This window comes from Nonlabens dokdonensis, assembly GCF_002162835.1.
Classification (GTDB): domain Bacteria; phylum Bacteroidota; class Bacteroidia; order Flavobacteriales; family Flavobacteriaceae; genus Nonlabens; species Nonlabens dokdonensis_B.
This window is the reverse complement of record NZ_MAAX01000076.1, coordinates 1-47,730: the sequence shown is the minus strand read 5'-3', so window position 1 is coordinate 47,730 and position 47,730 is coordinate 1. Positions and strand designations below refer to the sequence as shown.

38 protein-coding genes and 1 pseudogene are annotated in these 47,730 nt (G+C 35.8%); 25 read left to right on the top strand and 14 right to left on the bottom strand.

The annotated features are described in order from the left end of the window. From A9Q93_RS04910 to A9Q93_RS04880, 7 genes and pseudogenes are all read left to right on the top strand, one after another. Nucleotides 1–1,057: pseudogene (locus A9Q93_RS04910) on the top strand (DNA polymerase III subunit alpha); the annotation flags it as partial. Between the two features lie 115 nt (nt 1,058–1,172). Further along, nucleotides 1,173–2,522, top strand: coding sequence for a magnesium transporter (gene mgtE / locus A9Q93_RS04905; RefSeq protein ID WP_303686266.1), 1,350 nt, complete (start codon nt 1,173–1,175; stop codon nt 2,520–2,522). A 153-nt stretch (nt 2,523–2,675) separates the two neighbouring features. Next, a complete protein-coding gene (locus A9Q93_RS04900) occupies nt 2,676–3,152 on the top strand; it encodes a hypothetical protein (protein ID WP_303686265.1) in 477 nt (158 codons plus the stop codon). A 26-nt stretch (nt 3,153–3,178) separates the two neighbouring features. Further along, the gene (locus A9Q93_RS04895) at nt 3,179–4,123 is read left to right on the top strand and encodes a 2-hydroxyacid dehydrogenase (RefSeq protein WP_303686264.1); all 945 of its coding nucleotides are present in this window, start codon (nt 3,179–3,181) and stop codon (nt 4,121–4,123) included. Next, entirely contained in the window at nt 4,120–4,515 is a 396-nt protein-coding gene (locus A9Q93_RS04890) for a VOC family protein (RefSeq protein WP_303686263.1), read from the top strand. Before A9Q93_RS04895 ends, A9Q93_RS04890 begins: the two co-directional genes overlap by 4 nt. Before the next feature lie 36 nt (nt 4,516–4,551). Continuing rightward, nucleotides 4,552–4,962 (top strand): TM2 domain-containing protein, encoded by a 411-nt coding sequence (locus tag A9Q93_RS04885; protein ID WP_303686262.1) that lies wholly within the window; start codon nt 4,552–4,554, stop codon nt 4,960–4,962. Between the two features lie 124 nt (nt 4,963–5,086). Continuing rightward, on the top strand, nt 5,087–5,512 hold the full coding sequence (locus A9Q93_RS04880; protein ID WP_303686261.1) for a low molecular weight phosphatase family protein: 426 nt from the start codon (nt 5,087–5,089) through the stop codon (nt 5,510–5,512). Nucleotides 5,513–5,634: 122 nt separating this feature from the next. Here A9Q93_RS04880 and A9Q93_RS04875 read toward each other — a convergent pair whose 3' ends face one another. The 3 genes from A9Q93_RS04875 to A9Q93_RS04865 are packed head-to-tail and all read right to left on the bottom strand — an operon-like array spanning nt 5,635 to nt 9,267. Further along, nucleotides 5,635–7,458, bottom strand: a complete 1,824-nt coding sequence (locus A9Q93_RS04875; protein WP_303686260.1) for a lysophospholipid acyltransferase family protein — start codon at nt 7,456–7,458, stop codon at nt 5,635–5,637. Between the two features lie 49 nt (nt 7,459–7,507). Next, nucleotides 7,508–8,794, bottom strand: coding sequence for an aspartate kinase (locus tag A9Q93_RS04870; RefSeq protein ID WP_303686259.1), 1,287 nt, complete (start codon nt 8,792–8,794; stop codon nt 7,508–7,510). Beyond that, the gene (locus tag A9Q93_RS04865) at nt 8,791–9,267 is read right to left on the bottom strand and encodes a GNAT family N-acetyltransferase (protein ID WP_303686258.1); all 477 of its coding nucleotides are present in this window, start codon (nt 9,265–9,267) and stop codon (nt 8,791–8,793) included. Before A9Q93_RS04865 ends, A9Q93_RS04870 begins: the two co-directional genes overlap by 4 nt. 114 nt (nt 9,268–9,381) lie before the next feature. Here A9Q93_RS04865 and fbp point away from each other — a divergent pair, with 114 nt between their 5' ends. From fbp to A9Q93_RS04840, 5 genes are read left to right on the top strand one after another with little or no spacing between them, the layout of a single operon-like run. Beyond that, nucleotides 9,382–10,392, top strand: coding sequence for a class 1 fructose-bisphosphatase (gene fbp, locus A9Q93_RS04860; RefSeq protein ID WP_303686257.1), 1,011 nt, complete (start codon nt 9,382–9,384; stop codon nt 10,390–10,392). 33 nt (nt 10,393–10,425) lie between these two features. Further along, the gene (locus A9Q93_RS04855) at nt 10,426–10,779 is read left to right on the top strand and encodes a fructose 1,6-bisphosphatase (protein WP_303686256.1); all 354 of its coding nucleotides are present in this window, start codon (nt 10,426–10,428) and stop codon (nt 10,777–10,779) included. Between the two features lie 8 nt (nt 10,780–10,787). Further along, nucleotides 10,788–11,618, top strand: coding sequence for a cell envelope biogenesis protein OmpA (locus A9Q93_RS04850; protein WP_303686255.1), 831 nt, complete (start codon nt 10,788–10,790; stop codon nt 11,616–11,618). Between the two features lie 2 nt (nt 11,619–11,620). Further along, complete coding sequence (locus tag A9Q93_RS04845; RefSeq protein ID WP_303686254.1) at nt 11,621–12,103, top strand: Rab family GTPase; 483 nt, start codon at nt 11,621–11,623, stop codon at nt 12,101–12,103. Next, nucleotides 12,103–13,602, top strand: a complete 1,500-nt coding sequence (locus A9Q93_RS04840) for a hybrid sensor histidine kinase/response regulator (protein WP_303686253.1) — start codon at nt 12,103–12,105, stop codon at nt 13,600–13,602. Before A9Q93_RS04845 ends, A9Q93_RS04840 begins: the two co-directional genes overlap by 1 nt. A 2-nt stretch (nt 13,603–13,604) precedes the next feature. Here the strand turns inward: A9Q93_RS04840 and A9Q93_RS04835 are convergent, their stop codons facing one another. Continuing rightward, nucleotides 13,605–14,030 (bottom strand): TerB family tellurite resistance protein, encoded by a 426-nt coding sequence (locus A9Q93_RS04835; RefSeq protein ID WP_303686252.1) that lies wholly within the window; start codon nt 14,028–14,030, stop codon nt 13,605–13,607. Nucleotides 14,031–14,083: 53 nt separating this feature from the next. Then, nucleotides 14,084–15,022 carry an NAD-dependent epimerase/dehydratase family protein gene (locus tag A9Q93_RS04830; protein ID WP_303686251.1) on the bottom strand — a complete coding sequence of 313 codons (939 nt, stop codon included), beginning with the start codon at nt 15,020–15,022 and terminating at the stop codon, nt 14,084–14,086. A gap of 216 nt (nt 15,023–15,238) precedes the next feature. Between A9Q93_RS04830 and A9Q93_RS04825 the strand changes: the two genes are divergently transcribed. From A9Q93_RS04825 to A9Q93_RS04815, 3 genes are all read left to right on the top strand, one after another. Then, complete coding sequence (locus A9Q93_RS04825; RefSeq protein ID WP_303686250.1) at nt 15,239–15,763, top strand: hypothetical protein; 525 nt, start codon at nt 15,239–15,241, stop codon at nt 15,761–15,763. 80 nt (nt 15,764–15,843) lie between these two features. Further along, nucleotides 15,844–16,914 carry a ligase-associated DNA damage response exonuclease gene (locus A9Q93_RS04820; RefSeq protein WP_303686249.1) on the top strand — a complete coding sequence of 357 codons (1,071 nt, stop codon included), beginning with the start codon at nt 15,844–15,846 and terminating at the stop codon, nt 16,912–16,914. Then, nucleotides 16,911–18,521 (top strand): ATP-dependent DNA ligase, encoded by a 1,611-nt coding sequence (locus A9Q93_RS04815; protein ID WP_303686248.1) that lies wholly within the window; start codon nt 16,911–16,913, stop codon nt 18,519–18,521. Before A9Q93_RS04820 ends, A9Q93_RS04815 begins: the two co-directional genes overlap by 4 nt. A 26-nt stretch (nt 18,522–18,547) precedes the next feature. Here the strand turns inward: A9Q93_RS04815 and A9Q93_RS04810 are convergent, their stop codons facing one another. Beyond that, nucleotides 18,548–19,531 (bottom strand): polyprenyl synthetase family protein, encoded by a 984-nt coding sequence (locus A9Q93_RS04810; protein ID WP_303686247.1) that lies wholly within the window; start codon nt 19,529–19,531, stop codon nt 18,548–18,550. A 133-nt stretch (nt 19,532–19,664) separates the two neighbouring features. On the opposite strand from A9Q93_RS04810, the gene A9Q93_RS04805 reads away from it, so the two are divergent. Genes A9Q93_RS04805 through A9Q93_RS04790 form a run of 4 tightly spaced genes read left to right on the top strand, consistent with a single transcriptional unit; the run spans nt 19,665 to nt 26,412 of the window. After that, on the top strand, nt 19,665–20,282 hold the full coding sequence (locus tag A9Q93_RS04805) for a TetR/AcrR family transcriptional regulator (RefSeq protein WP_303686246.1): 618 nt from the start codon (nt 19,665–19,667) through the stop codon (nt 20,280–20,282). Next, entirely contained in the window at nt 20,283–21,662 is a 1,380-nt protein-coding gene (locus A9Q93_RS04800) for a TolC family protein (protein WP_303686245.1), read from the top strand. 22 nt (nt 21,663–21,684) lie between these two features. Continuing rightward, on the top strand, nt 21,685–22,860 hold the full coding sequence (locus A9Q93_RS04795) for an efflux RND transporter periplasmic adaptor subunit (RefSeq protein WP_303686244.1): 1,176 nt from the start codon (nt 21,685–21,687) through the stop codon (nt 22,858–22,860). Between the two features lie 3 nt (nt 22,861–22,863). Continuing rightward, the gene (locus A9Q93_RS04790; protein ID WP_303686243.1) at nt 22,864–26,412 is read left to right on the top strand and encodes an efflux RND transporter permease subunit; all 3,549 of its coding nucleotides are present in this window, start codon (nt 22,864–22,866) and stop codon (nt 26,410–26,412) included. 202 nt (nt 26,413–26,614) lie between these two features. On the opposite strand, the gene A9Q93_RS04785 is transcribed toward A9Q93_RS04790, so the two are convergent. After that, nucleotides 26,615–28,099: a helix-turn-helix domain-containing protein gene (locus A9Q93_RS04785; protein ID WP_303686242.1), complete on the bottom strand. Its 1,485-nt coding sequence runs from the start codon at nt 28,097–28,099 to the stop codon at nt 26,615–26,617. A 123-nt stretch (nt 28,100–28,222) separates the two neighbouring features. Here A9Q93_RS04785 and aceB point away from each other — a divergent pair, with 123 nt between their 5' ends. Both aceB and A9Q93_RS04775 read left to right on the top strand, forming a co-directional pair. Then, the gene (aceB, locus tag A9Q93_RS04780; RefSeq protein WP_303686241.1) at nt 28,223–29,821 is read left to right on the top strand and encodes a malate synthase A; all 1,599 of its coding nucleotides are present in this window, start codon (nt 28,223–28,225) and stop codon (nt 29,819–29,821) included. A 76-nt stretch (nt 29,822–29,897) separates the two neighbouring features. Beyond that, nucleotides 29,898–31,526, top strand: coding sequence for an isocitrate lyase (locus tag A9Q93_RS04775; protein WP_303686240.1), 1,629 nt, complete (start codon nt 29,898–29,900; stop codon nt 31,524–31,526). Between the two features lie 241 nt (nt 31,527–31,767). Here the strand turns inward: A9Q93_RS04775 and A9Q93_RS04770 are convergent, their stop codons facing one another. From A9Q93_RS04770 to A9Q93_RS04760, 3 genes are all read right to left on the bottom strand, one after another. Beyond that, nucleotides 31,768–34,026: an inorganic phosphate transporter gene (locus A9Q93_RS04770; protein WP_303686239.1), complete on the bottom strand. Its 2,259-nt coding sequence runs from the start codon at nt 34,024–34,026 to the stop codon at nt 31,768–31,770. 172 nt (nt 34,027–34,198) lie between these two features. After that, nucleotides 34,199–35,344: a hypothetical protein gene (locus tag A9Q93_RS04765; RefSeq protein WP_303686238.1), complete on the bottom strand. Its 1,146-nt coding sequence runs from the start codon at nt 35,342–35,344 to the stop codon at nt 34,199–34,201. An 87-nt stretch (nt 35,345–35,431) separates the two neighbouring features. After that, nucleotides 35,432–38,164 carry a TonB-dependent receptor gene (locus A9Q93_RS04760; RefSeq protein WP_303686237.1) on the bottom strand — a complete coding sequence of 911 codons (2,733 nt, stop codon included), beginning with the start codon at nt 38,162–38,164 and terminating at the stop codon, nt 35,432–35,434. Between the two features lie 159 nt (nt 38,165–38,323). On the opposite strand from A9Q93_RS04760, the gene dgt reads away from it, so the two are divergent. Both dgt and A9Q93_RS04750 read left to right on the top strand, forming a co-directional pair. Beyond that, nucleotides 38,324–39,655: a dGTP triphosphohydrolase gene (dgt, locus tag A9Q93_RS04755; protein ID WP_303686236.1), complete on the top strand. Its 1,332-nt coding sequence runs from the start codon at nt 38,324–38,326 to the stop codon at nt 39,653–39,655. Nucleotides 39,656–39,708: 53 nt separating this feature from the next. Further along, nucleotides 39,709–42,519 carry a T9SS type A sorting domain-containing protein gene (locus A9Q93_RS04750; RefSeq protein ID WP_303686235.1) on the top strand — a complete coding sequence of 937 codons (2,811 nt, stop codon included), beginning with the start codon at nt 39,709–39,711 and terminating at the stop codon, nt 42,517–42,519. Here A9Q93_RS04750 and A9Q93_RS04745 read toward each other — a convergent pair whose 3' ends face one another. Further along, nucleotides 42,520–44,283, bottom strand: a complete 1,764-nt coding sequence (locus tag A9Q93_RS04745; protein ID WP_303686234.1) for a 1-deoxy-D-xylulose-5-phosphate synthase — start codon at nt 44,281–44,283, stop codon at nt 42,520–42,522. A 73-nt stretch (nt 44,284–44,356) separates the two neighbouring features. Further along, nucleotides 44,357–45,316 (bottom strand): energy transducer TonB, encoded by a 960-nt coding sequence (locus tag A9Q93_RS04740; protein WP_303686233.1) that lies wholly within the window; start codon nt 45,314–45,316, stop codon nt 44,357–44,359. 330 nt (nt 45,317–45,646) lie between these two features. Here A9Q93_RS04740 and A9Q93_RS04735 point away from each other — a divergent pair, with 330 nt between their 5' ends. Then, nucleotides 45,647–46,102 carry a nucleoside deaminase gene (locus A9Q93_RS04735; protein WP_303686232.1) on the top strand — a complete coding sequence of 152 codons (456 nt, stop codon included), beginning with the start codon at nt 45,647–45,649 and terminating at the stop codon, nt 46,100–46,102. Nucleotides 46,103–46,155: 53 nt separating this feature from the next. On the opposite strand, the gene A9Q93_RS04730 is transcribed toward A9Q93_RS04735, so the two are convergent. Both A9Q93_RS04730 and greA read right to left on the bottom strand, forming a co-directional pair. Then, nucleotides 46,156–46,548 carry an HIT family protein gene (locus A9Q93_RS04730; protein WP_303686231.1) on the bottom strand — a complete coding sequence of 131 codons (393 nt, stop codon included), beginning with the start codon at nt 46,546–46,548 and terminating at the stop codon, nt 46,156–46,158. Between the two features lie 3 nt (nt 46,549–46,551). Next, nucleotides 46,552–47,028, bottom strand: a complete 477-nt coding sequence (gene greA, locus A9Q93_RS04725; RefSeq protein WP_303686230.1) for a transcription elongation factor GreA — start codon at nt 47,026–47,028, stop codon at nt 46,552–46,554. A 196-nt stretch (nt 47,029–47,224) separates the two neighbouring features. Between greA and A9Q93_RS04720 the strand changes: the two genes are divergently transcribed. After that, entirely contained in the window at nt 47,225–47,659 is a 435-nt protein-coding gene (locus A9Q93_RS04720; RefSeq protein WP_303686229.1) for a hypothetical protein, read from the top strand. Nucleotides 47,660–47,730: the final 71 nt, after the last annotated feature.

The following is a 47,730-nucleotide window of genomic DNA, read 5'->3' as shown; positions in this document are numbered from 1 at the left end:
ATCTAATTATAAATTTACCGTAAACCCTAAGGGAGCTATTCGTTTTGGGATGGGAGCTGTGAAAGGTCTAGGCCATGGCGCAGTAATGACTATTATAGAGAACCGAAAAGATGGTCCATATAAATCCATTTTTGATATGGCAAAGCGCATAGACTTGCGTGCAGCAAATAAAAAGTCCTTTGAAGCACTAGCCTTAAGTGGTGGTTTTGACGGTTTAGGAGGAGAAAATAGAGCTCAGTTTTTCTATGAATTTGAAAACGGTCAGATCTTTCTAGAACAAGTTGTGAAATACGCGCAAAAATTTCAAGAGAATGAAAACAGTGCTCAAGTAAGTCTTTTTGGAGAAGCTAGTGACGTACAAATACCAGAACCTCAATTGCCGATTTGCGAAGATTGGGGAACGATGGAGAAATTAAAAAGAGAAAAAGAAGTCGTAGGAATCTATATTTCTGGACATCCACTGGACGACTATAAAAAAGAGATGAAATTTTTCTGTAATGCAAATCTAGCGGCTATGAAAGATCTCACTCCTTTAGTAAATAGAGAATTGACTTTTTGTGGTGTTATTACAGAAGCACGTCATATGATGAGTAAGGCAAACAAGCCTTGGGGAATGTTTACTATGGAGGACTATGAGGAAACTTATGAGTTTAGAATGTTCGGTGAGGATTATTTAAAATTTAGACACTTTTTAATACCAAATACTTTTTTACACGCCAAAGTGAAAATTCAGCAAGGCTGGATTGATAAAAATACAGGCAAACCTCGAGATCCTAGAATTCTATTTACCGCCATGTCACAATTACAAGATGTGATGTCGCAAGCTGCCAAAAAACTGACGATTGAATTACATGTAAGCGAGGTTTTAGAAGAGCGCATAGAATTATTAAAGGAGACTCTGGACAAGCATCAAGGAGATCACCGTTTGTATTTTAATCTGAAGGATCACGAAGAAAAAATTTCTTTAGACATGTCGGCTAGATTACAAAAAGTAAATGTTACTGCAGAGTTGTTAGAGGTATTGGATCAAAATGAAATTACGTATGGAGTTGGGTAAATACTCCAGCTATATATTTCCTAAAGGTAGAATTACCGCTACCTTTAGGAAACATAAATAAAACTCTGAGTTCTTAAACTCAAAAAATTATATTTGCGAGAATAATCCAGCGTTTATGCAGTTCAATATAACAAAAGACTTCCTAGAAGAAATACAGTCATTAATTGAAGTTAATGATAGCGAACAGCTGGAACGTATTCTAGATGAACTTCACTTTGCAGACATTGCAGAGATCATCGATGAGCTTAATCTAGAGCAAGCCGTATTTATCGTTAAGCTCTTAGATTCAGAAAAAACGTCTGAAGCTTTAATGGAGCTGGACGAGGCGCAAAGAGATCGCGTATTAAATGCGCTATCACCTCGAGAGATTGCAGAGGAACTCGAAGAAATGGATACCGATGATGCTGCTGATATTCTGAACGATTTACCAGAAAATATTGCTCAAGAAGTTATCAATGAGATAGAAGACGAGCAACATGCTGAAGATATCGTAGACCTGCTACGTTATGAAGAAAATAGCGCTGGTGGATTAATGGCAAAAGAGCTGGTGCGAGTAAACGAAAACTGGACAGTAACTGGCTGTGTAAGTGAAATGCGTGCTCAGGCAGAAAATGTTACTCGTGTTCACTCCATTTATGTAGTCGATAACAACAATAAACTCAAAGGAAGACTCTCGCTCAAAGACCTGCTCACCAGTAAAGAAACCACGCCTATTAAGGATGTGTATATTCCCAAAGTTGATTTTGTAACAGTAAACACCTCTGGAGAAGAAGTAGCACGCATCATGCGTAAATACGATCTAGAAGCCATTCCTGTAATTGATGAACTAGAACGACTTGTAGGACGCATTACCATTGATGATATTGTAGATTTTATTACAGAAGAAGCTGAGAAAGATTACCAACTTGCCAGTGGTATTTCCCAAGATGTTGAAGCAAACGATAGTATTTGGGACCTCACTAAAGCACGTCTTCCTTGGCTAGTTTTAGGACTTTTAGGAGGAATAGGAGCCGCAGCTATAATGGGTGGTTTTGAAGAAATTTTTGAAAAGCATGCTGTGTTATTTTTCTTCACGCCACTTATTGCCGCAATGGCTGGTAATGTAGGTGTTCAATCTAGCGCAATTATCGTGCAAGGTATTGCAAATGATGATCTTAAAGGAAGTATAGGAAACAGACTCGTAAAAGAGATTTTGCTTGCTATGCTCAACGGTGTAATTCTCGCCATTCTTTTATTTGCTTACACATTTGCTACTAAAGGTGAGTTGCTCACTTCCCTTGCTATCTCCACGTCCCTTTTTGCAGTTATTATTGTAGCAGGTCTTGTAGGTACTTTTGTGCCGCTTGCCTTGCATAAAAGAGGTATCGACCCAGCACTGGCAACCGGTCCTTTTATAACTACGAGTAACGATATCTTCGGAATTCTAATCTACTTTATGATTGCCAAAGCGATTATAGGGATTTAAAAAAGCACCATTTATACTATGGTACCATCATAGCTCCAGTCTTGAAGTTTTTTGATAATCACGCTTTCGCGAAAGCGGACCTCATAACAAGTCCTAACTTTATTCTAACTTTTCTATTAGAATTAAATCTGGTCCATTGCTTATCTTTCCCCTATGAAAACGGCTTCGGTAAAAGAATTAAAAGAAGAGCTTAAATTCAGGTCTGACGAAGATTTGATTAAGATCGTATTGCGACTGTCGCGATTTAAAAAAGAAAATAAGGAACTACTCACCTATTTACTTTTTGAATCTACCGATGAAGATGATTATATCGAGAAGGTTAAAGCGCTTATGGACAACCTATTTCTAGCGCTGAATACGGCAAATAATTACCGCTTACAAAAAGGTGTGCGCAAAGTGCTTAGGGAAACCAAAAAATATGCTCGTTACTCTGGCAACAAGGAAACCGAGGTGGCGCTTCTTATACACTTTTGTAGACTAATGAGAGAAACGCATCCACAAGTATTGCGCAGTAAAACTATGCGCGACTTAATGGCAAGACAAATTGTGCTAATAAAAACGCGTATCTCGACTTTACATGAAGACCTACAATATGATTTTGAGCAAGAGCTTAATATGATTGAGATTTAGGTTTTTAATTATCTTATTTTTACCAGATGAAAGTACTTCACCTAGATAGTAACCACGATATTCTTGCAGAAAAACTGGAACAAGCTGGTTTTGAAAATCATTATGACTACACTTCTTCTAAAGAGGATATCATGAAAGTTATTGATAACTATGAAGGCCTGATAGTAAGAAGTAGATTCCCCATTGATCAAGAGTTTTTGCGAGCTGCCAGCAATTTAAAGTTTATAGGTCGTGTAGGCGCTGGACTTGAAAACATTGATCTAGAAACAGCAAAAGATCAAAGGATCGTTTGTTACAACGCTCCTGAAGGAAACAGAAATGCTGTAGGTGAGCACGCATTAGGAATGTTGCTATCGCTATTTAATCATTTGAATCGAGCAGATCAAGAAGTACGGTCTGGATTGTGGCAAAGAGAAGAAAATCGTGGCGTAGAACTGGAAGGTAAAACGGTAGGATTAATAGGTTATGGAAACATGGGTAAGGCTTTTGCTAAAAAGCTTTCAGGATTTGACTGCAAGGTCATTTGTTATGATATTAAAAAAGCAGTAGGTGATATGTATTGCGGTCAAGTAAGTCTTGAAGAACTACAAAAGCAAGCTGATGTTGTATCACTTCACATACCGCAAACTCCTGATACTATAAAGATGATAGATCAAGCTTTTATCGGTGCTTTTAGAAAACCATTTTACCTTGTTAATACTGCAAGAGGCAAGTCTGTAGTAACTATTGATCTTGTCGAAGCACTTAAGAATGGCAAAGTATTAGGTGCTGGTCTCGATGTGTTAGAATATGAAAAAGGTTCTTTTGAATCTCTTTTTCGCGCAAGCGAGATTCCAACGGCATTTAAAGAGCTACTTTCTATGGACAATGTTATACTAAGCCCACATGTAGCAGGCTGGACGGTAGAATCTAAATATAAACTTGCTGAAGTTATTGCAAATAAAATTATCTCAAACCATCAACCATCATGAAAAAAGTAACAGGAATAGGCGGCATATTTTTTAAATGTAAAGACGTTGCTGCCACTAAGAAATGGTATGAAAAACATCTGGGCTTACCGGTAGATGAATACGGCTGCACCTTCTGGCAAGCAGATAGTGTGAAGCTGGATGAAAAAGCAAGCCAGCAATGGAGTCCGTTTAAAGCAGAGTCTACTTATTTTGAGCCAGGAGAACAAGAGTTTATGATTAATTACCGCGTTGCAGATTTGAAAAGTTTAATGGAAGAACTGAAACAAAATGGAGTTAAAACAGTCGGTAAGATAGAGGAGTATGATTATGGGAAATTTGGCTGGATTATAGATTGTGATGACCGTAAAGTAGAATTATGGGAACCAGCAAATGAGCACCTTTTTGAAAAATAATATACATTTACAACAACTAATCATAAATTACACAAAATGAGTACAGAAGGATACGACAGTGCCAAAGATAGTTTTGACAGTGCTAAAGAGGCTGCTAAAGAAACTTTTAACGACGCAGCAAATAGCGCTCAGAACAGCGCCAATGAATTCAAACAAAATTTTAATCAAACTGTAAATAACCAAGATAACAAAAAGGTGCTAGCAGGAATCCTAGGAATATTCTTTGGAGGAATAGGAGTTCATAAATTTATATTGGGTTACAATACAGAAGGTTTTATATTGCTAGGAATCTTCCTAATTTCTTTTCCATTAATGTGTATTATCATAGGTGTGTTTACTATGTACATACCTATTCTTATAGGACTTATAGAGGGAATTATATACCTCACAAAGTCTGATGAAGAGTTTTATCATACTTATCAATTAAATAAAAAAGCTTGGTTTTAAACATCTGAAAAACAAAATATTAAGACCTTAAATGTTAAGTTTAAGGTCTTTTTTTGTGAACCAGTTTTAATGGTCTTAACTTTGCGTTAACATTGCACTTAGCAATTGTTGTTTTTAGTTACACATGGCATTGAAAATTTTAGTTTTAAGTACTACTAACTCTACTTTGGGCCCTATGGCTCAAGGCTTTCTAGATTACTACAGTTCTAAGAAAACCCAGGTCATAAGCGCTGGGCTAGCACCTGAACCTACGCATCAAATGGCGGTAAAGGTTATGGATTCACTAGGTATTCCTGTTGAGAGGTCTCGCATGAATTTTAATGAAATTGAGGATATCTCTTTTGACTACATCATCACCTTTTCTAAAAAGGCAAATGAGATAGCCGTGTCAAAAGCTAAAAAAGCACAGATTTTTCATCTAGATATGAATAGTCTGGATGAAACGTCTGGAACCGATAAAGAAATAAAAAAGGCATTTAAATCTAGTCGCCAAGAGCTACAGGATTATTGTATGGATTTTGCAGAGAAATACTTACAAAAAAAGAAATAGGTCTAATCTATTACTCTTCAAATTTATAGTTTAAAGGTAGCAATTCCAGAAACCGTGAGATTTTAGATCGATTTTTGAGTTAAGTGTCTCACAATTGATAGTGCAGATTTCAGCACCACCATTTACTGTTCACTACCGTCTTGTTGCGAGAAGTATTTAGACTCCATTTCTGCCTGAAATTCTTCCATCACAGGTTTTACGGTACTTTCAGGAAGGTCTGCAATACGTATATACATTAAACCATCTACAGCGTTATTAAATAATGGATCTACATTAAAGGCAACGACTTTTGCATTTTGCTTAACGTACTTCTTTATGAGTACTGGAAGACGTAATTCATTAGGCTCTAGTTCATCAATAATTTTATCAAACTTATTGAGGTCTGCAGCACTTTCATCAAAAATAAAGTCCTTATCTGCATCTTCTAGTTTAACCTTAAAATCTTTCTTTGGTGTAATGTATTGAGCTATATATGGATCGTAATAATTACTTTTCATAAATTCAATCATCAAGGACTTAGAAAAGTTAGAAAACTTATTACTAATGCTTACGCCGCCTATTAAGTATTTATGCTCTGGAAACCTAAGTGTACAATGCACGATACCTTTCCATAATAAGAATAGCGGCATAGGTTTTTGCTGGTATTCTTTTATGATAAAAGCCCGGCCCATTTCAATGGACTGACTCATCATTTTATGAAGTTCTGGTTCAAATTTGAACAACTCATTCAAATAAAAACCTTCAAGACCATAGGCTTTACTGATCTGACTTCCCATTCCCATACGGTAGGCACCTGCGATGCAATTTGCGTCGCGATCCCAAAGAAACATTTGATGGTAATAGTTATCGTACTTATCTAAATCTGTAGATTGATTTGTACCTTCACCTATAGCGCGGAAGGTAATTTCCCTTAATCTTCCTAACTCAGTTAAGACATTAGGAATGTGTTCTTTTTGAGAAAGAAAAACTTCATAATTCTTAGATTCTAGTAAACGCTTGTCACCCATTTCTCTTAATGCATCTACCTCTTTTATAAGCGAGTTCTTATCTGTGGTAGCTGCTATTTTTTTAGGTGCTTTAGGTATTTTAATTGTTTTAGGAAGATCACTAAGTTTTTTAACTTCTTTGTCATACGGCTTAGAAAGCATATATGTTTTTTTACGTAAAAAGTCAGTGAAGTCGTTAAGCGACTCATATTCTTTTTGAGCTTTAACTGATATAGGATTACCTATTCTCACCTTAATAACACGGTTTTTCTGAGAAAGCAGCTCAGATGGTAATTTGGCAGTTCTAAAAACATCATTAATCTTTGCCAGTCTATAAAACATGCGACTGTTCTTTGCATGGAAATAAATAGGGATGACAGGAACCTCAGCTCTTTGGATGAGTTTCATAGCACTTTCTTCCCATTTTTTATCTACGACTAGCTTTCCATCTCTATAAGTAGAGACTTCTCCGGCAGGAAATACTCCTAAAGGAAAATCGTTTTTTAAATGCCTTATCGCCTGCATAAAGCCAGCAGTACTAGACTTTACATCCTTGCGATCCTCAAATGGGTTTACCGGCATGATAAACGGCTTCAATGGCTCGATGCGGTGCAATAAAAAGTTTGCTATTATTTTATAGTCTGGACGACGTTCAAGAAGCAGTTTTAATAATAAGATACCATCAATTCCTCCTAAAGGATGATTTGAAATAGTTATAAATGCATTATTCTTAGGAATGCGCCTCAGGTCTTCTTCAGGAATCTCAAACTCGATTTGTAAATCTTCTAACAGACCATTTAAAAAATCTCCAGTTTGTTTGTGCTTATGTCTATTATATAATTTATTGAGTGTAGAAATACGCAAAAGTTTCATTAGGGACCATCCACCTAGAGTACCTAGGAAACCGTATTTATCTATATTAATAGCCTTTGCTACCTCTTTTGCATTTACTAAACCCATAAAAATTGGTTGGTTATCAAGTTACAAATATAAGATAATTGTAACCTGACTATTCCATAACGATCAATTGCAATGTTTCTTGCGCTCTTTGCTTTAACAACACTTCTTTTCCTTCTTCAATAAATTCTAAAGCTGTTTCATCATAATGTCTTACTGTGTAAAGAGATACTCCTGTGACATGACTTATTTGGTAACGTGTTTTAAGGTCATTAAGTAATTCATTAAGTTTAGCATATTTATCTTCTATGCAAATAGAAAAACTAATGGCACTATTTTGCAGTAATCCTACCTGCATTTTATGCTCGCTCAACTCCTGAAAAATATCTGAAATATTATTTTCTCCTATAAAACTAAAATCTCTAGAAGATATTTTTAAAAATACCATATCCTTTCTTACGATATAGCAAGGTATATAAGGTTCTATAGTTGCCGTGTCAGTGATAACAGTTCCTGGGTCCTCTGGCGATATAAATGACTTGACATACAGCGGGATTTTCTTGCCTTGAAGTGGTTGTAAAGTTTTAGGATGAATTACAGACGCTCCATAAAAAGCTAGCTCGATAGCTTCATTATAAGGAATCTGGTTCAATAGCACTGTATTTTCAAAAACACGCGGATCTGCATTTAATACTCCTGGAACATCTTTCCAGATAGTTACACTTTGTGCTTTAAGACAGTAAGCCAGAATAGCAGCAGTATAATCACTTCCTTCTCTACCTAAAGTAGTCGTAAAACCATTCACGTCTGAAGCTATAAATCCTTGTGTTATAAATAATCCATCACTGCAATGTTGCTGTACTAACCTTTCACTTTTCTCCCAGTCCACAGCGGCATCACGATATTTCTGATCTGTTTTAATCAGTTCTCTAGCATCTTTCCATTGCAAGCCTATACCACAAGAATTTAAATAGGCAGCTACTATTTTAGTAGACATTAATTCGCCGTGACTTACCACTTGATCGTATAAAAAACTATAACTTTTGCTTTTGTTGCGTAGTAATTCTTCGGTAAGTGATTTAAAAATAGTACTAATTTCTTTTTTTATTCCGCTTTCGCGAAAGCGTGCTACCCTATCCACATCTTCACCATCACAAGCATTTTCTAGTTCTTCAATTATTGATACATGCTCACTTTCTAATTTATCAATCAGATCTATATAGCGATGATCTTGAGCCAAGTATTTTTTAATAATCTCTTCAAGAGCGTTAGTCGTTTTACCCATGGCAGAAACTACAATTCCCGTATCATCATATCCTACGGTTTGCAATACGCGGCACACATTGCGCACACCACTAGCGTCTTTTACTGAGGCGCCACCAAATTTGAATATCCTCATTGTGTTGTAATGTAATTCTTTAACGATTCTTGATCCATCTGGACAAGATACCAGTCTTTTATCATAGTGGCTCCGGTGTTCTCATAAAATTTTATAGCGTTAGAATTCCAGTCCAGCACCACCCATTCTACTCTTCTAACTTTTTGATCATAAGCATATTGTAACACACTATCATATAACGCCTTACCTAAGCCTTTTCCTCTCATTTTTTCAGTAACTATAAGATCTTCGAGATGGATGGTCTTACCTTTCCATGTAGAAAATCGAGGGTAGCATAAGCTTATACCTTCTATACGATTATTATAAAGTCCCACAAAACATTTAAATAAAGGATCATTTCCTAAACCATTTTGCTCTAGCTCCTCAACAGTAACTTCTACTGCATCTGGTTCTTTTTCAAAAATCGCCAGTTCATTTATAAGTTCTAAAACTCTAGGAAAATCCTCTTTTACCGCTTCTCTTACCTGAATCATGGAATAAATTTTAGGTAAATATAAATGACGACATGTAAAAAAATGTGAAAAGTATCTAATACAACGTTGTAGTGAGCAGTATTTTATTAAGATATTTGCGTAACTAATCATATTATGGCTACAAAAAATCAATCATTAGGGGAATTTATTATTGAAAATCAGTCTGACTTTCAATATAGCAGCGGTGAATTATCGAGACTTATTAACTCTATACGTCTGGCTGCAAAGATGGTAAATCACGAAGTGAATAAAGCTGGTCTTGTAGATATTACTGGAAGCGCAGGCGAGATCAACACTCAAGGAGAAGATCAACAGAAACTGGACGTTTTTGCAAACGACACCTTTATTAGAACACTAACAAACAGACAGATCGTTTGTGGAATTGCAAGTGAAGAAAATGATGATTTTATAACTATAGAAGGAGAACGTAAGGATCATGGCAATAAATATGTAGTAGCTATGGACCCACTTGACGGTAGCTCAAACATAGATGTAAACGTATCTGTAGGGACTATATTTTCTATTTATCGTCGTGTCACTCCAGTAGGAACACCAGTACAACTAGAAGATTTTCTACAACCAGGAAATATGCAAGTAGCTGCAGGCTACATCATTTACGGAACCTCTACGATGCTAGTTTACACAACTGGTAATGGAGTTAATGGATTTACACTTAACCCTTCATTAGGAACATACTACCTATCTCATCCTAATATGACATTTCCAGAAAATGGTACCATCTATAGCGTGAATGAAGGTAATTACGTTCACTTCCCACAAGGAGTAAAAGATTACATTAAGTACTGCCAGCAAGAGGAAAGCGATAGGCCTTATACAAGTCGCTATATAGGTAGTCTAGTAAGCGACATACATCGTAATATGATAAAAGGCGGTATCTACATGTATCCTAAAAGTTCTAAGGCAGTTGATGGTAAATTAAGATTGTTATATGAATGTAACCCAATGGCGTTTATTGCAGAGCAAGCTGGAGGAAAAGCAAGTGATGGTTATCAACGTATTATGGATCTAAAACCTAATGAACTGCATCAACGTGTCCCATTCTTCTGCGGTAGTAAAAATATGGTTGATAAAGCAGAAGAGTTCATGAGTAAATATCCTCGATAATTTTACTTAAATTTGACGTTTAATCTAACCAAAATGGCAAAAGACAACAAGCAACTAGAGGATGCTTCCTTATCTATCGATAGTAACTCAAAATTAGAGGCTATAAAGAATCTTATTTTTGGTGAAAATATTCAGCAATACGATTCTGAATTTGATCTTTTAAAGAAAGATATCATTGCAAAGAGACAAGAGCTGCATGATATGATAGAAGAGACAAGAGACGAGCTTCACAAAAGTATCGACAGCCTTTCTACAGATTTAAATATACGTATAACAGATCTGGAGTCTAAAATGGATGACAGAATAGAGCAAATGGAAGATGACAAAACAAGTCGCTCTATGCTTGGTAATGCGTTAATAGAATTAGGTGAAAAAATAAAGGCCTAAAGCAAAGTATGATTAACCAGGATGATAAGCTGGATTTACTGCGTACTCTTTTACTTACTGATGATAGACAATTAACTGAAAGTATCTCTAAAAAGATTTCTCTTCTAGAAGAAACTATTAGAGAGCGAGAAAAACTTTCTGCAAAGGTTTCTCCTATCATTAAGGAGGAGCTGGAAACCTTTGCCCTTAATATTCCTGATCAATTAGGTCCTGTAATTACTCAAACACTTAAAAAACAAATCGAAGAGTCCAAAGACCAAGTGGTAGAAGCTTTATACCCTATTCTAGGTAAAATGATTAAAAAATACATCTCAAACGAGATAAAGCTGCTATCAGAAAATGTAGATAATGCTACAAAAGATGTGTTTTCTGGAAGAGCCATAAAACGCAAACTTAAAGCGCTTTTTAGTGGTGTAAAAGAAAATGAAATTATTTTAAGCAATCTTGCAAAAGCTGAGGTAGAACAAATATTTGTGATTGAAAAAGGTTCTGGAATACTATTAGGTAGTTACCAGACTAAAGAAACCGTTGATGAAGATATGATAAGCGGTATGCTTACAGCAATTAAAGCATTTGTTGAAGACGCTTTTAAAGAAACACAACACGACCTTCAGTCTATAGAATACGACCTTTATGAAATACACTTGCATAGCTTCCATAAATATTATATTGCTAGTGCGGTAAGTGGTACTTTTACAGAAAGACTAGAAAATGAGTTAGAAGATTTTAATTTAGAAATCAGTCAAGAAATCAGTAAACGTAATATTATTTACGACCGTACTAAATTAGAGAATTTATTATTAGATAAATTCAAATCATACAAATTTACAGAAGAATAACAATGTCCTCTAAAAAAATAGTCATAGTTGGAAGCTTTGGAGTCGGTAAAACCTCTCTTATACGTCGTTTTGTAGACGACACCTTTTCTGAAGATTACAAAGTTACAATAGGCGTTCACATATTAAAAAAAACAGTTCAACTTCAAGACCACGATATTAACCTTATCATTTGGGATACAGAAGGTACCGATGAGATTGAAGAAATCAGGACTTCCTATCTTTTAGGCACACATGGCTTTATTTATGTAAGTGATGTTACTAGACCTAAAACTTATGAGAAGATCGATGAACATAAGCAATACTTGAGTAAAAACTTTGGCAACGTACCTATTTTCACAGTAGGTAATAAAAGTGATTTATTGCCTAAAGGGTCTATTTCTCAGAAAAAAGAAGAATTAGATTTTCTTGATATTTTAGTGAGCGCAAAAGAAGGCAACAATGTTCAACGCTTATTTGAAAAAATAGCAAAAATTCTTATTTCATAATGAGCACCAGTTCAAGCAATGAGTTTATAGTACCTATTCAATTTATATCTATCGATACAGATGGAAAAATTAAAAGTTCAGATCAAAAAATCTTGAATTTAGAGAAAGGCGCACCTATTAAAGATGCACATCCATTTTTTGAATCGGTGATCTCAATGTTTGAATCAAGAGCTACACATCTTAAGTTAGATTGTGTAAATATGCTGGATTGTACATTTGATGTTGAGGTAATCACACATAAAGATAACTCGGGAGTCATTATATTAAGAGATAGGTCTGATTTTTATAAACGCATTCAAAAAGTAGCCCAACAACGCAATCAGTCACTTATCTTAAATGAACTTCTAGAATTAAAAAATGACGTCCTTAAGGAAAAAGAAGCCTTTAAGACAAAGTTTATTAAAAACTTTTCTGAAGAATTGCGTAGTCCTTTAACCTTAATAAGTGCTTTTTCATCTCTTTTACTCAAAGGAGATCTAGATCTAGAGCAAACAAAACTTGTAGAAGCCTTAAAAGAACAAAGTGATTCCATAAGAAAATTACTAGATGATATCATAGAACTTTCAAAACTTAAAAAAGGAGACTCAAAATTAGCCGAAGAAGTATTTTCATTTAAAGACTTATTATCAAGTATTTATATGAATTACAATGCAAAGGTATCGTTAACTAATAACACCTTTGAAATGAATGTCTCTAAGGACGTTCCTGAATTCTTACAAGGTGATGAAAGACGCATAGCACAAGTAATAAAAAATTTAATAGAAAACGCCCTTATCTTTAACGATGGTAAGCATATTAAATTTGAGGTAACTGAAAATCATAGAAGAGCTGGAAAAACCAGTTTGAGATTTCAGGTGCACCATAAAGGTACTGTACCTAAAGGATTAGGAGACAAGTATGACTTAGAGGACTTAGAAAAAGTAAATCCAGAAGGGTTAAACTTTTCAATAGTCAGAGAATTAGTAGAACTTCTTGATGGAACTTTAAAATTCAATGAAGTTGATACAAATCACACACAACAAATTGTAAACCTTAAAGTAGCTTACCCATTACATGAAGTAAAACTTCCTCCAAAGAAAAAATCAACTGTAGAACAATATAAATTTTCTGAAAAAGTTAAAGTCCTCATTGCAGACCAAAATACGACCACACAACTTACCGCTCTAAAAGTATTAGTGAGTACAGGAAATTTTGATACAGAAGTTTATACCGACCCAAGAGAGCTCCTAGAGGCAGTAGAGAAACGAGAATTTGATTTAATACTCATGTCCTCAAGCATTTCACAAATAGATTCTATCGAGTTGATAAGCATCATTAAACAATTTGCAAATAATTCAAATAAGAAGATTCCTATAATCGCGCTGACGGTTCATACGAGTAAAGAAAGTATGGCAGCCTACAAAGCCGCAGGGTTTAAAGATGTAATAAAAAAGCCTTATACAGATGATGAATTACTAAACACCATCTATAAAAGGCTCAAAATCAAAAAATTCTTATAATTTTATCTGTTTTTGTTAAGCAAGTACCTGTAATCTTCCAGATTTAAATGCCCGCTAAAAATCTCGATAGAACGCTTTACTAAATATTCTGCATCCTCCTCATTGTAACCTATTGCAGTGGCATATTTTTTCAAAAGCTTATACTCGTTCTCATCCATATGATGATCTGCAAATACTATTTTAAATAAGTCATGTAACCACTGGATACGCTCATCACTAGTATTGGGTGGTGTCACCGGATAAACCTTAGGGTTTTTAAGAATAGCAGTATAATCAGAGTCTGATATATCTAGTACAGACTTAAACCTTTTAAGTACTACCTCTTCTTCTTCCTGCATCCCAGAAACCTGTGCAAGAGCTACTAATGTTGCAAAATGACTTTTATTTCTGGCACTAGCTCCAGACTCAAATAAACTTGAAAATGACATAATCTTATTTTAATTAGTGCAAATATAAGAATAGCTATTATAGCAATAGCTCATTATTTAAGGTGACTTAACATCTCAGTAACCATATTACCTATTTCATATTCATTCTTCCAGCTCCAGTCCTCTCGCGCTCGACTATCGTCTATAGAACTAGGCCAGCTATCGGCAATTTTCTGTCTGAAGTCCGGCTCATAATTAATGGTAAAATCTGGTAGATGTTTTTGTATTTCTGCAGCTATTTCTTGTGGAGTAAAGCTCATACCAGAAAGATTATAAGAAGAACGTTGTTTAATTTCTCTTTCTGGCGCTCTCATAATCTCAGTTGTTGCCCTCACAGCATCTTCCATATACATCATAGGCAACGAGGTATCTTCATTTAGAAAGCATGTATAGTGACCATCTTCTATAGCTTTATGAAAGATATCTACTGCATAATCTGTCGTTCCTCCACCAGGTAAAGTTTTCCATGAAATAAGTCCTGGATAGCGTATAGATCGTACGTCTACACCATATTTTTGATGATAATACTCACACCATCTTTCTCCAGTTTGTTTACTAATACCATAAACGGTAGTAGGTTCCATAATAGTATGTTGAGGAGTCTGATCCCTAGGAGTAGTAGGTCCAAAAACTGCAATACTAGACGGCCAAAACACCTTGCTAATTTTACCTTCTTTTGCAATATCTAATACGTGCATTAGAGAATCCATATTAAGACTCCAGGCCTTCTTAGGAAACTTTTCTCCAGTAGCACTAAGCATCGCCGCCATAAGATATACTTCATCAATTTCATAGTGCAAACAAATGTCCTCGATCTGGCTTTTGTTCATTGCGTCTAGTTTTTCAAATGGTCCCGAGGCCATAATCTCCTCATTACCATCACGTATATCACTGGCCACTACATGATTTCCACCATAAATTTGTCTTAATCTCATAGTAAGCTCTGTCCCTATCTGGCCGCAAGCACCTATCACTAATATCTTTGTTGGCATTTTTAATAATTTACAGCAAATATAATAACACCATGTAACCACAGCTATCAGTTTATTACAGTTTTAATAATTATCTCGCTTTCGCGAAAGCGGAATCTCAAAAAACACCTTATATAACTACAAGATCTATAAAACCTTACTAGTTTTAAATCATTATAAAGCAGCTTTTTTATTGCATTAATTATAATCATATTTGCATTTCATCGTTAGGATATTATGCGCGTTACACTTCTATTTTTTTTACTTCTTATAGCCTGTAAACCAGCTCCGGTTGAAGAATCTAGTCAAGACCAGTTAGATTTCACAACTTTGGGTTTAAAATCGACTAACATGACACTCATAGGTGAAGCACAAAAAAAAGCGCTAGAGTGGAATTCTTTTCAAAATTTGCTTACCGGCATAGAAAACTACGACCATTCTACAGCATCAACCTTAAAGCTTATTGAACATTTAAACGACATGCTGGAAAACCCAGTTGACGACTTTAATGATCAACCCATAATATCAAGAATAGTAGTCCTAAAGACTAGATTGCACATTTACAAGTCGTACTTAAGTTACCGCATTAAAGAACCGACCGAAATAGAGAGAAAGTACAACGATATTATACAAGCACTAGATGAGTTAGTATTGCAAATGAACTGGAAAATCAATGAATTTAATCGCCCTAATAAAGCTCTTTTAGACATTTTAAAGGCAGATCGCGAAGCAAAAAAAGAAGACAGTTTATCTAGCGACTGATAACCATTTCCTGATGTGAATTATGGTAAACTTCTCTTAATCTAAGAGAGTTTTAATTACCTGTCCATTAATTTTAGGACATGAGTGACGCACTACTACAATTTACTAAAAAAGGTATTTACTGTAAACCAGCAGGAATTTATCTAGATCCATGGCAACCTGTTAATAAGGCATTGATCACCCATGGTCATGCAGACCACTCTAGATGGGGTCATAAAAAATATATCACCCATGAAGACAACGTGCCTATAATAAGTCACCGGTTAGGAGATATAAATGTAAGCGGTGTTAAATATGATGAAACTTTTTCCATTAATAATGTAAAATTCTCATTTCATCCTGCAGGGCATATTCCTGGCTCTTCTCAAATACGTGTAGAACATAAAGGTGAAGTCTGGGTTTTTACTGGTGATTATAAAACAGAAGACGATGGTATTTCTACGGTATATGAACCTATTACCTGTGACACTTTTATTACTGAGTGCACCTTTGGTTTACCAGCATTTAAATGGAGAGCACAAAGCAAAGTAATGGAAGATATCAATTTGTGGTGTGCCCAAAACCATCAAGAAAAAAAGACTTCTATACTTTTTGCCTACTCACTAGGTAAAGCACAGCGCATCATAAAGCATTTAGACACTTCTCAAATGAAAATCTATTGTCATGGAGCAGTTTTTAAAATGACAGAAGTGTTAAAAGATCAAATAGACTTTCCTCCTTTTCATCTCATCACGAGAGAAACTACTAAAGAAGAAATTACAGGTAATATAGTCATTGCGCCACCTAGTGCTCATGGAAGTGCGTGGATGCGTAAAATGGTACCTTATGTAACGGCAAGTGCGAGTGGCTGGATGACCTTTAGAGGTGCGCGACGTAGAAGAGCTATTGATAAAGGTTTTGTTCTTTCAGATCATTGTGACTGGGATGGACTCTTACAAAGTATAGACGCAACTGGCTGTGAAAACGTGATAACTACTCACGGTTATCAAGAAATTTTTGCTCGATTTTTAAGAGAAGAAAAAGGTCTTAATGCTATCAGTGAAAAAACACAATATGAAGGAGAAAACCTTGAAGAGAAAGAGTCTGAGGAGTCTTTAAAAAATGACAAAGCAGTAACAGAAACTATTTCAAATTCAAGTGTAGCGCCATGAAACAGTTTGCAGAGCTCATAAGAACGATAGACGGAACTAACAAGACTAATCTTAAAGTCGCAGCTTTAACTTCTTACTTTAAAGTGGCTAGCGATGACGATAAGTTGTGGACTATAGCTATTCTTTCTCACAGAAGACCTAAAAGACCTGTTAATACAACACTCATGCGAGAATGGGCTACACAAATAAGTGGCGTGCCTATGTGGCTATTTGAGGAAAGCTACCATATCGTAGGTGATCTGGCAGAAACTATAGCTTTAATTTTACCTACTTCAAATGAATCCAGTGACAAAAGTCTTTCTCAAATTATTAAAGAAATAATTGAATTAAGATCAAAAGATGAATCTGATAAACGAGATTACTTACAAACTAACTGGTTGCAATTAAATTATTACGAGCGGTTTGTATTTAATAAGATTCTTACAGGTGGTTTTAGAATAGGAGTTTCTCAAAAATTAATGACCAGAGCATTAGCAAATGCAACAGGAATAGATAAAGATATTCTTGCCCACAAATTGATGGGTAGCTGGACTGGTGAAAATACAACTTTTCAAGAATTAGTTTATGAAGATAATGAGGTGGCAATGCGTGGTAAACCTTACCCTTTTTATCTGGCTTATGCTATTGAAGGAGAGGTAAACGAATTAGGAGATGTATCTCAATGGAGTGCAGAACATAAATGGGATGGAATAAGATCACAAACCATAATACGTAGTGGTGAATTGTTTGTATGGTCTAGAGGTGAAGAACTGGTTACAGACAAATATCCAGAGTTTCAAAAGTTTATAGATGTAATCCCAGATGGGACTGTTATCGATGGTGAGATCTTGCCGTTCAAAGACGGATTAATTATGAACTTTAACGACCTTCAAACCAGAATAGGTCGCAAAACTGTCGGTAAAAAACTGCTTAAGGATGTTCCTGTCGTAATAGTCGCGTATGATTTGCTAGAATGGAAAGGAGAAGATTTAAGAGATCAGCCATTTGAGAAACGCAGAGCCATCCTAGATCAACTTGTACTGGACTTAAATAAAAAGGAAGAAAGGTTATCTCAAGAAGAAAAAACACCTTTACTTCTATCAGAAACCATGAGTTTTAATTCATGGCAGGACATGTCTAAGGAACGAGACCTGGCAAGAGAAAAACGATCTGAAGGATTAATGATTAAACGTAAGGACAGTCCTTACCTTGTAGGTCGCAAAAAAGGCGACTGGTGGAAATGGAAAACCGATCCTTTTTCAGTAGACGCAGTTCTTACTTATGCGATGCGTGGTCATGGAAGAAGAGCAAATCTTTTTACAGATTATACTTTTGGTTTATGGCAGGATGGAGAGCTAGTAACTTTTGCAAAAGCTTATTCTGGACTCACAGATGCCGAATTTCGTAAAGTCGATGCGTGGATTAAAAAAAATACATTAGAGCGTTTTGGACCAGTTCGATCTGTAACACCTCACCATGTTTTTGAAATTGCTTTTGAAGGAATTGCGCCTAGCAAACGTCATAAATCTGGTGTTGCTACACGTTTTCCACGTATTGTACGCTGGAGAAAAGATAAACCTATGGAAGAGGCAAATACACTTGATGATTTAAAAGCGCTTATTCCTTAGTTATAACTGGCTGTTAAGGTTTGCACCTAACTGTTACGTCCCATTAATTGTAATGAAAAATCAGTTAGTTGCATTTTACTTTCAGGAGCAATAGATAACTCTTCAATATTTTTCAAGGCTTTTTGCGTGTAAGACTCAATAGCATCTAGTGTCGCTTGCGCTCCGCCACTTTGCTCAAAAAAGACTTTTACCGTTTCTTTCTTTTCATCAATTTGCTCATCAGTCATATCATTATAATCAAGCGCAAACCATTCCTTTAACTCGACAGCACAGTCTTCATTTTCTATGCTTTTTAAATACAAGTACGTTTTTTTATTTTCTCTTATATCTCCACCTACTTCTTTCCCAAAAGTTTCTGGATTACCAAAGGCATCTAGGTAATCATCCATTAATTGAAATGCAAGTCCTAGGTTAATACCATAATCATAGATAAGTTCCTGCTCTTTCTGGTCTGCACCGGCGATAATAGCACCCATTTGTAATGCACATCCCACTAGAACAGATGTTTTAAGCTTAATCATATTTAGATATTCTGCAATACTTACATCATCTCTTGTTTCAAAATCTACATCATGTTGCTGGCCTTCACACACCTCAAGTGCCGTTCTTGAAAAGACCTTGTTGAGATAAAAGAATTTATCTTTATCATAATCTTCAAAAAGACGGTAAGCCATTATAAGCATGGCATCGCCAGATAGAATTCCTGTGTTTATGTCCCACTTTACATGAACAGTTTCCTGACCGCGGCGCAAATTTGCAGCATCCATGATATCATCATGTAATAAGGTAAAATTATGAAAAACTTCAACCGCTATAGCTGCATTCATAGCATCCTTAATGGTTGCTCCATACATTTCGGCACTCATTAGAGTTAGTAAAGGTCGTAGACGTTTACCGCCTAAATCAAGTATGTAATGGACTGGATCATACAATCCAGCTGGCTCTGTAGCTGTAATTTTTGATTTAAGCTCTTCTAGAAATATAGTTCTTAGGGAATTCAATGTATTCATGTGGTAAAAATAACAGTTGCAAGCTTGTCTTTTGTAGGAATTCTAAATTGTCTTGTTAAATAATTGTAAAACTTAGGAAACTTTACAAGTTTCTAAAGTTTCCTAGTCTTATCTTTGCGCCCTTAATAAAACTATGACCTGTATAAAAGAACATATAATAAAAACGTCGTTAGATCTTTTTTTAACCCTTGGATTTAAGAGTGTGACGATGGATGAGATTGCTACTAAGCTAGGAATGAGCAAGAAAACCTTGTACAATCATTTTAAAAATAAAAATCAGCTAGTAGATGTTTCTTCAGTAGAATTGTGCAACCATGTTTGTAATGGTGTTGATGAAATAGTAGATGCTAAAAATGAAAACGCTATTGAAGAACTTTACACGGTAAAGAAGTTTGTGATGCAACAACTTAAAAGTGACGACGCATCACCTATCTATCAATTGCAAAAATATTATCCTGAGACGCATAAGAAAATAACAGACATGCAATATACACACATGGAGAATTGCATCAAGAAAAATGTAAATAGAGGTATAGAAGAAGGTTATTACCGCGATAATATTGATGCAGATTTTATCGCTCGTATGTATTTCATAGGTATGCAAGGCATTAAAAACTTGAATATATTTCCTGCTAGTAAATACCCAGTAAATGAACTGTACGACAAATACTTAGACTACCATATAAGAGGAATTGTAACTCCTCAAGGACGTAAAATTTTAAACAAAATCACCAATTCAAACCACGATTAAATGAACTATAAATTTTTATATGTATGGGTTTTTAGTGTTCTCGCTTTCGCGAAAGCGCACTCACAACAAACCTCTACTCAAGATTCCTACAGCTTTACGCTAGAAGAAGCCATTAACTATGGACTCGAGAATAATTACCAAGCCATCAATGCCAAAAGAGACATCGCAAAAGCATTGAAACAGAAATGGGAAACCACATCTACTGGATTACCGCAGATTAATGCTGGTATTGATTACAACTACAACGTGAAAACGCCTGTGATTGTATTGCCAGGTGTGTTTTTTGATGAAAATGCCGCTCCAGGAAGTTTTACAGCCATCCCTGGTGCTCCACGACAGACGGCAAATCTTAACGCGACATTAAGCCAGCTAATTTTTGACGGCTCCTACATTGTCGCACTAGAAGCTTCAGAAACTTTTCTTGATTTTTCTGAAAACGCAAATAACAAGGCTAAACTTGAGGTAAGAAAAGGAATCATCAATGCTTACGGTGGCGTACTTCTTACACAAGAGAACATTTCTATCGTAGAACGCAACCTAACTACATTAAATAAAAATCTAGAAGAAACCACTAAGATTTATGAAAACGGTCTTGCCGAAGAAGAGGATGTAGAACAGCTTAGAATCACTAAAGCGCAACTAGAAAATCAATTAAACAGTGCAAAGAGACAAGAAGATATTGCTCTTGATATGTTAAAACTTGCTTTAGGAATCAATTTAGATCAAGAGATCTTTCTAGAAGAAGATCTAGCTGCTCTAGCTATTCAAAATATGGATCCTAGTTTAAATCAAAGTACTTTAAATATTGAGAACAATACAGATTTTCAGATTGCTAGTAACTTCACAGAGCAACGTAGACTAGAATACAAATTAGAACGTGCAAAAGCATTACCTACTCTATCAGGATTTTTGAATTATGGAATACAATCGTTTGGTGAAGATTTTGTCTTTTTTGATTCAGATAATCAATGGTTCGGCCAGAGTGTGGCAGGAGTAAGTTTATCCATTCCTATTTTTAGTTCCTTAGGAAGACAGGCTCGTACTGATCGCGCAAAGATAGCTTGGGATCAAGCTAAAACAGACTTAGATCGCACCACGCAAGAAATCCAGCTCAATTATCAAACGGCATTAAACAACTATCAAATTGCAATAGATAATTACACTACTAATAAAGAAAACCTTACTCTAGCAGAACGTATAGAGAATAAAAATAACATCAAATTTAAAGAAGGTATTGCTACCAGCTTTGATCTAAGACAGGCACAAACTCAACTTTACAGTACACAATCTAGTTACCTACAAAGTATGTTTCAAGTAATAAGTGAAAAAGCAAACCTAGAAACTATTCTCAACACTCCAGAATTTATCAATCAAAAGTAATCCCACCACTGAATTTTATATCATGAAAAAATTAAGCATACTATTTATAAGTCTTTTTATACTCACCTCATGTGGTGACAAAGAGCCTACTATTGATGAACTAATTACTGCTGGCGATGCCCAGGTGATAGCTCAAAAGAAAACAGAGTTACTTAATCAAAAAAAGGAATTAGAAAATCAAATCAAGTCTATTGAAAATTACTTAGATAAGAATAGCGTTAAAAAGGACGGAGCTCTTGTAAGTATAACTACTATTCAAGATACCTTATTTAATCATTTTATCGAACTTCAAGGTAGCGTAGATACTAAGCAAAACATAACCTTGATGCCAGAAACGGCTGGTATATTAACAAACGTATATGTTAAAGAAGGTCAAAGAGTATCAAAAGGGCAGCGACTTGCAAAGATCGATGACGGCGGTATGTCTCAAAGCATTGAGCAAATGAAAGTCCAAGCTCAGCTTGCTAAAACTACATTTGAGCGTCAAGAACGTTTATGGAATCAAAAAATAGGCTCAGAAATTCAATATTTACAAGCTAAGGCTAATTATGAGGCTCAAGAAAACGCGATTAAATCGATGCAGCAGCAACTAGCCAAAACTATTATCACCGCACCATTTTCTGGTGTTATAGATGACGTTATTACTGAACAAGGTAATACTGTAAGTCCTGGAATGACGCAAATCTTAAGAATTGTAAACCTTAATAATATGTATATAGAGGTTGAGGTGCCAGAAACGTACATTTCTTCAGTAAATGAGGGAACTGATGTGAAAGTAGAATTTCCTGTTCTAGGTAACACGGTAGAAAGTACTATAAGGCAGACTAGCTCTTATATCAATCCTTCAAATAGATCTTTTAGAGTAGAAATTCCAGTTGAAAACAAAGAAGGTAAAATTAAACCTAACCTTACAGCCCGACTTAAAATTAATGATTATTCTAATAAGGAAGCCATCTTAGTCCCACTAGCTGTAATTAGTGAGAATCAAAATGGAGATCAATATGTTATGATCGCTAGTGACTTAAAATCTGGTGATTCATTTGATACCGCTATCGCAAAAAGGAGAGTGATTCAAACTGGTAAAACCAGTAACAATATGATTGAAATTACCGAAGGGCTTGAAAAAGGAGATCATATTATAGTAGAAGGTGCTCGTAGTGTAAAAGAGGATCAACAAATCAGAATTAAAAAAGCTTAAACAATGGGTAAAAAAAGTGAAAAAGAGTTCGGATTTTCCTCTTGGGCGATCAATAACTCGACTGTAATATGGATCTTAATAGGACTAGTTCTTATTCTAGGAGTCCAAGGATATTTTGCGATGCCTCGTGAAGATTTTCCTGAAGTAAAAGAAACTAAAATCTACATCTCTAGTGTTTATCCTGGAAATACTGCTGAAGATATAGAACGCCTTATAACTGACCCATTAGAAGACCGTTTAAAAAACATCTCTGGTGTAGCAGAGGTAGTTTCTACCTCTCAAGAAGATTACTCTATTATAACAGTAGAGTTTGAAGAAGGTTCTATACTAGGTTCTAGCATTACTGTTGAAGAAGCAAAACAAAAAGTAAAGGATGAGGTAGATGTAGAAACATCAAACGAAGACTGGCCTACCTTTAACGATGCAAAGATTGAACCTAATGTGTTTGATCTTAAAATGAGTGAAGAAGTGCCTATCATGAACATCAACTTGAGAGGTGAAGCTTATACAGTACGCAAACTCAAGGAGTACGCAGAGTTTTTACAAGATGAAATTGAAGGACTTCAAGAAATTAAAGAAGCTAGTATACGTGGTGCTCAAGAACTTGAGGTAGAAATCGCGGTAGACATTTATAAGATGACCGCTGCAGCAGTTAGCTTTGACAATGTTATCAATGCTGTACGTGGTGGTAATGCCACCATGAGTGCTGGAAATATTAAAACAGAAAACCAGCGTCGTACTATTAGAATTTTAGGTGAAATTACATCACCTAGCCAGCTAGACCGATTTGTTGTAAAAAATGAAAATGGAGCGATATATCTTAAGGATATTGCTGAGGTAAACTTTAAAGAAGAAGATAAAACCACCTATGCAAGAGAGTCTGGTGACGCTGTTGTAATGATAGATGTAAAGAAGCAATCTGGTAAAAACATGATTACTGCTTCAGAAAGTATCAGAGAAATTATCGCAAACGCTAAGGAAAGTGGTAAAATACCAGATAACATCGAGGTTACTATTACAAACGATGGCTCTAGTAGAACACTTAATCAAGTGGATGACTTAGTAAACAATATCATATTTGGGGTTATACTCGTAGTAACCGTATTGATGTTTTTCCTAGGATTTAGAAATGCACTCTTTGTAGGATTTGCGATTCCTATGTCTATGTTAATGAGTTTTATCATTCTCAACTTCTTGGGTTACACATTAAACACGATGATACTTTTTGCCATGATTATGGGATTAGGAATGCTCGTTGACAACGGTATTGTGGTAGTAGAAAACGTTTATCGTTTAATGGATGAAGAAGGTATGTCTCGTATTAAAGCCGCAAAAATAGGGATAGGTGAAATAGCTGTTCCTATTATCATATCTACCTTAACTACGGTTGCGGCTTTCGTACCTATAGGTTTATGGCCAGGAGTTATGGGAGAATTTATGAAATACTTCCCGATAACGCTATCGGTAGTTTTAGGTAGTTCACTTGTAGTCGCTATTTTCTTTAACTCTATGCTAGTTTCAAAATATATGAGCATCGATGAAAAAAATATTCCTGTTAAAAAGTTATTACTTATCACTGCCGTAATGGGTGGAATAGGAGTTCTTATCTTACTTTTTGGTGGCGCTATTAGAGGTATAGGATCTGTAATGGTAGTAACTGTAATTTTATTGTGGCTATATAAATACGTAGTGAAAGGGGCTACTCTATATTTTCAACGCAGGATTTTAAAATGGTTAGATAACGCATACGAGCGTTTTTTAAGATTTGCATTAAGAGGCAAAAAACCATACTTCTTTACAGCTGGAATGGCTATCATGTTTTTTGGAGTATTAGCACTATATTTTGGATGGTCTGTAGGAACTGGTCGTACTAAAGTGGAGTTTTTCCCAGAAAACAAACCCAACCAGATTATTGTTTATATCGAGTATCCACAAGGGACTTCTATTAATAAAACAAATCAGACTACTAAAGAGATAGAGAACATCGTCTATGATGTTATCAATCAAGACATGTACATGGAAGATGGAAGAAACTTCCTAGTAGAAAGCACCGTGTCTCAAGTAGGTGAAGGTGCTGGTAATCCTCAAACTGATGGAGGAAGCTCTGCAGAGATGCCTAACAAAGGTAAAATCACTGCTTCTATGCGAGAATATAAATACCGTAATGGAGCAGATAGTGAGATCTTACGTAAAAAAGTTCAGGAGGCTGTACAAGGTAAATTTCCTGGTATAGCTATAAGTGTAGAAAAAGACGCTGCTGGTCCACCAGCCGGTTATCCTATTAACGTAGAGCTTCAAGGTGATGATTATGAAGAGTTAATTGTTACTGCAGAGCGTATGGTAAAATTTCTCAATGAGAAAAATATTGCTCCCGTAGATGAACTTAAAATAGACGTTAATAAAAGTAAGCCTGCACTACAGGTAAAGGTAGATCGGGAGAAAGCAGGTGAATTAGGAATAAGTGCCAGTCAAGTAGGAATGCAATTGCGTAGATCTATCTTCGGAGAGAAAGCTGGTATTTATAAGAAAGATGGTGAAGATTATGACATTTACGTAAGATTCAATGAGGAGAATAGATACGATCGTAGCTCATTGTTCAACCAGCGTATTACTTATAGAGATATGGCATCTGGTCAGGTATTAGAAATTCCTGTAAGTGCTGTAACTACTCAAGAGAACGTTTCTGGTTTTAGTGCGATTAAGCATAAGGATAATCAGCGAGTAGTAACTGTTTATAGTGCCTTAAAACCTGGTTATAGTGATGCAGGAGCTGCAGTGGCTCAGATCCAAAACGAGATGCTAGACTTTGAAGGGTTGCCAGAAGGTATACAAATTGACTATACAGGGCAACTAGAAGAGCAAAACAAGCAACAAGCTTTTCTTATGACCGCTTTAATGGTTGGGTTATTATTGATTTTCTTTATTTTAATCTTCCAGTTTGGAGGTATTTCAAAACCTACTATAATCATGATATCCATATTCTTAAGTTTTATAGGTGTATTCTTAGGTTTAATGGTAACAGGATGGCCTTTTGTTATTATGATGACTATGATGGGAATTATTTCCCTTGCAGGAATTGTGGTAAACAATAGTGTGGTTCTTATTGATTATGTAGATATATTAAAACTACGTAGGAGAGAACAGCTAGGTATCGATGATGACAAGCATTTGATCAGTAAGGAAGATTCATTTGCAGCTATTGTACAAGCCGGTAAAGCCCGTTTAAGACCAGTACTTCTTACCGCCATCACAACAGTTCTAGGATTAATTCCTCTGGCGATAGGGTTTAATATTGACTTCTTTAGCCTATTCAGTGAGTTTGACCCTAAGATTTATATGGGTGGAGATAACGTGATCTTTTGGGGACCACTAGCATGGACAGTAATCTTCGGTTTATTATTTGCTACGTTCTTAACGCTTATCATAGTACCTATTTTACTATATCTAGTACACAGAGCAAAGTTGAGGTTTCAGCGATTTAAAAATCCTGAAAGAGTAGAAGAAACTCAAAGAATTACAGACGATTTTGAAGAAGATCAACAAGTAGCATAAAGACATTCTTTTATTTACGCTAAAAAGGCATTTACCCTTATGGTAAATGCCTTTTTTATTGTTCTTTTATGAATTGGTAACGAAATAAATAAATCATCAAAAGTTTCCAACTATCAAAAAGCTAATTTAATGTTGATATATAACGACACTCAAAATTTTAACTCATCAATACCTGAATAAACCTACATATCCAATTGTTGCTTTAGCTGGAAAACTTGGCTACTATATCCTTAACTACAGACTCTGTTTTTAAGTTTTTTATTTCTCTATTTAAAGTATGCGCAGGCACTTGTCTTACTTCACAATTTTTAATGGCACATCGCTCACAAGTAACGCCTACATCGATCGTTTTAATAGCATCGTCTTGTAAGAATTGAACTTTATTTTTAAGTTGACGATTTATCAATATACCTATTGCGATACTACGATAGTGATTGCTTCTAAAAGGGTCTCGAGTTGCAGATGATAAAACCAGATACTGCTGATCATCATCCGTAAAATTAGAGATTTGTAAATCAAAGACATGATCCATTTTACCTTCACTTATAACATTTAATACCTTTAAAGAAATCCATCTACGGCAATAATGTGCGTTGAGCTCATTCGCACGTGGAGACTGCTGGTGCGCGAGGTGCAATTCTTTTTTAAGATAAAACTGTTTAGAGCCCAAGCGATGTGTGAAACGTAAGAAAAATAGATTTTGGATCGTAAAATCCTTTGGTAGTACATTTGTAAGCCGCTGGTAAAAAGATTCTGGGGATGCATTATAAGAGGAAATCATATTCAAAAAAAAGTCTTTATCAAACTTCTCCTTTGCAAATAACTGGGACAGTTGTTCGGTGATCTTCTTCCTAGAAATAATTAGTGCTCCAGCAAAATAAGAAGCGTAAAAATTATTTATTACTTGATCAAATTTTTCAAACTTAATCCAGGGAAACGTATTAAGCCGCTCTTCAATTTTCAGGTAATTATAAGCAATTTCTTTAGCATAAATAAAAGCTCGTTGTGCGTCATCTATGCGATTTGCAACAAGTAATATCTTATTTTTTGGTATAAAAACAGACCTTAAATTATCCAGCTCATCGTGAGTGTCTAGTTCTTGATTGTTGATTGTATAGCCGTATTCTTCAATTAATATTTCTTCTAATTCTTTGGATTTAATCGGTAGAGATAAATTGATTTGGTACGCTTTCGCGAAAGCAAGAACATCAACTTCCAAATTTTCAAAATAATTATTATTTGCTTGCTGAAAGGAGCGTACCGCAGCAAGATGGAAATTCTCCTTGCTAAAATTGTAATTTTGAGCTATCTCAATAATGGTACTTATAAATGCGTTCACTTTTGCAGGCGCGTTGGAAACCATGTCAATTAACTGGCTTTCTTTAATCCCAAAAAGCTCAAGAGGGATTTCTTTAAAAACTTTAGAGCGCAACAACTCACCTATAGGAGCAAGATTCTTATCCAGTTTTAGTGATACGATCTGGTCATAAGGAGTTTCTAACTTTTCTGATAAAATGGCAATTTTATCTGGCTTAGGATATTTTTTACCTTTTTCAATCTCGTTGAGATATGATTTAGAAAGGCCAGTAAGCTTTGAAAGCCCAAAAAGAGACAAATCCTTATCCGTACGTATTTGCTTGAGTTTAAGACCAAAAATGAGCTTTATATAATCTTCTTCTACTACCATAATAATCAAATATAACACAATTTGCGTATGAATTTCAAATATCTATTTTACATAAATAGCGAACGTTCGCTTGTTTAATAATGTTTTTTGTTTTATCATTGTCTCGTACAAAAAGATAAGATCATGGAAATCAACACTATTATTCAAAAAAAATTAGAGTATTCTGAAGATGTAACTCAGGAATACAAAGACATTTTAACTGAGGACGCAAAAACATTTCTACTTGCATTGCATGGTAAGTTTAATGATGCGCGAGTTGCATTGCTTGAAAAAAGACAAGAACAACAAGTAATTTTTGATCAAGGCAACTTTCCTGAGTTTCCTAAAGAAACTACATCCATAAGAGATAGTGATTGGGTAGCGGGATCAATTCCGCAAGATCTACAAGACCGCCGTGTAGAAATCACAGGTCCTGTAGATAGAAAAATGGTTATTAACGCTCTTAATTCTGGAGCAAAAACCTTTATGGCAGACTTTGAAGACAGCACAGCTCCTACTTGGAAAAACATCATGGAAGGCCAGCAAAATTTAAGGGATGCAAATCTTGGCACCATTTCATTGTTTAACAAATTAAAAAATAAACACTATAAACTTAATGCTAACACTGCTGTATTACTAGTGCGTCCTCGCGGCTTACATTTAGAGGAACGTCATATTATGATTAATGGGGAACCTATTTCAGGTAGTTTACTTGACTTTGGATTATACGTGTTTCATAATACTCGTGTTTTACTAGATTCGAATACGGCACCGTACTTCTACTTACCTAAATTAGAACATTATCTCGAGGCAAGATGGTGGAACGATGTATTTAAGTTTTCTCAAGAGTATCTAGATGTTCCTGTAGGTACATTTAAAGCAACAGTACTAGTAGAAACAATAACGGCAAGCTTTCAACTGGATGAGATCATCTACGAATTGAAAGATCATATTGTAGGTCTTAATTGTGGTCGCTGGGATTACATTTTTTCTTACATCAAAAAATTCAGTAACCATGCTAATTTTATAGTTCCTAATCGTGATCAGGTGTCCATGACGACTCCTTTTATGGCTGCTTACTCTCGTTTAGTTATACAGCGATGCCACAAACGTGGAATTCACGCTATGGGTGGTATGGCAGCTCAAATTCCCATAAAAAATAATCGTATGGCAAATGAAACTGCACTAGAAAAGGTACGTCTAGATAAGGAACGTGAAGTGAAAAATGGACATGACGGTACTTGGGTGGCGCATCCAGCCTTAGTTGATGTTGCTATGAGCGAATTTAACAAGCATATGTCTGGTCCAAATCAAATTGATAAAAAACTAACAAATCTTGTAGTTACCGAAAAAGACTTAATAGAGCTACCTAAAGGTACCATCACAGAAGCTGGTGTGCGTAAAAATATTAACGTAGGGATTCTTTACCTAGAAGCCTGGCTACGTGGTTATGGCGCTGTTGCTTTATACGATTTAATGGAAGATGCAGCCACAGCCGAGATTTCAAGAACACAAGTATGGCAATGGCTTAAAAACAAAGCGGTGCTTGAAGATGGGCGCATTTTTAACAATGAATTATTCGATACCATATTTGATGAAGAAATAGAAAAAATCATACTTGAGGTGGATGAGGTAAATATTCCTAAAACAAAATTTAAGCTAGCATTTGATTTGTTTTATCAGCTTATCAAAGAAGACAAATTTGAAGAGTTCTTAACCTTACCTGCATACCAATACATTTAATAAAACCAACTTCTAAATCAATATTGGTTTTGAAATAACTATAAAAATAAATAATCTTAATAATCAATTACTAATCATGGAAACTATAACACAATCTAACTACTATTCAGCACTACAAACGGTAAAAGACCTAAAAGAAAAATATGGTACGACCTGGAACGCTATCAACCCACAAAATGCTGCGCGCATGATGGCACAAAATCGTTTTAAAACGGGACTTGAAATTGCAAAATATACCGCTGGAATCATGCGTGAAGATATGGCTGCTTATGATGCAGACGCTTCTAATTACACACAATCTTTGGGTTGCTGGCACGGTTTTGTAGCGCAACAAAAAATGATTTCTGTAAAGAAGCATCACGGTACTACGAGCAAAAAATACCTTTACCTTTCTGGATGGATGGTAGCTGCATTACGTTCTGAGTTTGGTCCATTACCTGATCAGTCTATGCATGAAAAAACAGCTGTAGCAAACTTAATTGTTGAAATTTATGACTTTCTACGACAGGCAGATGCAATTGAGTTAAATGACCTATTTAGACGTCTTGAAAATGGTGAAGATGTGCAATCGCAAATAGATAATTTTGAAACACATGTTGTACCTATAATAGCAGATATTGATGCTGGTTTTGGAAATGAAGAGGCTACTTATTTATTAGCAAAAAAAATGATACAAGCAGGAGCTTGTGCCATCCAGATAGAAAATCAAGTAAGCGATGCAAAGCAATGTGGCCATCAAGATGGTAAAGTTACCGTACCGCACGAAGACTTTATTGCAAAAATTAATGCCATTCGTTATGCCTTTTTAGAATTAGGTGTAGATAATGGTGTTATCGTTGCTCGTACGGATAGTGAAGGTGCTGGATTAACACAAAAGCTTCCTGTATCACAAGAGCCTGGAGATCTGGCTTCTCAATATTTAGCTTTTGTTGATGCAGAAGAAATTGCCATTGAAGACGTACGCGAAGACGACATTTTGTTAAAAAGAAATGGGAAATTAGTAAGACCTATCCGACTACCTAATGGTCTTTATAGATTCAAGAAAAATTCCAACATTGATAGAGTAGTTCTAGACTGTATCACCAGTTTACAAAACGGTGCTGATTTGTTATGGATTGAGACACCTACTCCAGATGTAAAACAAATAGCACACATGGTTAATCGCATTAAGAAAGTAGTCCCTAATGCAAAGCTTGTATATAATAATTCTCCATCATTTAACTGGACACTTAATTTCCGTAAGCAAGCTTACCAAGAAATGCTAGCAAGCGATCAAGATGTGAGTCTCTATGATCCTGCAGACTTGATGAATGCTCTGTACGATGGTACAACCTTATGTAAAATAGCAGATGAACGTATAAGAACTTTTCAAATGGATAGCGCACGTGAGGCAGGAATATTTCACCATTTAATCACGTTACCTACTTATCACACTACAGCACTGAACATGAATGACTTAACCGAGGGCTATTTCGGTGAATCTGGAATGTTAGCCTATGTGAAAGGAGTACAACGTCAAGAAATCAGAAAAAGCGTTTCTTGTGTTAAGCATCAGCGTATGGCTGGATCTGATTTAGGAGACGATCATAAATCATTCTTTGCTGGTGAAAAAGCCTTAAAAGCTGGTGGTGAGAAAAACACTTCAAATCAGTTTGAATTAAAAACAACGGTAAAACCTACTAAAAAATTAGTTGTAGTTGCTTAAATGAAGTTTTTACAAACTCTGTACGGTTCTATAATTAAATAATTAATTGTGGTAAATCTAAAAACCTTGATCAAGCGACTTGTTCAAGGTTTTTTTATGTCATGATCACTAAATAGCTTTAAAGCATTCTAGTTACGATAGAATGATTCATTATAGTAGGTGAACTCAATAATAAAACTATTTTCAGCATTTTGAATGCAAGTTCCGCTTTCGCGAAAGCAAGATCAACACCAACTTTTTATTACATCAAATTTCTATCAGAAGCATCAAACTCACGATAATACTGCTCCACTATCTGAATAGTTTGATTCATTAAATCTCTAGTTTCTAATAATAGACTGAAGTAAAGAGTTGTATTTTTAGGCGATTCTTCATCGTCTTTAGTACGTTTCACTTGCTTATCAATCTTCTCGTTCACTAGAGTTATCAATTCTCTTTTTTCTAAAATTATAGTCTCTAAACTAGAAAAATCTTTGGTAGTAAAAATTTCCTGCGCATCATCAAATATCTCATGAATACGTAAGATGATCTCCTTCAAATCCTTGATTTGAGTAAACTTCAAACTCTTATGGTTATTGCTGATGTGTTTATTGCTCGACTTTGAAATATAATCTAGCGATTGAGATATGTCCTGAAGATTTCCTAGCACCTCGATATAAAACTTACTAGCTCCTAGGTTTTTCTCGTCTAAATTTTTAATGAAGAAGTAAATGTTGTCCCTTAGAACATCTATCTCACTAGATAACTTTTTACTTTCTCGTTTTGACGTTTTTAATATGGTAAGATCTTGCGCAATTAAACCGTCTAAAGTGTTTTTATAGATGCGCTTAGAACGTTTAAAAACAGTCGCCACATTATCAGAGCTTTCATTAATGATTCCTTGTATGGTTTTACTTTCTGCTTTTTTAAGTTCTTCTGTCTCTTCTTGTTTTTTCTGAGATTTTTTATGGCCTATAAAACTACGTATCAATAATAGCACAGCTAGTACTACTAGACCTACAACAGCATACATACCACCTATGTAAATGATGTAAGCAAATAAGGCTGCCGCAGTAAAAGCACTGAAAGCCGTGAAGAACCATCCGCCTATTACATTTAATACACCTGCAATTCTATAAACGGCACTTTCTGTTCCCCAAGCCTTATCTGCTAACGAGGTTCCCATTGCTACCATGAAAGTAACGTAAGTCGTAGAAAGTGGCAGCTTGTAAGAAGTAGCTACAGAAATTAATATACTGGCAACCATAAGATTTACTGATGCTCTTACGTAATCAAATGCAGGCTTATCTGCATGCTTAGGTACTATTGCTGGAGCTGGTGCTTTTTCAAATCTAGAGCTTATGTAATTTGCCGTTCTTTCCGGTACAATACGCTCTATTCCTTCTGCAGCTAGTAAAGAATAACGTACTAATAATCTAGAAAGAAAATTAGATTGAAAACGCTCTGTTCCTGAGTCTTGTCTTGCAAGATCTACAGAGGTTTTTACAACAGCTTGTGCTTTAGAAGAAAACCATAAGGTTGCCACCATGATCAATCCTGCAGCAACGAGCAACCATTTATTAGAAGGTAATTTCTCTCCTAAAAATGACATGTTAATCTCACTAGCTTTAAGACCTGTACCTTCTGCAAATTCCCATGCTTGATAAGCACCTATAGGAACTCCTATAAAATTCACTAGATCATTTCCTGCAAAAGCCATTGCTAGACCGAAAGTTCCTAAAATAATAATGAGCTTATAAATATCTAGCTTTAAAGCAAAAACATATATAAAACTGATGATACTCCAGAAGATAAAAGAAACACCTATAAATGTATAGACATCAGTTGAAGTAAGAAACTCTGTCACAAAACCTAGATCAGCTCCTTTAAGACCTTTAAAAATGATAAAGTAGAACAAACTAGTTAAAGAAAAACCGCCGAATAAGGCAGCGAGATAATTAGGCCTATTTCTAAAGTCAAACGTTAATAACAACCTCGAGAAGAACTGCACTAGTCCACCTATAATAAATGCCACGACGACTGAGAGTAAAATACCTAGTATGATATCAATCGCAGTGTCTGTTGCGATGTATTTACCTAAATTTAAAATGGTGTCACCGTCATTTTGATTGATCTTGATAACAGACATACATACCGCTGCACCTAACAACTCAAAGACTATAGAAACCGTTGTAGAAGTAGGTAAACCTAAGCTATTAAAGAAATCTAGTAGTAAAATATCAGTAATCATTACCGCCATAAAGATGATCATGACCTCATCAAAGAAAAATTCCCCAGGATTGAAAATCCCTTTACGCGCGACTTCCATCATACCGCTGGAAGATATTGCTCCAAAGGCAATACCTATACTCGCAATAATCATAATAGTCTTAAAACTTATCGCTTTAGAACCTATAGCACTATTTAAGAAATTCACTGCATCATTGCTCACTCCTACTACTAAGTCCGTAATGGCTAGACCAGCAAGAATAATAAGCATGTATATATAAATATCAGACATTTACTTAGTTTTTATTCAGTCTGCAAAAATCGGCTATATCGATAGATTAAATGTTACGCTACTGTTATGAATGAGGTTACCGCTTTCGCGAAAGCGGAATAATTACAACCCTTTTAAACAAAAAAAGACCACTCGTGCGAGTGGTCTTTTTAGAATATTGAGTTTATAAATACTAGAAACTATAACCAGTCCAATTGAATGCAGAAGCATCTGCACCAGTGTTTGCTGTAGTAACACTAACAGTAGCATTAGGTCCATTTTTAACGTCAGCACCATCTGCAGTACCGTTTGCCGTAGCGTTTACAACTGTAGCTGCAGTAGCATTACCTCTTGAATCTTCAAGATCAATGAAGTCTAATGCTGTTGCAGTTCCAAAAGTTCCTGCTAGAGCATTGTTAATTGTAGCTGTTGCACCACGACGCACTTTGATAAGATCAGAGAATTCAACGTTATTTCCAGAATTAACGATAGTTAAATCATTAACAGTAAAATCTGACTGAGTGTTATCTGAAGGAGAGTTTCCATCTAAGTTACCGTCTGCTTCAATACCTCTTGGGTCAGAAGTTACAGCTGTATAACCTGGTTCACGTACACCATATAAATTTGTACAAGTACCTCTGTAACCTTGAGTGAAATCAAACATATCATCTTTTGCATTTAAAACAAAGATGTTTGTTGCGTTTACTGATCCACCGAAGAATTCAATCGCATCATCGTCGCCATTTGCAATCCAGATGTTAGAAAGTGTAGTTCCAGAACCTACACCGTTTAAGGTAAGCCCATTATGCTCTGCACTACCATCGATACGTGCTCCTGTATATTCAATAATTACGTGATCTAAGATTCCTGAATCTTCAGTATCGTTGTTACCTCCAAATAAAATCCCAGCATTAACTTCGGTTCCTGCCTCATTTTGACCTTGTGGATTTTGTCCAGAAATAAAAGCATTACCGTTAATGATCACTCCACCCCAAGCAGCTGGTACTCGAGAAGAACTTGTGAAACGTATAGGCGCTGTAGCAGTACCATCTGCAATAATGCGTCCACCGCGCTCTACAAGAAGGTACACATCAGTTCCTCCGGCTTGTGCTGTGATAGTGGTTCCAGCTTCAATGGTTAATGTAACACCATCTTTAATAAACATAGGACCATTAAGAACATAAGCATTACCTGCTGTAAGAGTTCTATTTGCTGTGATGTTACCAGCTAGATTTAAAGAATCGTCAGTTCCACCACCTACTATAGTGATATCATCTGTTTCACAAGATGTGATTGCAATTGCTACTGCTGCAATAAAAGTTAAGATTGATTTTTTCATTTTAGAAAGTCTTTTTTAGTTTTATGTTGACACTGCAAATTAACATCGTAATTTTACGATTAAGGTTATGTAATCATTACGAAACCTTTAAAACTTGTAACTGTATCCTAAGCTTACATCAAGTCCACGTTTATAATTACTTAACTCAATGTTACCAGAATCTCCTTCTCGTTCTAATCTGTATTCAGGATTCAATAAGTTTCTAGCTTTAAGTGATAGTTTACCATTTTCTCCTATTCCTACAGAACTTACTAGGTCTAGAGTAGGAACTCCTATTTCTTTAATATTTTCAAATCCTCTAGTTCCTACAGAGAATACACGCTCAGTGAAGTAGTTAAAAACGACTGCCGTATTGATATTACTCTTGTTTATAAACGTATTTAAGTTCAAATCAAAATTTACTAAAAGTGGCGCAGCTCCTTGAAGTTGTGTACTTTCTTCTGTAAACTGTGCGAGAGGATCATTAAGTTCTTGCTTACTATAGATGTAAGAGGCGTTAAAACCTAAACCAAATACTGTTTCACGATTCATATCAAAACCTGCTTCAGGTAATTCTGAACTGAATAAATCCTTTCTCAACTCAAACTCTGCTCCTAAAACTGTTGCTTGATCTCCTACATTAAGGTACGTGAGCGTATTTCCTCCACTAGGAATTTCAGTTCGTGCAATTGGGTCTTGAATGTTTTTATAAAAACCAGATAAAGAAATGATCTCTCCTTTACTTGGATAATACTCGTAAGCTACATCTAAGTTAATCACATTTGAAATTTGTAAATTAGGATTACCTTGGGTTGCTGTTCCTCCAGGATTTGCATATCTAAATGGAGCTATTTCTTTAAACCTAGGCATGATATACGTCTTACTCGCTCCTACTCTTACGATATTATCATCATTTAAAGAGTACTTTAATCCTAGACTAGGTAAAAACAGACTTTCATTAATCTCTGAAGGACCATTTGTAGCACTATTTGCAATGTTAGTATCATACTCTACATCTTGACTTACGTTTTCAAAACGTACTCCTACGTTAAGTAACAATTTGTCATTAAATCCTTTTACATAATTACCTTGTCCAGCAAATATTACTTTATCACCTATATAATAAAATGGATTGAACGCTTGCGGATTTATGGCAGCACCTCTACCTGTTTCTAGTCTGAAGTTTCCAGCCGTTAATGATGGCTGATTGTATAATTCATCTACATTATTAATATCTACCGCTATACGAGTATCAAATGTGTGGTTAAATACGGTCGCTTGAAAAACGTGGTGCGTCCACCTTAAGTCGCCACCTACTGTAAAGTAATTAGGTCTTTCATCTTCTTCATCTGTATTCAAGTTGTACTTTAATGTCGCATTTGCATTGTAGTCATTCTCTTGAACTTTACTAAAGAATCTTTGGTTATTACCACCAGAATCTATGTTAGGAGAGTAAAATCCATCTCTAAATAAGTATTCAAAATTTCTACGGTCTGGTTCACTACCTCTCAAAGCATTAAAGGACCCTTTAACGTCAAGATCTATCTTCTCATTGATCTCAAAATGCGTCAATAACTGAGTTACAAAAAGGTTGTTGTCATTAGTTTGTTGTCTTCTTACAAATACTTGATCTCCTTCCTGCTCAGGATTATCAATACCATCGTACTCTTGAAAACTTTGTGTATTCTTATGAATATACATAGTCAACAACTCAATATTATTTTTGCCAAAACGGTAATCTAAATTGAACTGACCTATTTGAGAAGTTTCATAATTATACTTTTCAAAGTCCTGGTCTAAAAATATATTTCCTGCACTGTTAGTGTTTTTTACGTTCCCCTCAATAAAACGGTATCCATTATCAAATGTCAGAAGACCGTAAACATTTAAATAATTATCTCCTATATCAATGCGCTTACCTCCATTAATGGAAAGACCTAGATTGACAAGATTATTTTCTGAACTAGGTGCTAGTTGATTATCAAAACTGTAAACATTTAAGTTACTTACAGGCAACTCTGAATCACTGAAACCAAAAAAACCTTCACCTGCTATACCTTTAAATTCAGAATTAAGCGTTTGTAAGTTAGCGCCTGTAGAAATACCTACACCTAACTCTTCTCTTCCAGATAATCCTTTTAAGTCTATATTGATATTTGCTCCAGCATTATCACCAGTTATTTCTGAAACAAACACCTTATTGATATCCACACTCTCAATCAAATCGCTACTAAAAAAATCTAGAGAGATATTTTTATATTCAGGATCATCAGACGGTAATGGTAAGCCGTTTAAAGATGTAGAGTTGTAGCGATCACCTAATCCACGTACAAAGACATTTTTAACACCAGCTTGTTTTGAAACACCACTTACTTTAGTAACAGCACCTTCTGCATCACTCACTCCTTTTTTAGAAAGTTCTTGTGCACCTATAGATTGCTTGATTGTTACTGCATTCTTTTTTTCTTGCAATAAAGCTTCTTCACTCTCACGACTTTTAGTTACTACAATTTCCACTGCAGTCAAGGCAGCAGCTTCGGCAGTCATGGAAACATTTATAGTAGTTGTAAATCCTTGCTTAACCTCAACGTTAGGAACTTCTACTTTTTGCATACCTACAAAAGTCACCACTAATGTGTAAGTACCTACTGGTGCAACTATTGAAAACTTACCATCCATATCAGACTGCGCTCCAAGAGTCGTTCCCTTCAATTGGACAGAGGCAAATGCAACTGGTTCATCATCAAAATCTTTGTCTACAATTAAACCAGATACAATACCATTTTGAGCAATGGCAAAGCTGGAAACGATAGAAAATAAAATAAAAAAGAACTTTTTCATTATATGTAAATTATATTTTGCAAAAGAACAACCTAATCGCTCCTGCATAGGTTATGCAAGTATTAACTAATAAAGAGCTTTTGTTAAGAAACAGTAAAGTAAAAAGCATTAGTCTTAACCTTACTTTACTTCTTATCTTGCACCAAAAATTGATATTTAATGAACTGGCAGCAACTACTTTCACTTAAAAGATATGGAGACACAAAGCCTAGACCTCGTGCGTTGCAAGATGAGTTGCGTTTAGGCTTTGAAGTAGATTATGATCGCGTTATTTTTTCACAACATTTTAGATCACTACAAGATAAAACTCAAGTAATTCCTTTAAGTCAGACTGGATTTGTACACACAAGACTCACACATAGTCTTGAAGTGAGCGTTGTAGGGCGTTCTTTAGGAAGAATGGCCGGTAAACTGATATTAGAAAAGCATCCAGAGCTTGTGGACTCTGGTTACAAACAGCAAGATTTTGGAGCTATAGTTGCTGCGGCAGCATTAGCACACGACATAGGTAATCCACCTTTCGGTCATAGTGGGGAAAAAGCTATAGGTAGTTTTTTTAAAACTGATCGAGGAGCTGAGATGATAAGTACGCTTTCGCGAAAGCAACAACAGGACCTACTTTCTTACGAAGGAAATGCAAATGGATATCGATTATTAAATCTCGATACTCCTGGAACATCTGGCGGATTAAGACTGTCTTATGCTACTCTAGGCGCATTTATAAAATATCCTAAAGAGTCGCTACCGTATAGACCATCCAAACATATTTCACAGAAGAAATACGGAATTTTTCAAGCTGACCTTGATCACTTCAGTGACGTCGTAAAGGAATTAGGATTAGAAAATGAAACCGATGCGCCAGAATCCCATTACCGTCATCCACTTACTTATCTTGTAGAAGCTGCAGATGATATTTGTTATACCATCATTGACTTTGAAGACGGTATCAATTTAGGCTGGATAAGTGAAGATCATGCGTTAGAACAATTAATTAATCTAGTAAGAGATACCATAAGGACAGAAGTTTACACCCAACTTTCTACCACTCAAGAACGACTTTCTTATCTAAGATCATTAGCTATTAACAACCTCATCACAGACTGTGTGGAGCTATTTATGAAACATGAAGCTGAGATACTAGCTGGAAATTTCAAACATGCGCTAACAGACAAGTCTAAATATAAAGCTCAAATAGATGATATCTTAAAACTTACCGTTAATAAGGTATATCAAAATGAAGAAGTGATTCAAAAAGAGATCGCTGGTTATAAAATCTTGCAAGATATCCTAGCCGCTGCAGTAACCGCAAGTATTAATGAACTTAATGATTGCGCTACTTCTTACGATCAGTTGATATTAAGATCCTGTAAAGAATTGAAATTAAATGGAACAAATACTTATGAGCGTATTCTAGACGTTTGTGGTTATGTAGCTTCTTTGACAGACAGCAAGTCCATCGCATTGTTTCAAGTGATTAACGGTAAGATTTAAATACTTAGAATCGTTTAATAAAATCAATATCTTTAGAGAAGAAAAATGATGTTATGAAAAAAAGGTTTGTTTATGCTGGTCTGGCTCTTATTACAGCTGCAATAGCAGGTTGTAACGAGATTTCCAGAGAAAAAGAATTATCGACAAAAGAAGCTCGAGAAATGCATCAAGCTTTTGTAGAAAATAGTCCTTTTAAAGAAACTAAAAACTTATCACGCAAAGAACGTAAAGAGCTTTCTTTACCTCCTAATTCCTATAATGAGCGTATGTGGGAATTAACTATGAATCCACGATTAGGATTTCCTACGCCTTATGAGGTAGCATTAATTGATACAAATACCTTAAAAAGCGCACCTGGCTCCACTACTAGACCTTGGGAAGAAAGAGGTCCATCAAATGTAGGTGGTAGAACAAGAGTCGTCTTTTACGACCCTAATGATGTAGGCGCAAATAATGGTGATGGAATAGATTACAATAGAATATTTGCTGGTGGAGTAAGCGGTGGATTATGGGTAAATAATGATATCACCGATGTAAATTCTTCATGGAATATCATTCCAGGATTAGCTTCTAACCTTAATGTAAGTGCTTATGCTATAGACCCTAATGACTCGATGACTATTTATATAGGAACAGGTGAGCAATATGCCGCAGGAGCTGCCGTAGGAAATGGGTTGTACAAAACAACAGATGGTGGTTCTACCTGGACAGCAGTACCTATTACACCTGCTGGACCTGGAACCTTAAATACAACTTCTGATTTATTTACTGCCGGAATCTTTTTCATAAACGATATCATTGTACGCAACAGTAATGGGAATAGTGAAGTTTATGTAGGTATAGGCTCCACAAATTATGCGACTCCTAATTTTAATATTTCTAATCCTAATAATATTCTCGGAGCACAAAATGCTGGTCTGTATCGCAGTATAGATAGCGGCGCCAGCTGGAATAGAATTGAAAATACTTCAATGCAATACAACTTTGGCGGTCAGACTTTTTATATCGCCCCAAATGATTTTGAAATAAGTGCAGATAATATTTTATACATGGGATCAATCGCGGTTCCTGGAACTGGTTTTGGAGGCGGACGCCTGTATCGATCTACAGATGGTTTGAACTGGACACTACAAAGCACGATCTCAGGAGCAGATCGTATAGAGTTAGCATGTTCTGCAACAAATCCTAATTTATTTTATATCGCAGCACAAGTCCTTAATCAAGGAGATTTATTTGTAAGTAATGATGCGTTGCTTTCCACAACTGCCATTAATGAACCAGATGATGCTGACACCTCTATTCCTGCAAATGATTTTACTCGTGGTCAAGCTTTTTACGATTTAGTGATAGAAGTAGATCCTACAAATGATCAAATAATCTATGCTGGTGGAATAGACACTTTTAGATCAACAAATGCTGGTAACTCTTGGAGTCAAATTTCTAAATGGACTGATGTTAATGGACTTCAAAACATTAATGCACCTTTTATTCATGCAGATATTCATGCTCTAACTTTTCACCCTACTAATACTAATCAGGCAGTGATAGGTAGTGATGGTGGTGTTTCTTGGGCAAATTCATTAAGTAACGCAAACATCTCATCAAACGCGATAAGCACAAGAATTAATGGCTATAATGTTACTCAGTTTTATTACGGCAGTATTGCTTCTAACTTTGGTAGAGGTGATAACCTCAGCGGTGGAACTCAAGATAACGGAACACAAGCTCTTAATAACGCAGCAGTAGGAGAAAATGCATTTACAGCTGTTCTAGGTGGTGATGGCGGCCATACAGAAATAGATGCGATAGACGGCTATGCTGTAATCACTTCTCAATATAATAACCATAGAATTGTAGGTTATCCACAATACGATTTTAGATATTGTGCGTCTACAGTAAATTGTAGCGATAGACCACCTAATGCAGATGGTGATTTTATAAATGTAGCTGAGCTAGATCGCAACTTGAATTTTTTATACTCTAACACTAGAAATTTTAACGGAACTAATGCCATCGAAGCTTGCGAATTATTTGCATCTGCTGCTATATGCAATAACCTTTCTAGCAATTTAATTTCTGGGAATAGACCTACCTCGTATAAGGTGTCTCCATTTACACTAACTAGTACTACTTTGCTAGTAGGTACAGAATTTTCTACCGTTTTAGTAGTGACCAATGCAAATACAAGTAGCCCTACCTTCACTAACATAAGCGGCTCTAATTTCTTAGGAAGTGTTTCTGACGTAGAGTTTGGTTTATCTGAACAAGAAATCTATGTGACCATGCACAACTATGGAGTAGAAAATATCTGGTATACCAATGATGGTGGTAACACTTGGAGCGCAAAAGAAAGGAACCTTCCTGACATTCCTATTAAAGCCATATTACCTAATCCATTATTACCGGGCGAAGTAATTATAGGTACAGAATTAGGAGTTTTTGCTACAAGTGATTTTAATAGTGCAAATCCGACATGGCAACCTCTTAGAAACGGCATGACTAACGTGAGAGTGGTAGACCTTGACTTAAGAACGGTAGACAATACTATTCTTGCTACTACTCATGGCCGCGGGATGTTTACTGGTACTTTTGACACTTTAAGTATCTCTCAATTTGAGTCAGAAAATCTAAATATTCAGATCTATCCTACAATTTCTAATGGAAACATTACTATTTCTTCTGCACTTGAACTTCCAGAAACAGAGATTAAGGTTTTTAATTTAAGCGGTCAACAAGTATTCAATACCATAGAAGACTTAGGTGTATCAGAATCAAGATTAGAACTCGATTTAAAAAGTGGATTTTACTTAATTCAATTGTCTGTAAATGGTCAGAGTAAAACTGAAAAAATAATTATAAAGTAACTACTTTAATCTTTTAATTAGTTCCAGCGTACTAGAGCAATCTATACCAGCGATTTTATGCAAATCTGCAGTAGGACCATGTTCCATAAACTCATCAGGAATACCTAGTTTATGTATTTTTCCTTGGTACGCTTTCGCGAAAGCGAGATCACAAACAGCACTTCCTAATCCTCCTACCACAGTTCCATCCTCGATGGTAATGATATACTTATGCGTGTCAAATAAGTCTTCCAAAGCCTTATCATCGATAGGTTTTAAAAAACGCATATCTATATGAGTGCAGTTAAGATTCTCTTGATCCAGCAATTCCTTAATCATTGTCCCTATCGGGCCTATGCTCACGATTGCTATATTTTTACCCTTTTTTAACCATCTAGAAGAACCTATTTCTACCTGTTTAAAAGGCTGTTTCCATTGCACGATTTTACCACGACCTCGCGGATACCTAATCGCCATAGGCAATTCTAATCCTTGTGAAGCGGTAAACATCATATTCCTCATTTCTATAGCATCCATTGGTGCAGCAATGATCATATCTGGAATACAATTCAAATAAGCCAAATCAAAAACCCCATGATGTGTAGCGCCATCTTTACCTACTAGACCAGCACGATCAAGACAAAATATTACAGGCAATTGTTGCAATGCCACATCATGAATAATTTGATCATAAGCCCGTTGTAAAAAAGTAGAATACACATTACAAAAAGGCACTAATCCTTGAGTTGCCATTCCTGCGGCAAGCGTTACCGCATGTTGCTCTGCAATCCCTACGTCAAAAGCACGATAAGGGAACGCCTCCATCATTATTTTCATAGAACTACCGGTAGGCATCGCTGGAGTAATCCCTACGATTTTTTCGTTTTCTTGAGCTAGTTCTACAATAGTATGCCCGAAAATGTCTTGAAATTTAGGTGGTAACTTGCTACTATCACTCGCTGGAATCTCACCTGTAATTTTATCAAATTTTCCTGGGGCGTGGTAACGCACTTGATCGATCTCGGCTTGTTTAAGGCCTTTTCCTTTTACTGTTCTTACGTGTAAAAGTCTTGGTCCTTTTAAATCTTTTTGTTTTTTAAGTTCGCTCAATAAAAGAGGTAAATCATGACCATCAATAGGGCCAGAATAATCAAAATTAAGCGATTCAAAAATATTGTCGTTGCCGGTTTCCTTACCAGATTTGGTTTTAGTGAGGTAATATTTTAAAGCGCCTACACTTGGGTCTATTCCTATCGCATTATCGTTGAGAATTACTAATAAATCTGCACCGCTTACACCAGCGTGATTCAATGCTTCAAACGCCATACCGCTGGCAATACTTGCATCACCTACTACGGCAATATGTTTTCTGTCCTCCTTTTTTAAAGCACTTGCCATCGCCATTCCTAGTGCAGCACTTATAGAAGTAGAACTATGACCAGTTCCAAAAGTATCGTACTCACTTTCTGATCGCTTAGGAAAACCAGAAATCCCACCTAAATCACGGTTGGTATGAAAAGCATCACGCCTACCGGTAAGTATCTTATGACCATAAGCTTGATGCCCAACATCCCAAACCAATTGATCATAAGGCGTATTAAATACATAATGTAACGCAATCGTTAGCTCTACCACACCAAGACTAGCACCTAAATGGCCTTCTTTTGCAGCCACTATTTCTATAATAAAAGCTCTTAATTCTTGAGCGATTTGTTCTAGCTCGCTTTCGCGAAAGCGTTTCAAATCATCAGGATTATGTATGGTTTCTAGCAAGGTCTCAGACATAAGTCAAAGGTAAGCCGAAAAACTAATTAGAAGATTTAAGGATTTGGTAATTTGTTGTTTACTCAACATATTATTAATCATTCTCAAGGATGATAGGTAATGCATATGTAACAGCCACTTTTTCACCTTTATTATTTTTACTAGGCTTAAATAAAGGAAGTAATTCCAGAACTCTTCGAGCTTTCTTTTCTAAAACTTCATACTCAGATTTTACTTTTACATCAGTAACCTTTCCTGTTACATCAATTTTAAATTGAGTTGAAATTCTATGCCTACCTAAAATCGTTGTATCCAATATCTTTTCATTGAAATGAGTTTTAATATGCTGCTGCATAAGGTCACTGAAGTACTTTCTGCGTTCTGCATTATTCATACCACTAGGAGTATTAGGAAACTCAGGAGGATTTGTAACGATAGCAAATGGAACACTTTTGTTATACTCATCTTCAATAACAATTATTCCTACTGGAGGCGGCATTGGTGGTGGCTCAACCATTCCTACAGTTACTGTTATTGGAGGTGGCGCAGCTACAAAACCTCCAGCTATAGGAATAACCTCATCACTTGAATCAGGTTGTAAATGTTTATCGCATTCGACTTTCGTGGAGTCTGTGATTGCTTTAGGTGGTGGAACCACTCCTAACATTAAAGAGTCGGCATCTTCTAGTTCAATCACTTCTACGGCGTCAATTTTTTGTTTATTGCCACTATCATTCACACAACTAAATAAAGTTGTACCCATAACAATTAATAGCGCCATTGCAAAGAAACGATGTGCTAGTCGTGGATCTAACATCATTTTTGCAGGTATTTGTACCACAACACGATCAAGTTGGGATTTGTAAATACGCCCACAAACTCCGTTGTGTATATTTTCTTTAAGATAATTGCTGATCTCAAAAGAGCTCATTTTTGTGAAATCAATGACAGTCTTCTCGCAAGAAGAACAAAATCGGCCTTTTGCAGAAGGCGTCATTTGACTCCAGTCCTCGTGACAAGGCTCTGGAATTTTGAAGGAATAGAATTCTTTCATGGTTAGTGTTTTAAATTAGAAACTAACCTTATCAAAAGTCTTGCCTCTAATTTTTAGTTTTACTATTGATTGTAATTTAAAAACCGTTGGAACTAACATGCAAAGTGTTTGCTTAGCATGCTTGCTTAAAATTGCTAAAACTGGATATTGATATGAAGTCTTACACCTAGAACTGATTTAGACAATGCCAACACAATAAGTTGGCATGTCAAATCTTACAGGCTATTTTGTGGATAGTTAGTTGAACATGATTTAATTCTAAACACATCTTCTTGTGATAATAGCTTAATCTGTTATTTTTCCTTTTATTTTTAGCTTTATTTTTACCCAATGATAGAACCATTTGACCACGAGTATTTCATGAGAAAAGCACTGCAAGAAGCGCAGGCAGCTTTTGATCGTGATGAGATTCCTGTAGGTGCAGTTATCGTAGCCCAAAATAGAATTATTGCAAAAGGACATAATCTCACAGAAACTTTAACTGATGTCACTGCACATGCTGAGATGCAAGCTATCACTGCGGCATCCAGTTTTATAGGCGGGAAATATTTAAAAGATTGTACTCTTTACGTGACTTTAGAACCTTGCCAGATGTGCGCAGGCGCTCTATACTGGTCTCAAATAGGAACTATAGTTTTTGCTGCAAATGACGCTCAACGCGGCTATCAAACTATGGGAACACAATTACATCCCAAGACTAATGTTATTTCGGGAATACTTGAAGAGCCTTGTGCTCAATTGATAAAAGAATTTTTTATTAGGAAAAGAGGTTTGAACTATTCCTAATTATTAAACTTACCAAAAGGCAGAATTCCTATGTCCTTTGATAAACCTTTAATCTAAGAATCAAATCGTGCTTTTACACGAGAGGCGATATCTTGCATTTCTTCTTTACTTAAACTTACTTTGTTGATAAAGCGCATATCTTCCATATCTCTCAACGGAATCAAATGTACGTGAACGTGAGGTACCTCAAGTCCTATTACTGACATTCCTATTCGCAAACAAGAAACCTCTTCTCTTAAAGCAAGTGCTACTTTACGTGAGAAATCCATCAAATTAGAATAAGTCTCACTATCTAGATCAAAAATCTTGTTCACTTCCTTCTTAGGAACACAAAGCGTGTGGCCAGGAGCATTAGGATTGATATCTAGAAAGGCAATAAAATCTTCGTCTTCAGCAACTTTATAAGATGGAATCTCGCCAGATATAATTTTAGTAAAAACGCTCATAAGTTATGATCTTGTAATTTCTAGAATCTCAAGCTTTATAGTTCCTACTGGGACAACAGCCTCTGCCACCTCACCTACTTCTTTACCTAAAAGCGCTTTTCCTATAGGTGACTCTACAGAAATGTGTCCTTTAGAAAGATCTGCTTCACTTTGAGCAACAAGCTTGTAATTCATAGTCATCTTGTTGTTAAGATTTTTGATCTTTACCGTACTATGAATTAATACTTTAGATAAATCAAGTGTATTTTCATCAATGATACGCGCATTAGAAACAATTGCTTCTAGCTTTGAAATGCGCATTTCTAGCATTCCTTGCGCTTCCTTGGCAGCGTCGTACTCTGCATTTTCACTTAAATCACCTTTGTCGCGAGCCTCTGCAATCGCCTGAGAAGCCGCCGGACGCTCTACATCTTTAAGTTGTTTAAGCTCTTCTTTTAATTTCTTTAATCCTTCTTCAGTATAATATGATACGTTACTCATAGGTTTCTTTTTTTTGATTGTTTTACTCTCGCTTTCGCGAAAGCGAGACAGAAATAGCACTATAAAAGTACCAGCTTCTCTACTTACATCACGCTGGCTACTACAAAAAACAAAATCCCATCATTGCTGCGGGATTATCAAACAAATATAATAAATATCGCTTAGTTCGTTATACTTTTACAATCAATTGATTATTATGAAAATTAGAAAAGCTTATCTACTGTCATTAATATTCGTGATTTTTGCATGTTCTAGTGATGACGGTCGTAACAATAACCCATTTCTAGTGGATATAGGTTTTCAAATAGACCTTAACACAAATCTACCACAATATGGAAATCTGAATTTCCCAGGAAACTCTCTTGTGGTTCCTAATCAAGGCTTAAGAGGTTTTGTGATCTATAATTTAGACAATTCACAATATTTTGCCTATGAATTGAGCGACCCTAACCACTCGCCTAATTCGTGTTCTAGAATGACCATAAGCGGTATAGAGGCTACATGTCCCTGCACTGATGATAATAATAAATATAATATCATCACAGGCCAGCCTATTTCAGGTAATGGGCAGTACGGCTTAAAAGCCTATCGAGCAGAACGTGTAGGCGCTATTGTTAGAGTTTCTAACTAAAAAGTCGCAGTTTGCAGTCGCAGTTTGCAGTCGCAGTTTGCAGTCGCAGTTTGCAGTCGCAGTTTGCAGTC

Bases quoted from the DNA above. Each gene is read 5' to 3' on its own strand.
- A9Q93_RS04895 (WP_303686264.1), top strand. From the start codon at position 3,179: ATGAAAGTACTTCACCTAGATAGTAACCACGATATTCTTGCAGAAAAA.
- A9Q93_RS04800 (WP_303686245.1), top strand. From the start codon at position 20,283: ATGAACTATAAATTTTTATATGTATGGGTTTTTAGTGTTCTCGCTTTC.
- A9Q93_RS04740 (WP_303686233.1), bottom strand. From the start codon at position 45,316: ATGAAAGAATTCTATTCCTTCAAAATTCCAGAGCCTTGTCACGAGGAC.
- A9Q93_RS04855 (WP_303686256.1), top strand. From the start codon at position 10,426: ATGGCAAAAGACAACAAGCAACTAGAGGATGCTTCCTTATCTATCGAT.
- fbp (WP_303686257.1), top strand. From the start codon at position 9,382: ATGGCTACAAAAAATCAATCATTAGGGGAATTTATTATTGAAAATCAG.
- A9Q93_RS04795 (WP_303686244.1), top strand. From the start codon at position 21,685: ATGAAAAAATTAAGCATACTATTTATAAGTCTTTTTATACTCACCTCA.
- A9Q93_RS04750 (WP_303686235.1), top strand. From the start codon at position 39,709: ATGAAAAAAAGGTTTGTTTATGCTGGTCTGGCTCTTATTACAGCTGCA.
- A9Q93_RS04865 (WP_303686258.1), bottom strand. From the start codon at position 9,267: ATGATTCAGGTAAGAGAAGCGGTAAAAGAGGATTTTCCTAGAGTTTTA.
- A9Q93_RS04870 (WP_303686259.1), bottom strand. From the start codon at position 8,794: ATGAGGATATTCAAATTTGGTGGCGCCTCAGTAAAAGACGCTAGTGGT.
- aceB (WP_303686241.1), top strand. From the start codon at position 28,223: ATGGAAATCAACACTATTATTCAAAAAAAATTAGAGTATTCTGAAGAT.
- A9Q93_RS04845 (WP_303686254.1), top strand. From the start codon at position 11,621: ATGTCCTCTAAAAAAATAGTCATAGTTGGAAGCTTTGGAGTCGGTAAA.
- A9Q93_RS04790 (WP_303686243.1), top strand. From the start codon at position 22,864: ATGGGTAAAAAAAGTGAAAAAGAGTTCGGATTTTCCTCTTGGGCGATC.
- A9Q93_RS04880 (WP_303686261.1), top strand. From the start codon at position 5,087: ATGGCATTGAAAATTTTAGTTTTAAGTACTACTAACTCTACTTTGGGC.
- A9Q93_RS04760 (WP_303686237.1), bottom strand. From the start codon at position 38,164: ATGAAAAAGTTCTTTTTTATTTTATTTTCTATCGTTTCCAGCTTTGCC.
- A9Q93_RS04730 (WP_303686231.1), bottom strand. From the start codon at position 46,548: ATGAGCGTTTTTACTAAAATTATATCTGGCGAGATTCCATCTTATAAA.
- A9Q93_RS04815 (WP_303686248.1), top strand. From the start codon at position 16,911: ATGAAACAGTTTGCAGAGCTCATAAGAACGATAGACGGAACTAACAAG.
- mgtE (WP_303686266.1), top strand. From the start codon at position 1,173: ATGCAGTTCAATATAACAAAAGACTTCCTAGAAGAAATACAGTCATTA.
- A9Q93_RS04885 (WP_303686262.1), top strand. From the start codon at position 4,552: ATGAGTACAGAAGGATACGACAGTGCCAAAGATAGTTTTGACAGTGCT.
- A9Q93_RS04785 (WP_303686242.1), bottom strand. From the start codon at position 28,099: ATGGTAGTAGAAGAAGATTATATAAAGCTCATTTTTGGTCTTAAACTC.
- A9Q93_RS04820 (WP_303686249.1), top strand. From the start codon at position 15,844: ATGAGTGACGCACTACTACAATTTACTAAAAAAGGTATTTACTGTAAA.
- A9Q93_RS04890 (WP_303686263.1), top strand. From the start codon at position 4,120: ATGAAAAAAGTAACAGGAATAGGCGGCATATTTTTTAAATGTAAAGAC.
- A9Q93_RS04825 (WP_303686250.1), top strand. From the start codon at position 15,239: ATGCGCGTTACACTTCTATTTTTTTTACTTCTTATAGCCTGTAAACCA.
- A9Q93_RS04765 (WP_303686238.1), bottom strand. From the start codon at position 35,344: ATGAAAAAATCAATCTTAACTTTTATTGCAGCAGTAGCAATTGCAATC.
- A9Q93_RS04900 (WP_303686265.1), top strand. From the start codon at position 2,676: ATGAAAACGGCTTCGGTAAAAGAATTAAAAGAAGAGCTTAAATTCAGG.
- greA (WP_303686230.1), bottom strand. From the start codon at position 47,028: ATGAGTAACGTATCATATTATACTGAAGAAGGATTAAAGAAATTAAAA.
- A9Q93_RS04850 (WP_303686255.1), top strand. From the start codon at position 10,788: ATGATTAACCAGGATGATAAGCTGGATTTACTGCGTACTCTTTTACTT.
- A9Q93_RS04875 (WP_303686260.1), bottom strand. From the start codon at position 7,458: ATGGGTTTAGTAAATGCAAAAGAGGTAGCAAAGGCTATTAATATAGAT.
- A9Q93_RS04810 (WP_303686247.1), bottom strand. From the start codon at position 19,531: ATGAATACATTGAATTCCCTAAGAACTATATTTCTAGAAGAGCTTAAA.
- A9Q93_RS04720 (WP_303686229.1), top strand. From the start codon at position 47,225: ATGAAAATTAGAAAAGCTTATCTACTGTCATTAATATTCGTGATTTTT.
- A9Q93_RS04830 (WP_303686251.1), bottom strand. From the start codon at position 15,022: ATGCCAACAAAGATATTAGTGATAGGTGCTTGCGGCCAGATAGGGACA.
- A9Q93_RS04835 (WP_303686252.1), bottom strand. From the start codon at position 14,030: ATGTCATTTTCAAGTTTATTTGAGTCTGGAGCTAGTGCCAGAAATAAA.
- A9Q93_RS04840 (WP_303686253.1), top strand. From the start codon at position 12,103: ATGAGCACCAGTTCAAGCAATGAGTTTATAGTACCTATTCAATTTATA.
- A9Q93_RS04805 (WP_303686246.1), top strand. From the start codon at position 19,665: ATGACCTGTATAAAAGAACATATAATAAAAACGTCGTTAGATCTTTTT.
- A9Q93_RS04775 (WP_303686240.1), top strand. From the start codon at position 29,898: ATGGAAACTATAACACAATCTAACTACTATTCAGCACTACAAACGGTA.
- A9Q93_RS04735 (WP_303686232.1), top strand. From the start codon at position 45,647: ATGATAGAACCATTTGACCACGAGTATTTCATGAGAAAAGCACTGCAA.
- A9Q93_RS04770 (WP_303686239.1), bottom strand. From the start codon at position 34,026: ATGTCTGATATTTATATATACATGCTTATTATTCTTGCTGGTCTAGCC.
- A9Q93_RS04745 (WP_303686234.1), bottom strand. From the start codon at position 44,283: ATGTCTGAGACCTTGCTAGAAACCATACATAATCCTGATGATTTGAAA.
- dgt (WP_303686236.1), top strand. From the start codon at position 38,324: ATGAACTGGCAGCAACTACTTTCACTTAAAAGATATGGAGACACAAAG.